Origin of the sequence: Desulfofundulus salinus (assembly GCF_003627965.1) — a bacterium.
Classification (GTDB): domain Bacteria; phylum Bacillota; class Desulfotomaculia; order Desulfotomaculales; family Desulfovirgulaceae; genus Desulfofundulus; species Desulfofundulus salinus.
Map to the genome: position 1 here is coordinate 1,356,769 of NZ_RBWE01000001.1, position 56,828 is coordinate 1,413,596.

Below are 56,828 nucleotides of genomic sequence, written 5' to 3' on the forward strand. Positions count from 1 at the left end.
GCTGGCGGTGGCCGTAGGCCGGATACGACAAAAACAAGGAATAAATTTGAGGAGCCTGGTAAAGGCGGCCTGACAAGAACCAATCGGAGAAACTACACTACCAAAAGGGCGCCCTAAGGGGGGTGTTAGGTTAAGTATGCCCTTTGACAGGGGTGGCAAAGGATAAATAAGCCACTTGTCCCAATATAAGGTTAATCTCCCTGTCCTATGCCTTGGAAAACGTCCCTGTCTGGTATGGGCTTTAGCCTCCCAGAGGGTAAAAATGTTGACAACGCAAATAGCTCTGTAACGGGAGAGCTTGACGACTTATTGGAGTAATGGTAAACTATGGTGAACATATCCAACCCCAAATAAATATATTGCAAGCGAAAATATTCTGTAGTATAATAGTAGAAAAACGGGAGGCAGACTTAACCATGCCTGCCTATGTAGTAAAGGATCTTTGTGCCGGCTGCGGAGCCTGTGCTCACGTTTGTCCCTATGAAGCTATAACCGTTGCCGCCAGGCTGGCAACGGTTGACCCTCAGTTATGCCGGGATTGTGAAGAATGCGTTTTTATCTGCCCCAACGGAGCCATCACGGCTGCCTGATGATGAAGTATAAACATATTTTGGGAGGTGTATATAGATGCCCATTTACGACTTCCAGTGCAACAGTTGCGGCCACAAATTTACCCTGCTGGTGGGGATTGATGACCGGGACAAGGTTACCTGTCCCCAGTGCCAGAGCCGGGATGTACGCCAGCTGATTACCGGCTGTGCCGTTCGCATAAAGGGCGGCAGTTGCGGTGGCGGGCAAAGCAGTTCTGGTTCTGCCGGCGGCTGAGGGATTTAATCTAAAGGGCTGGTAGCCCTTCTTAATCTATTAACCAAGGATAGGAGTGAAATTTTATGGCCCTGGAATTAAATGAAAGCAATTTTGACAGCGAAGTTTTACAATCCACCCAGCCGGTACTGGTGGATTTCTGGGCGCCCTGGTGCGGTCCCTGCCGCAGTATGGCTCCCATTATTGATGAACTGGCCACCGAATTTGCCGGCCGGGTAAAGGTGGCCAAGGTAAACGTGGATCAAAACCGGGCCCTGGCCGGCCGTTACGGTGTCATGAGCATTCCCACGTTAATTATGTTTAAGGCCGGACAGGTGGTGGGCCAGATGGTCGGCTATACTCCCAAGGGGGTCCTGGCTAAAAAGCTTGAAAGCCTGCTGTAGAACGGATTTTTAAACTCAAAGCCGGAATGGCGGTGGCCTGTCCCGCGGGATGCCTGCCGCAGGATGGATGGTCACCGCCATTTTTCACTGCATTTAATGTAACAATTTTTCCAGTTCCTCCCGGTTGAACCCCACCACCACCCGTTCTCCCACGGTAATGGTGGGCACGGCCAGGCGGCCGGTTTTGCGCACCATTTCACTGCGGGCTATTTCGTCCTCGGCCACGTTCTTTTCCGTGAATTTCACGCCCTTTTGGGAAAGAAACTCTTTCACCGTGCGGCAGTGGGGTCAGGTGGGGGTGGTATACACCGTTACGGGTTCCGTAGTCACTTTAAATACCTCCCGGTGGATAGATTTTTCCCCTGCGGGTAATTCTATTTTTTGATCCTGGGATAAATTATATACGCCGGTGAAGGAGGAATGGCCGTTGGAACTAATCAATGAGGACCGGCTGGGTGTGGCCAAAGGTACTGAAGTGGAAGAGGCAGTAGATAAGGAGTTTCGGGGTGAAACCTGGGAGGTGGGCATCTACCTGGCCATGGCCCGGCAGGCCCAGCGGGAGGGCTACCCCGAGGTGGCGGAAGCACTCAAGTCCATTGCCATGGATGAGGCCTGGCATGCCGCCCATTTTGCCGAGTTAAACGGGAAGATTTCCGAAAGCACCAGGGAAAATCTGCTCAAAATGCTTAAAGGTGAGCAGGAAGCCAACCGGGGCAAAAAGGAAGTGGCCAAACGGGCCAGGGAGTTAAACCTGGACCCGGTGCATGATATTATGGACGAATCGTCCCGGGATGAGGCCAGGCACGCCCGTACTCTGGCCGGCCTGATAGACCGGTATTTTGCTGGTAATAAGGAAGGCCTGGGGTGCTACTGCAGTTAAGTAAAGTCGAGATTTTCTTAAAAGAACCGGCCCCATGCAAAAGGCCGGTTCTTTTTTTCCATTCTGGCAGGAACCCTGTTCGAATATGGCGAACTTAATTGCCCGGAAAGGAGCTACAGTAGTTGGTTGGCACATTAATTAACGCAGCAGCTATTTGTGCAGGTGCGGTGCTCGGTGCCTTACTTAAAAAAGGCATACCGCAGAGAGTGGGTGATACGGTCATACAGGGGCTCGGCCTGGCCGTCATCCTGATTGGTGCCCAGATGGCCCTGCAAACCAAAAACCCGCTTATTGTCATTGGCAGCCTTGCGCTGGGCGGTGTGGTGGGATCAGGTTTGGACATTGAGGGCAGGCTGGAGTCCCTGGGGAAACGCATCGAGGCCAGATTTGGCCGCCCCGGGGAGAGCGGCATGGCTTATGCCTTTGTTACCGCCAGCCTGATTTTTTGCGTTGGTGCTATGGCCGTAATGGGTGCCATCGAGGACGGGCTCACCGGCAACCCCAAAACCCTGATCGCCAAGGCCATGCTGGATGGTATCGCCGCCACTATTTTTGCCTCCACTATGGGCATCGGGGTGCTTTTTTCGGCTGTTCCGGTGCTTATTTACCAGGGCAGCATTACCCTTGCCGCACGATTCGTAGGTGCAGGCTTAAGCCCCTGGGTGGTGGCGGAGCTTACCGCCACCGGTGGCCTACTCATTGTGGCCATTGGGTTGAATTTAATCAAGGCTGCCCGGATTAAAGTGGGAAACCTTTTACCCGCCATTTTTATTGCGGCCATTATCACAGCCGTTATTGAAATGACGAGGCAGTAGTAAGCTGGCATCAAATAGTACTACCGCCAGGTCGGGGATATCAGGGTGACGGTGGTACCGGCACCCACGGCAGTCACACAACCGCCGGAACACGGAATTCCGGCGGCAATACAGGTTGATTGCTGGCGCGCGGAACGCCGGCAAAATTTAGGATCGGGGTCGGTGGTTTTAACCAACCGGCCCCTTTAATTTCTTGGGTTATAGGATACTCCCGAAAAGGAATCAATTCGCTTGCCGTTTCGGCTTAATCTCCAGTTTGAGATCTAAGGCGTCGAGAGCTTTCGCGACAGTGGCAAAATTTCCAATACGGCCCCTTTCCAACCGGGACACTTGAGCCTGGGTTAAACGGGCTTTTCGGGCAAGTGTTCCCTGATTCCAGCCGCGCCGGATTCGCTCGGCGATGATTGCCCTGGCGATCTGGTAGCGCGGTTCGTATTCAAGCATCTCCTTTATGATTTGCGGCTTATTTTCAAGGCGTTTAGCAATTTCGTCAATGGTCACAAATTCAGCCATTCATTTTCCCTCCTGTCGTGTTTGTAGAAATTTGCGAAGAATATTTTCAGCTTTGCGGATTTCAGATTGCGGTACCTTGTTCGATGTTTTGCGGAAGCAATTTGTTAAGAGAAACTTATCACCCAGAACTGAAAAGAAGAGGGTTCTCTCATCGTACCGGGAAAATTTCGTCCGCAGTTCCCATAATTTTTCCGAGCTTTCCCAGATGCGGTGAATATATCTGTCCGGTAAACTAAATCCGAATTCGTTCAGCAGCATGATATCGTGGAGCATTTTTGCCGACACTTTTGGATGGGGGTGATTTAAGATGTAGTGCATGACTTCCTCGGTCATTTACGAGTGACAGGCTTCCGACTGGGCATTGCCGGGGGAGTGCTGGCCGCTACCCGGAACGTGGGAATGGTGCTGGGTATTGCCCTGGGCGGCGCGATACTGACGGCCCGGCAGGCCACCCATTTGGATCTGAGCCGGTCTGGTGCCTTTCTGGCCGGTCTACAGGAAGCTTACCTGACGGCTATGCTTCTTTGGCGCTCTTCATCACCTTCATGCCAGGCCTGCGCCCGGTGTGGGTTTTCCTTGTGGACGCTTGCTCAGTTGTCGCATTTTAACGACACTTCGATTTTCCCGCCCAGAGCTTTCGCGACTTTCTTTAAAAACCGAAGGGAAGGATTGTAGGTTCCGCTTTCTAGCCTGGCGATGGCCGACTGACGGGTGCCGACTCTACGGGCGAGTTCGGCCTGGGTCATTCCCTTTAATTTCCGCTGTTTAATGATGGCCCTGATAAGCTGGTATTCCGGTTCCAGCTCTTCGTAAGCTTGCCGGAAAGCCGGATCTTCCATCAGTTCATTTTTTAAATCGCTCCATTTCATTTGTTATCACCGATCCTTCTTTTGTAGTCTTTCATCCTTGCAATGGCGGTATTCAGCTCTTTAAGCGGCGTTTTCGGGGTCTTCTTGGAAAAGCCGTGCACCATAATCAGGGTGTTACCCTCGATGAAAAACAGCAGTCGGAACGTCTGCCCGCCGAATGGCACGCGCAATTCCCAAAGACCGCCGTCCAGGTGCCTAACATAAGGCATCCCGATCTGCGGGCCGAATTCTTCCAGGAGGTCGATGGCCCGGGCAATTTTCGCCTGTTCTTTCGGCTGCAGCGACACAATAAAATCGGCCGCCGGTTTCCTGCCCGCAGCGCTTTTGTAAAATTCAACTTCCCAGCGCATGGAGCAACCTTCTCTGGTATAACGTATATGTTATAATTGTAAACCGCAAAATCTGTCTTGTCAATGAAATTCGGGGAGGCCTGCCGGATAAGCCTAGCACTCAGGTAACTGAGTGCTGGGTAACCCGTGTCGAGAGGCACGGCTGAGCCTCCTGGTTGTCCATGGCTTCCACCTTTTTGTCTAAATTTGTCGGAATAATTTATAAATAGTGTTAACAGGAAATTCCCTGCCCTCTGAAGGAGGCGTGTCCCCAGGCCGCGGTTTTTGTGGTAGCAAAAGGGGTACATTTCGAGCCTGAAAGTCGTAATTTTGAGCCGAGTTTTTTTAAGAAAAAAATTGTCCCTTGGGGAAGGAAAATGAGCAAAAGTATCAAAATAGGGAAGTAAAGGTTGTTGTACCAAATTTTATCGACATTTTTCGTCATAGTTACTCCAACCGGTGCCTCCAACTTTGTTTAAGGGAGGGTGTAGTTGGTTGTTCATTGAAAAGCTGGTAGCCCAGGGTCGTCCCTTTCTGGCCTACGGCATGTCTCCCGCGGAGACCCTGCGGCAGATTTCGGATGTCAAAGAGCAAGGACGCTTTTTAGAAAATGTGATTGTGATTGAGGCGGAAGGGGAAGAGAAGTTTAAAACAGATGCTTTACCTTTACAGACCTGGGGCAGGTATGATGAGCAAGGGGGTACAAGGAGGAAAAAGAAAATAATTTTTCAAGCTGAAGTAGACCGGGGATTGGGCACGCCTTTTGTCATTGTCAGTGGCGGAAACAAAAGGGCCCCCCAGGGCAGGTATGGTGTGCCGGTTTATCCGGTTTTTCCCAGCCATATACCCCTGCTTGCTGCCAGTGAGAAGGAAGCCCTTAGCTTCTGGCAGGGCCGGCTTAAAAGGACTTTGAGCTTGCCGAGAGTGTTCTCCCAGGATGAGGAAATGCGTCTTGCCGGGTTGTTGAAAAGAGCCGCGGCAGATGTAGCAAAAAAGATGGAGGAAAGCCAAAGCCAGGGTCATGCTTTAGTGGTGTTGGTTTCGCCGCAACCGGAAGGCCCCTACCGTTACGCTGATAAAATGCCGGTAAAAGGCGACCGCGATTACACCCTGGTGGGGGAGAGCGTCCTTAATCCGGGAAAGTATATTGTGGCCCATTTGCCCACCGTGGCCAGGTATTTTTGGGCTTCCAAAATGGAAGAAGGAGCGGAGAAAGGGAAGAGGGAAAGGTGCTCTTTGTGCGGCCGGGAGGGGGAAGCGGTATCTGCATACAGTAAAGCCTGGCCGTTGCTGGCCCCCACGTGGCATCCTCCCATTTCCGAGGAATTAAAAAAAGGCAAAAACATAGACTTAGCTGCTGCCATCGGGGCATTGTGCCGGGAATGTTATTCTTCACTGATTGTCGGCGCCGGTGTTTTCGACGAGCTTTCCACCCGTTTACCCCTATCCTTGACCAGGGAACTTTTTGTACCCGTGGCTTCTGCCGGGGGAAGGGAGGTAGCCAGGAGGTCTAAAAGCCAGCCTCCGGGTATCTGGGGATGTGCTCTCGTTGTTTCCCTTTTTGCTGAACAAGGGGAGGAGCAGGGTGAATTTTTTACTGATGCCTTAAAAACTTTAAGGCTCAAACAGATTCGCCCGGACAGGCAGGATCGGCTTATAACGGCCATAACGGGTTTTGAAGCCGTGTTGCCCGATGAATTTAACTCCGACCAGTACCGTCTTACGCTAATTTACTATTCCGGCAACCCGGCCCAGGGAGATGTGCACCTGAGGGCGGTCATTGAAGATGTGCTCCCTTCAACAGTGAGCAGGCTTTTAGATTACATGCCCCAGGTGGCGGAAGAAGCGGTACATGTGCGACGCCGCCTGGTGGGTGAACGTAACGAGGAACAACGGGATGGACGCTACGACTCCCTGTTTTACCTGCTTACCAGGGCTTACGGGGGATGTTATTTATGGCATGCCCTGCGTTCTGTTCTGCACAGGAGACCCATTGCCTGGGATGCTTTTACTGCCGGGGCCGCCGCCCGGATGAACGGTTGGGCCCGCCTGGGCGATGAAAAGCTCAGTTACTGGAATTTGCGATATGAGGTTATCTTTTACCTGGCGTTCCGCCGTTTTTACAACTTGTACAACAGTTTGCTGCCGGGAGGGGGAAGAAAAGTGGGTGATTGGCGGGAGATGTTGAATAAGGTATCGAGTGTTTCGCCAGCAGAGCTTTCTTTTGATAATGTAGAGGAGCTCGGCTTTGCCGCGGGGTATCTTGTACGACTTTTTGACCGCTGGTACTGGACGAAAACAGGTGGAGACAGGGGTGGTAAGAATTTCGTAAAACACAGAATAATGGCTTTTGGTTCCAGCCTGACTCCGGAAATGATCTGGAAGAAAGGGTTGAGTCGTTTCCAGGAATATGCCCTGAAGCTGGACATGGGGTTACCGGATGATTTCCGCCGCCGGGCGGGTGTGGTGGAAAGCGAGTACCGGCGCTTAAAGGAACAGGTCATGGCCCATAAAGACGATTTCATAGGAGCCTTCTGGAGCGGCTATGCGCTGGCTTTTCCAGCAAAGCAATCCGATTAAAAATTACTGGGGAGTGAGAGAAAATGACGGTGGCCACCGGAGAAATTTTATTTGTTAAGTCCGTTAAAGACGGCATTCCAAACAGGGACCCGCTTAACGACAGCGATGCCCGGCGCATCTTTGGAGAGGAAGACGGGCGCATATCCCTTTCCGATGTGAGCATAAAAAGGGATGTGCGTGACTATGTCCTGGCCAAATATCCGGATGGCGGTCCCGATAAACGCTACTTCGTCTGGTGCAGGGGAGAGCGTACTCCCGAGGGGAAACTGTATGATAGGGATAAACTGGCAGAACTCATTTTAGAACGGGCGGTGCGTAAAAATGAAACGGACGAAGAACAAGCCTTGTTGAAATCATCTTTTGACATGCGGGTCTTCGGTGCTGTGTTCAGCGTGAAGAACAAAAGTTTCCACAAAACAGGACCGGTTCAATTCGGCTGGGCCCACTCCCTGCATCCCGTGGAGACGAAATATGTCCAGGGTACCGTGGTCATGCCCAGCGGCGAACAGGCCGGGCAGGGTACCATCTGGACCACTTATATTCTTCCCTTTGCCGTCTTTGCCATGCCGGGAGTAATCAATGCTACCATTGCTCAAGAGAACAAAATGAGTGAAGCCGACGTGGAGTTATTGCTGGAGGGATTGTGGAAAGGCACCCTTTACCGCCAGGCCCGGGGCAGGGGATTGCAGCAGCCCTTGCTTTTAGTTCATGTGGAATACAATGATCCCTTCTTCCGCATCGGTTACCTGGAAGATTACATAACCCTGGAGCCGGGTAGGGAAGCATGGCTGGGTGCTAGCCCCCCAACGCAGCTGCCCGATGTAACCCTGGACGTCAGGGAACTGGCAAAAATAACCGGTTCGGACGGCCCCTTTGCCTCCCAGATTAAGAGGGTTCGCTGGTGGAAAAACCCGGAGTTAAGATTACTAGGCGAGCTTTCCGGCAGCGAGGAAAAGATGTGGTAGGCGCGTCTTGGAAGGGGGTGCCGCAGCATTGACCGATTACCTGAAAGTATTGATCTTTTCCTTACGGGCTAAAATCGCACATTTCCGGCAACCCGATACCATCATCACCCAGGCGACCTATCCTTTTCCACCCCGGCCAACCATGCACGGGCTTTTAGCTTCGGTTTTGGGGATTGACTTTTCCACAAGGGAAGGAAAGGCCTTTCTCAATGACCCGCATTTTATAGGCCTGTCCCTCCTTTCACCTGTACGCACCGTATGTGTGCAGATGTCATTGCTGGGCAAAGGCTTTGTCAGCGGAGAGGGGGATTTTTTTAACCGCCCCACCGTGGTGGAGATGGTGGTTGAGCCCCGCTACCGCGTTTACTATGCCGGTAAATGGGTAGAAGAATTATCCGAAAAAATACGTGCCAACAAAAGCGTTTACCACACCTATTTGGGCAGCGCCTACTGCCTTACGTTTCCCGAATACGAGGATACAGTAGAAGCCAGGTTGTTGCAACCTGTGCCCGAAGATCCAATCCCTGTGCATACCGTGGTACCACGGGAGCTGGCGGCCCACATAGCTCTGGAGGCGGGAGCTGCCTATGCCGCGGCAAGGGCCATGCCCTATCAACATTGCGGCGGAAGAATCTTCGAGAGAACCGTTACGGTGCTTTACGAGGAAAAGGGTGAAACTTTAAAGGTTCGTTTCAAGGAGAAGCCGCCATTTCCCTACCTTGCCGTAGAACTGCCGGGGGGAGAAGTTGCGTGTCTGTGGTGAAGGCTTATCCCTTATCCGAGTGTATCGCCCGTCCTAAGGGACCTGGGGGAGAAGATTATCCGCTGGTCGATCACCTGCTGGCCGTAGCTAATGGTATGGGCAATCCTCAAGAAGACATTTATGACCGTTTACGTTTCCTGGCCGGGCTTTTACATGATGCGGGAAAAAGCCGTTACAACTGGCAGGAGTATATTCGCGGGCGCGGTAAAGGAGTTCCCCACGCCTTTGCCGGGGCCATGCTTTTCGCCGTGTGTTTGGACGAACTCATAAAGAAGTGGGACTTAAAGCTAAAGGAAAAACAGGCCCTCCTCCATCTGGGGTTGGGCCTCGTCCACTTCCTTTACGAGCACCACGGTGAGATACCCGATATCAATGATTGTTACCCACCCTGGACAGGAGGTTTTGTACCTTCTGATTTAAAAGAGTGTGATTTGGAAGGTATATTTACCCTGGTGAGAAAATATTTCCCGGAGCTGGATGAAAAAGGCATTTCATTTACCGCCCTTGACGAGAGATTGCAAGAAATTAATTTACGCTGGAAGAACTGGTTTCAGAATGCATGGCGCCATGTAGACAGATTGCTGGAAAGCGGCAACCGCTATGCCGTAGGTGCGCGGTTGTGCCTTCAGCGGGAAAATGCCCGTTTAATTGCCGCCGACCGCTTCCATGCCGCAGGCGTCCGGGTTGATGAACTGCCGGAAGAATATATCTCACCCGGCCTGGCCCGCCAGGTGCAAGCCAGGATAGAACAATTTTGCTCCGCCCGGAAGCAAGTTTTAACAGCGGCCGGGGCAGACCGGTTGTTGCTGGGTGCGAGGGAAAAATGGCGGAGAAAGGCGGTAGAGGCATTTGCCCGGGAATGGGGTAATGGTGTGTTTACCCTGGAACTGCCCACGGGATATGGGAAGACCCTCACCTCTTTGAGCATAGCCCTGAAGGCCATCGAATTGGGGTTGTGCAGGCGCATCGTTTATGTAGCGCCATATATCTCCATTCTCTCCCAGGCGGCAACGGAAATCCAGGGTTCCACGGGTTTAAATGTGATGACCCATCACCATATTTCTACACTGCAAAGGCTAATGGAAGAAGAGCGGGACGAAGATGTGCTTCTGGAATCGTGGCGGGCTCCTGTGGTGGCCACCACGTTCAACCAGCTGTTCCGCGCCCTTTTCCCCTCCCGGGCCCAGCATACCTTGAGGCTTCACGGTTTAAAAGACTCCTTTGTTATTGTGGATGAACCTCAAATTATCAGTGCCGGCGTCTGGAACCTCTTTTTAGCCCTGATGGAGGCAACTACCGCGGAACTGAACACCAAAGTTCTCCTCACTACTGCCACCCTCCCGGAGCTGGAAGGGGGTATTTTCAATTCGGCTGTATCCCTCGGAAAAGCCGAAGTTGTGATTGCCCGCTTCTCCGTAGAAGTCCGGGGTGAGGGGGATGAAGAGTACCTGGCCCGGGAGGCTGTAGAAGCCTACAAGGATTATGGGTCGGTAGCGGTAATCTGCAATACCGTTAAGGATGCGGCGGAGGTTTACCGGTGGTTAATAAAATTAGTCCCTGGCGAAACTGTTTATTTTCTTTCCGGCAGGCTTACCCCCCTGCATAAAAAGGCGCGCATCGAGGAGATCAGGCAGGCGTTGAAAAATGGTTCCAGGGCCCTGGTGGTTTGTACCCAGGTGCTAGAAGCGGGAGTGGATTTAAGCTTTCGCGTCGTGTTTCGAGCCCTGCCGGTTATACCCTCTGTAGTACAGGCGGCCGGGAGGTGCAACCGTCACGGGGAAGGGGAAACCGGGCGTTTATACGTGCTGAACTTATTGCGGGGAGGGGAAACTGACACACGTAATTATGTCTACCGGGACCCGGATCAAAGGGAAGTTACAGATAAGTGTTTGACAAACTATCCTGTTTTTTCGGAATATGAGGCATCGCAGGTGGTGCGGGAATTTTACCGTGAGTGTTTTCGCCGCAACACCCATCAGGCCGTCCTGGAGAAAATCCTGGAGGCTGCCTCGGGCTATTACTCTGCTCCCGCAAATGTGCATCCATTCGGTCCCGAGGTTCCCGGGTACGGCATCTTTGTACCCAGGTGGTGGGGTGAACCACCAGAGATAATTAAGACTGCTTTGCGGAAATTCCATATTTCCCGTCCTGATGAAATCTGGGAGTTGTATGCAGGCAAAGATTTTCTAAGGTCGTTAAGCTTTATGGAGAGAAAAGCTTTCATGGGGTTGATGAACCACTTTGTCGTCCAGGTCCCCGCAGAAGTGGCTCAAGAAATCGGTGAGCCTGCTTCCAACAGGTCATTGTTGCGTTTGAGATATGATTCCCGCTACCGGGATGACACGGGCCTTTCGGTGGTGGATATGAAAGATGAGCACGAAGCCTGGTTTATCTGAGCGGTCTGGAGAAATTGGCGTAAGCGGAACGCTGGTTTGGTACTACTACATCTGTCCCCGACAGGTGTGGTTGATTGCCCACCAGCTTACACCGGATGCGGAGGACGATAACCTGGCCATTGGGCGTTTTATCGGGGAAATGTCTTATGCCAGGGAAAAAAAAGAACTGGCCGTAGGATCCAGCAAAATGGATGTTTACCACATAGCCAACGGTGAACTGGTGGTGGGGGAAGTCAAGAAGAGTTCCAAATACCGCCACAGCGCCCGCATGCAGCTGGCCTTTTATTTGAAAGAATTACATAGCCGGGGCATACCGGCACGGGGAGAGTTGCGCTTTCCAAAAGAGAAAAAACGGGAGGATGTGGTTTTAGATGAAGAAACTTTAGAAGAACTGGAAAGGGTGGAGCGGGAGATCCTGCGCATTGTGTACCTTCCACAACCACCACCACCGTCAAAAAACCGTTACTGCAAAAAGTGTGCTTATGCCGAGTTTTGCTGGTCTTAGAGAGTACTATTGATTTTTCCGTCAGGGTGGATGGTGCATGAAGAAAACCTTTTACATTTTTTCCAGCGGGGATTTTCGCCGGAAAGATAATACCCTTTACTTTGAGACCGAGCAAGGGGAAAGACGATTTATTCCCGTTGAGGATACGGCCGAGATCATGGTCTTTGGTGAAGTAGCAATAAATAAAAGATTTTTGGAATTCCTATCTCAGAAAGAGATTGTGCTGCACTACTTCAACCATCATGGATACTACATGGGGAGTTTCTACCCGCGGGAACACCTGAACTCAGGTTATATGACTTTAAAGCAGGCCGAGCACTATCTGGACCAGGAAAAGCGCCTGACCATTGCCCGGTTGCTGGTAGAAGGTGCAGCCAAAAATATTCTGCGCGTGCTGAAATATTACAGCGCCCGGGGGAAGCAGGTTGAGGAGCAAATTGAGTCCATACAAAAACTGCTGCCGGCAGTTGGTGAGTGCCATGAGACCGCAGCTCTCATGGCCATAGAAGGGAATATGCGGGAGCACTACTACCGGGCCTTTGATGAAATCATTGGCCTTCCGGATTTCATTTTTGAAGCACGCAGCCGAAGACCGCCGAAAAATTATTTAAATACCCTGATTAGTTTTGGCAATTCACTTCTTTATACGATCTGTTTATCGGAAATTTACCGCACCCATCTAGATCCTCGTATTGGTTATTTACATACTACAAACTTCAGGCGTTTTACCCTGAACCTTGACCTGGCGGAAATTTTTAAGCCGGTAATTGTGGACCGGGTCATTTTCACCCTTTTAGGGCGGAAAATGATTACAGCAGACGACTTTGAGCGCGGCACCGAAGGTATTTTAATGAAGGACAAAGCGAAACGCTCCTTCGTGGAGCAACTGGAAGAAAAGCTAAAAACCACCATCAGCCACCGGGAAATAGGCAGGCCGGTTTCTTACCGCAGGTTGATTCGCCTGGAATTGTACAAGCTGGAAAAGCATCTCATGGGCGAGAAAAAGTATGAGCCTTTTGTAGCTACATGGTGATAAGCATTTAGCTTTTTCACCACTGGTATGGGGGCCACGTGACTTCAATAGCCATTTTTCGCCCCGAAATGTTTTGGGGCTGAATGGTGCATGGTGTTAGAATGGTGGTGTGCAACATTGTTCATCATTCTAGTCTATGATGTTAACGTGAAGAGAGTAAGCAAAGTCCTTAAAACATGCCGCAAATACTTGCATTGGGTGCAAAACTCTGTCCTGGAAGGAGAAATTTCCGAGGCAAACCTGAAAAAGCTGAGAATGGAATTAAACCGTCTTATCGACAAAGAGGAAGATTCGGTAATCATTTATAACCTGAGAACCACAAGATACTCTACCAGGGAAATTTTGGGACTAAAAAAGGGAGGGGAAGAACAAATAATTTAGGCATAGACGGCTCTTTTTTTTGTCGTCGACCTTCGATAGAGTAAAAAACCTGGGAGGTCGACGACAAATTTTTTCACGGAACGCCCGGAATACCCTTGATCTGGAGCATGAAAGTAGTAAAATAATAGCTAGCGAAGGGCAAATAAAAATTGCCCAACTTTTGCGGCATCCAAGTGGTTCGGAGCCTACCTATGAGGGATTGAAATATGCGCTCGATGAGCTTCTGCCAGCCCTCTTTGTTTGTTCGGAGCCTACCTATGAGGGATTGAAATAAGAAGGCTACGACCTGATTTATCGGCCTCCCCGTGGTTCGGAGCCTACCTATGAGGGATTGAAATTCAACTTGCGGCACTCCAGTCCCTCTTCCTCGGTTATGTTCGGAGCCTACCTATGAGGGATTGAAATACCCCTACTCTGCAGCGCACTTCCAGGGGGTATCTCCGTTCGGAGCCTACCTATGAGGGATTGAAATTCAAGTTCGATTCACCCGTACTGTGCTCCCCCGAAGGTTCGGAGCCTACCTATGAGGGATTGAAATTCAGGTACTTCGTCAGGAAACTGGAATTCGACCCGAGTTCGGAGCCTACCTATGAGGGATTGAAATAAGCCGCCCGGCAGGCGGCAAAGCGAAGGCCCCTTGCGTTCGGAGCCTACCTATGAGGGATTGAAATCCTTGCTACTCACTATCGCAGCGGCTGGGCTTTGTAGTTCGGAGCCTACCTATGAGGGATTGAAATTGTGTGTCCACACGCGCATACTGCGCGGCAAGTTTCGTTCGGAGCCTACCTATGAGGGATTGAAATCCAACACCAGTTTAGCACGTGGTGATTGAGTATGCAAGGTTCGGAGCCTACCTATGAGGGATTGAAATCGGGTAGAAATTGAGGAAGATACTTTGCTAAAGGAGTTCGGAGCCTACCTATGAGGGATTGAAATACTTCCAGCACTACCGTTGTTCTAGCCATCAACGAGTTCGGAGCCTACCTATGAGGGATTGAAATGTCTCAGTGTAAAAAGCCTGGCGTGCTTCCTTATAGGTTCGGAGCCTACCTATGAGGGATTGAAATCCGATCCAGTAGCTTTTTGCAGTTAGTCCGTTGCCGGTTCGGAGCCTACCTATGAGGGATTGAAATAGAGTTTAGCCGACATGAATGCGGTGGCTGCTTCGGTTCGGAGCCTACCTATGAGGGATTGAAATTAAGGATTAGAGAGTATAGACCGGGTTCGTTAATCAAGTTCGGAGCCTACCTATGAGGGATTGAAATCGGCCTACCTGCATTTTGTCGAATGTTACCACGTTTGCGTTCGGAGCCTACCTATGAGGGATTGAAATTCAAACTTGTTTAGAAACTCATTCTTGCCGCTATAAGTTCGGAGCCTACCTATGAGGGATTGAAATGTATTTTATCGCCTCCCGCTCGGCGTTCCAGGTGCGTTCGGAGCCTACCTATGAGGGATTGAAATACCCTCACCTGATACTCCCACCAGACTGCCTCCTTCCGTTCGGAGCCTACCTATGAGGGATTGAAATGTTGTATCAATCCATTCAACAAAACTGCTTTCAGTCGTTCGGAGCCTACCTATGAGGGATTGAAATTCGCCTCCCGCTCCAACAACCACAGCAAGGCTTTACGTTCGGAGCCTACCTATGAGGGATTGAAATATAGGTAAAAATCACAATCTGTACGCCTACTGCCGGGAGGTTCGGAGCCTACCTATGAGGGATTGAAATCTACAACGGCTGGGGCTTCGTGTTCGACATGGACTAGTTCGGAGCCTACCTATGAGGGATTGAAATATAACTGCCCGGGATTTAGCTGCCCCCGTCGTATCAGTTCGGAGCCTACCTATGAGGGATTGAAATTGCGGCATTACCTGACGGGTGACGTGGCCGCGCTGAGTTCGGAGCCTACCTATGAGGGATTGAAATAGCGCCCCCGCCTCCTGGCTGCGGGCCGGGGCGACCGTTCGGAGCCTACCTATGAGGGATTGAAATGCCGGTGACTCCCTTGATGATGCCGTGCGCCTTCTCAGTTCGGAGCCTACCTATGAGGGATTGAAATCTCCACCGGTAACGGGTTTTTTACAGAGGGCGATCCAGTTCGGAGCCTACCTATGAGGGATTGAAATCCGCTGCATCGGCAGGGAACACGGGTTCAACTGCAGGAAGTTCGGAGCCTACCTATGAGGGATTGAAATTTACGTAGGGATTGTCTTTGCTCTTCTGTATGCGGAGTTCGGAGCCTACCTATGAGGGATTGAAATTGATGCAAGGGATAGCAGGCATTGCGATGCTAGGTGCGTTCGGAGCCTACCTATGAGGGATTGAAATAAATTAACATGGCTAAGTTCGTGGTCAATTTGACCAGTTCGGAGCCTACCTATGAGGGATTGAAATGACAAATACCGCAAGACCCGGAAAATTCAGGCTTCGAGTTCGGAGCCTACCTATGAGGGATTGAAATTAGCTTTCTTTTCTTCCCTCTCCGCCCGCCGGATGAGTTCGGAGCCTACCTATGAGGGATTGAAATTGATTCCTGCCGATAAGACATTTGCAAACCGCATTCTTCGTTCGGAGCCTACCTATGAGGGATTGAAATCCTGAAGACGCAGGTAAACAAACTCCTGGTGCAGACGTTCGGAGCCTACCTATGAGGGATTGAAATTCGAATCAACTGTCCTGGAGTCATTTCCATCGCCTGTTCGGAGCCTACCTATGAGGGATTGAAATCAAGTTTTTGCGCCGCATTGAGTACCGCCGCGTACGTTCGGAGCCTACCTATGAGGGATTGAAATATCTGATACAGGCAGGCAGTGTGCGATTTGCCTTTTCGTTCGGAGCCTACCTATGAGGGATTGAAATCTGGAGGACAAGATTAACTCCCGCTTCAAACTAGCACGTTCGGAGCCTACCTATGAGGGATTGAAATTTGTTTGGCGGTAGGAGCTTTTCTTATCAGATATTCGTTCGGAGCCTACCTATGAGGGATTGAAATAACATACCAGCAATCACCTCTCTTGCGACATCTGCCGTTCGGAGCCTACCTATGAGGGATTGAAATTTGGAGGGGACAAACGGCACCTGTGGGAAGTCAAGAAGTTCGGAGCCTACCTATGAGGGATTGAAATCTGGGCTACGTCGCGGCTGAGGCCGCCGTTGACGCGTTCGGAGCCTACCTATGAGGGATTGAAATTCGGCGATTTCTCCGGCCTGTCTCAACTGTTCTTCTGTTCGGAGCCTACCTATGAGGGATTGAAATCTTTGAGAAAGAATATATGTTTCCCGAGCAGTGGAAGTTCGGAGCCTACCTATGAGGGATTGAAATTCAGATAACAGTACCGGCGGGCGACCAGGGCACAGACGTTCGGAGACTACCTATGAGGGATTGAAATCCTCAAGGACCTGGCCGGCCGGGAGGACTACAAGCCGTTTGGAGCCTACCTATGAGGGATTGAAATCTGATGACCTCGTCGTAGGCCTCGCCGTTCCGGTACCGTTCGGAGCCTACCTATGAGGGATTGAAATTCCTCACGCCCCTAATATCAACACTACCATCATTCCGTTCGGAGCCTACCTATGAGGGATTGAAATTCCGCTACTTCGTGGGCGTGGATTATGGTACCAATAAGTTCGGAGCCTACCTATGAGGGATTGAAATACGGCATTCTTGCCGCCGAGTGGATGCGGCGGCATTACGTTCGGAGCCTACCTATGAGGGATTGAAACAACCATGCGGAATATGCTTCAGCCTGAAGGGAGGTCAGTTCGGAGCCTACCTATGAGGGATTGAAACATGTTAACTTTGGAGTAAATGTAAGCGTAAAATAAACCCCACCTTGCAATCAGGTGGGGACATAATCTGGCTTATTTATTAACCCTGCACACAGGGGGCAGCGAATCGGACCAGGGGAGTAACTGATCCAGGGCGTTACTGTCTTTAGGGTCCAGGTTGGGAAGTTTTTCAAAACCACGTCAAAAAGCAAAAAGAACTCGACGATAACTCGCCCACCAAAAACGACCGGAAAGACGCCCTGATCATCGCCACTTTAACCTGGGAAGGACGCTTTTTCCACTGCTATCTACCCAAAGGGATCTGGGCGGAACTCCGGGGGTACACCCAAAACCGCCACCAGCAAAAGGCCAAACTAAACGCCGCCCAGAACAACCTGGTGGCGATCCTGGACGAGCGCTTTCCCGAATATCCGCAGGTTTTTAAGAACCTTCTAGGGAAAGCCTCCCTGTACATCCTGACCCACCGGCCCTTCCCGGCCGACCTAAAACAGCTCACGACAGAAGAGCTGACCGCTGAACTTAAGGCAGCCAGCGGCGGGAAAGTGGGTCAAAAACGGGCCGTTCTTTTACTGGCTGCCGCCAATGAATCCATCGGCGTGCCGGAAGGTTTAGATGCTGCCCGTCTGCGCCTGACCCAGTGCCTGGAAGAAATCTTCTTCTGGCAAAAGCAATTGCTCCAAACCGAAGCGGCCATGGAAAAGGCCCTGGCCAAAACCGGCTTAGCCGAGTACCTTTTAAGCATCCCCGGGATCGGAGTCGTCACTGCCGCCAGCTTCTTAGGGGAAGTGGGGGATTTCACCCGGTACGAAGACTGGCGCCAGATCCGCAAACTGGCCGGTTACAACCTGACCATCAACCAATCCGGGGATTCCAAAAAAGGGGTTACAAAGATCTCCAAGCGGGGCCGGGCGGGGTTGCGGAGCATCCTCTACCAGGCTGCCCTGGTCCTGGTGGCCAAAAACCCTCAGTTTAAAGCGCTCTACCGTTACCTGGTGACCCGGCCGCAAAACCCGCTGAAAAGCAAGCAGGCCCTGGTAGTGATCGCCTGCAAACTCCTCCGGGTAATGTTCACCTTAGCTAAAGAAAAACGCCTGTACGACCCGGAGAAGGTTTTGGGTAGCTACCGCCGGCAGCAACTGGCGGCCTAGAAGGCTTGTGGATATGCCGCTCGTGTGGACTTGCGGGAGGCCTCCTGCCACTTAAGAGGAGCCTGGAGGTTTAGGCATGGTTTATCTTCCGCCTGTCCACAGGGTCCACACTCGCTTGGACAAAGCTAAAGCGTTGCCCACATATCCACAAGCCCGACGGCGTAAAGGAATCATCATGAGGCAAAAATCTTGGGTGGGGGAAACCGAAAAAACTTCCATTAGGGCATGACCCTGCTTCTGAGTAACGGTGCCCCACCCGCCCCCATTATGCTGAACGAAGGAATGTAAGGGCTTTTGACCCCGGGAGACATGATAGGGTAAGCAGGGGGCGAGCAGGTGGGTTAGACCACCCAAGATAAATTTTTTAAAAATGGCAGATAGAGTGAGCTTTTTAGAGCATCAATGAAAAATATTGAGATAGGAAGATTATCCCTTAAACTTGGGTATTATGCCAAGGTGGGTTGTGTTTGACGCTTACGAGTAAATCCTAAAGCGGAGATGGAGTTCGGAGCCTACCTATGAGGGATTGAAACAACCATGCGGAATATGCTTCAGCCTGAAGGGAGGTCAGTTCGGAGCCTACCTATGAGGGATTGAAACCCGTTAACCAGGTAAATCTTCCCGCTGCCGTCCTCGTTCGGAGCCTACCTATGAGGGATTGAAACTCGTTTTACACCGCCGGTGTCCTCCCAGTAGACTGGTTCGGAGCCTACCTATGAGGGATTGAAACGGATATTCCTTCCAATCCTTTACCGCCTGTAAAATAATGTTCGGAGCCTACCTATGAGGGATTGAAACGCTTCACCTACTTGGAATACAGAACCAGCCATTTAGTTCGGAGCCTACTTATGAGGGATTGAAACGTACTCCAGTCAACTGCTGTATCCTCTCCCAAGACCGTTCGGAGCCTACCTATGAGGGATTGAAACCAGCACCACCTAACAGTAAGTTATGCTACTACCGCAGTTCGGAGCCTACCTATGAGGGATTGAAACTGCGTACTATTTAGCCCCCTAATCCGGTTGGAGAATCTGTGTTAAGGTTGTACAATCAGGTTAGGGGGGTTGAACACCCATGAAACGTTACAGCGACGAATTCAAAGAGCAAATCCTTGAGGAGTGCAGCCAAGTAGGGAATATCGCTCTGGTTGCTAGACGCCACAACATTTCTAAAAGCACCATCCACAGCTGGATAAAGGCGCATCGGAAGAACGGTTCCGTTAAGCCCCTCCCCAAGGTCCTGGACAAGCGGATCAACGAACTTGAGAAGAGGCTTGAAGAAGTCAGCACCGAGAACGAGCGACTCAAACGGCTGGTGGCAGAGAAAGAACTTGAGTTGGCCATTCTTAGGGACCTCAGGAACAGGGTAAACCCTCGGTAGCCGACAAAGTCGTCATAGCAAATAAGTGGATTAACAAGGGTTACAGCACAAGCCGGGTCCTCGGCTTTGTCGGCTTGGCTCCATCCACCTACTACGAGTTCATGTCCAGACAGACCCGGCGTCAGAACGATGCTAACAAAGAACAGCTGCCGCTTGCAGCAACTCCGAAGCGTTGCGGAAGGCCCATACCGGCATATTCCTTTACTCATGACGGCAGAAAGGTGTCCGACGAACAGATCAAGGAGTGGCTGTGCGAACTGGTCTGTGGCGATGGTTTTCCCTATGGGTATCGAAAGCTCACAGTTTCCCTGATAGAAGAATATGGTCTCGTTGTTGATTGTCAATAGAATTGACCCACTTTGTGCAAATAAAATTGACCCACTGGAGAACAAAAATAACCAGCATTGATCCCCCCTGATGAGACGAAAATTTTGCCTGGCTCGCTTCGCTCGGCCTTGACAGGAACCGGCAGCAGCCGGTGCAGGAATACACGGGCGAGGCGACGGCGATGGGGAGCATGATGGGGGTAAGGAACCGCCTCGCTCCAATCCATTGTACCGGTTGCTTCCACCTGTCAAGGCAGGCAAAATTTTCGCATTTCAAAGGGGAGCTCAGCTCAAGCTAAAAAGAGCATGAGGTTATGGGCTTACCATTTTAACGGTTGTTTGCTGTTTTTAGCTTGCCTTTAAGCCTGTAGCTTGTCCCGTTGATATAAAATATCCGGGCGTGATGGACAAGCCGGTCAATTATGGCCGCCGCCACCACCTGGTCGGAAAATATCTCCCCCCATTCGTTAAAGTTATAGTTGCTGGTTAAGATAATACTCCCTTTCTCATAGCGCATGGAGACCAGACGGAAGAGAAGGTTGGCCTGCTCTTTGCTCACGGGCATATAGCCAAGCTCATCTATGATCAAAAGGTTAAGCCGGGAATAGCCCAGCAGCTTGTCCGCCAGGCTACCGTCCCTGGCGCTGAGCATTAATTCTTCCAGCAGCTTCTGGGCAGTAATAAACACTACCCGATATTTGGCCATGCATGCCTTAATGCCTAGGGCTACTGACAGGTGGGTCTTACCGACTCCAGGATTGCCGATTATCACGATGTTTTCGCGACATTGTATAAATTCACCGGTGCTAACTGCCAGACCAGGGCCTCCTTAACGTGAGGTAGGGCGTCAAACTTGAACTCGTCCAGGGTTTTGATCAAGGGAAAGCGGGCATCCCGGATTCTTTTCTTCACCTGATTCTCCTTACGGACAGATACTTCCCGGGTCAACATCTCGTGCAAGAATTCTTCATAGCCGAGGCCTTTTTCGGCAGCCAGACGCAATACCTGCTGGTAATCAGCAAACGTGGAAAGTTTCAATTCCCTGGCTAACAGTGCTATGCTCTGGGGGGTACTCACCGGGCCGCACCTCCCAGGAGCTGGTCGTAGATGTGCAGGTCCACTGGTTTTACCTGGGGCAAGCCTGTTTCCAGTTCGAGCTGGCAGGTCACCGGTTTTTTCTTGCTGGTCAGATAGTAGTGTACAGCCTGGAAACTGTACTGGTTTGCTGCCAGGGCCTGAACAATGGCTTCTTCCACCGCTTCAATGCCGTATTCTATAACCAGGCCCAGCACCTGGGCCAGTTCGTAGCTTTGAGCCCGGGCCAGCAGGTGTTCTTTCAGCTGGTTTAAACCGGGTGGCAGGACTGCCTGACGTAAGGGCAGGGCATTTTGCAAAGAACGGGGCTTTTTCACCAGCAACGGCAGGTAATGCTCCCATTCCAGCCTGGTTTTGTTTTGCTGGTAACAGCGTGGGTGACAGGCTATTTCCCTGGAGCGGTAATAGATCTTCACTTGAAAGGGATAACCCTTCACCGTTACTGTTTTACCGGCCAGGGCCACCGGTACCGAATAACGGTTCCGGTCAAACTTAACCAGGCTCAGGCTATCCACCTCTGCCGTTCTGGTCCGGGCGTAGTCGAACTCCCTGGCCGGCAGGGGGGTCAGGTGCTGTTGTTCCAGGGTGAGCGCTTCTTTGATCGTAGTGGGGCGATATTGCAGGTGCTTGTCCTGGTATTTCAGGCATCTTTTGTCCAGTTCGGGCTGCAACTCTTCTATGGCGTTAACATTCGGCACGGGAACGAAGATGTTCCGGCGAATGTAGCCGACCAGCCCTTCGACCAGACCCTTTTCATGGGCTGCTCCGGGGTTGCAAAAGTCCGCTTGAAAGGCATAGTGGCTGCGCAGGGCCAGGAAGTCCTTCTGCAGGCTCTGTACATATTTCCCCCAGCCGTCTTTTACTGCCGTTTTAAGATTGTCGTATATCAGCCGCTTTGATATACCGCCGAAAAAGTTGAAGGCTAAAACATGGCCGGCCAGAAAATTGTCGCTGCTCTGGTTGGGAAAAACGGCCACATAGGGTGCACAGCTGTAACAGAGCCGGAAACAGAGGATGTTTACACGTATCCTCTCACCATTTACAATGACCACTGTCTGCCCCCAGTCCACCTGGGTCGCTTCGCCGGGGTCGAATTCTAAAGGTATATACGCCTGCAGATTTTTTGGTCGTAATTCCCGAACCAGTTTTCTAATTGTCGAGTAAGAGCCGGTAAAACCTTGTTCATTTACCAGGCGTTCGTAAATGCGCTGGGCAGTATGTTGTTGTTTGGCAGGTGCTTCCCTATCTGATTCCAGCCACTCTTTAACGGTCTCTCTAATGGGGTCGGTAACCGGGCATTTACCCTGCCGGGGTTTCCTTTCCCAGGGTACATTTTCACCGTCACAGTAACGCTTGACGGTATTGCGGGATACGCCCAATCTTCTTGCAATTTCTCTTTTAGAAAGTTTTTCCACGGCATAAAGGTACCTGATTTGTTCGTAAAGATTAATTTCAATCACTTCCCTTCTCCCCCCAAACCCGGATGAATGTACATCCAGTATAGGGGATTATTGAAGGAAGTGGATCAGTTTTATAGTAGCAAATACACCTGGGCAAAAGCCCTGCGCCAAAAAAGCCCGCAGTTTCGCCGTCGATCAAAGCGTATAGAATCGGTCGTGCCCGGCTGTTGCTGTTTACGGCAGCCGATAAGAGAGCAGGTAGCAATGTTTGTCGTTTCCCTGGTAAGTGAAAATGTTTTAGGGAAGGGTGGTGTTTTCATGCGCCTTATGGTAACTCTGGAGAGCCCGGGGGAAATTATACTTCCCGTCCATTACAACTACCTCTTACAGGCTGCCATTTACCGTCAGATTACACGGCCGGTCTTGCGGGAATTTTTGCATGAGAAGGGCTTTGCTCTGGGCCAGCGCCGTTTTAAGTTATTTACTTTTTCACGCCTGATGGGACGGTTGCGGCTTGACCGGGCGGCAGGTAAAATTATTTTCAAGCCTCCCTTTGATCTTGTTGTGTGTTCACCCATCCCCTTTGTTCTGGAGGAGATAGGAAATGGCCTTCTCCGGGAAGGGAACATGCGCCTTGGGGACAGTCTTTTAGAGGTACGTGCTGTTAAAGTGGAGGATGTGGTGGTGCGGTCAAGCCCCATTCTGGTGCGGATGCTTTCCCCGGTGGTGGTGTACAGCACCCTGGAGACTGGAGGAAAGCGCTACACTTACTACTATTCACCTTTTGAGCCGCGTTTTAAAGAGCTCATTTTGACCAACTTGTCCAAAAAGTACCTTTTGATCTTTGGGCGGCCCGGGGATGGGGAGGGTTTTGATATCTCGCCGGTCCGGGTAAGGCCTTCCGACCTGAAAATCATGGAATACAAGGGAACGGTTATTAAGGGGTGGATGGGTACATACAGGCTTGCTGGGGATCCGCAGCTTTTAGAGGTAGCCCTTGACGCCGGACTTGGAGGGAAAAATTCCCAGGGGTTTGGTTGTTGTACGGTGGAGGGGCGGTGCGGTGGGGAGACTCCTTCAGGGAACAGCCAGGGTTTCGGCATGTTCCGCGTCGTGTCCCGTTAAAGGTGATGGCGGCCGGTTATCGGGCGTAGGCGGCCGCTGTAGCAGGTTTTTCTAAAAAGCTTTGCACAGGTATCCTGCTGGCCTGGGCGGCCGAGGCGCATCAAAAAGGCCTGCTGCCGCGGGGAGAACCTGGTGTCGACCTTGCCTTCGGTAATACGGAAGCTTATCTGAAGGCGGTAAATAACCTCGGGGTCCAGCTCGACGATTTTTACAGGACGCTGGCCCGGGGGCTTGCCGCTGCGGTTTGCTGTTACGGGGGGAGGATTTTGCGCTGCTGCTGGGCGGGCACGAGATGGCAGGGTATCTTCGACCCCTACGGGAAATTTTCTATGGTGCAGGGGGGCTTTCTTTTTTCATCTCCCGGGTTAACTTGTAGAGGGCTTTCTTTTCAATACGGGACACATAGGACCTGGATATTCCCAGCTTCCGGGCGACTTCCCGTTGAGTTGCACGGATGCCACTGCTTAAACCAAACCGCAGGGTCAGAACCTTTTTTTCCTGGGGGCTTAGCTGGCCAATTCTTTCCAGCAGGTGTTTTAGTTCAAACTGGTTCTCAACTATTTCGGTTACTACTTCCGGGTGTGTACCCAGGATTTCGATCAGGGCGATTTCATTGCCTTCCTTATCCACGCCAACGGGATCGTATAAAGAGACCTCCTGGCGTATTTTTTTGATCAGTCTTAAATGCATGAGGATCTCATTTTCTATGCACCGGGCAGCATAGGTGGCCAGGCGGGTTCCTTTCTTGGGATCAAAGGAGTTGATGGCTTTAATAAGTCCGATAGTTCCTGTAGAAATCAAATCGTCTGTGTCCTCGCCCGTGCCCTCATACTTTTTCACTATATGGGCCACCAGGCGCAGGTTGTGTTCTACCAGAACAGCCCGGGCCTTTTCGTCTCCCCGGGCAGCCAGGTTTAAGTAGTGTGCTTCTTCTTCCTCGGACAACGGTTGCGGGAAAATGTTACTGGCTATATAGGAAACCAGGAGCAGTAAACCGTTGACCAGGGACAAACAGAGCAAAGCCCAGAGGCCGGAAAACACGCGCCTTCCCCCCAGAACCGGCTGCACCGGGTAATCAGTAGATAATATGGAACGGTTGAATTTGCTGTGCCTGTCCAGCAGATTGCGTGTTGGCTGTAGCAGGACTTGGTGGACCACAGGTCGAAGTATGTTTCCAGGTGAGTACAATGATTTTAGTTCTTTACGGAACTACGGAGGCTCGGGAACTAATATCTTTGCTTAGTGCCGGTGGTTATCCAGTATTGGCTACCGCCCTGACGGCTTATGGGGGTACCATGGCCGGCATGGGTGGGGTGGTGGAGGTGTTGCCGGCCCCGGAAAGTGTGGCTGATCTGGCCGGGCAGATGAAGCAGCGCGGTATTGCCATGGTGGTGGATGCCACCCACCCTTTCCCGGGTCCTTTGTCCGAAATGGCACGGAAGGCCTGCAATAATTTGCAGGTGCCATATGTCCGCTATCAGCGTGAGGAAACGACCCTGCCGGATGATCCGCTTATTCACCCCGTGGATTCCTGGAACGAAGCGGTGCATGCAGCTGCCCGGCTTGGGGATACTATTTTTCTCACCACGGGGAGCAATAATTTAGAACTTTTTGTGCGTTCTCCGGTCATGAAGGGAAAACGCCTGGTGGTCAGGGTACTGCCGGACCATCGCATAATTAAAAAATGCCAGGATTTAGGTTTTTTGCCCCGGGATATCGTGGCCCTGCAGGGACCTTTTTCTACCCGTTTTAACCGGGCCATCTTTCAGGCCTACAAGGCGGATGTCATTGTAACCAGGGATAGTGGCCGCACCACCGATACCAAGATCAAGGCCGCCCTGGCCTTAAAGCTGCCGGTGGTAATCATCAAGCGTACGCCACCGGCGGAAAATAACATGGTTTATACATACGAACAGGTACTCCGTCTGGTACAACGGTATCTGGGATAGCCTGACCGGGAAATGGGGATGAGAATGAAACATGGGGAAGGGGTGGGACCTGCCGGTCCCACGTCTGAATGCAACATACCGGCCGCGGGCGGTGATCGCTGTTTTGCCGGAACGGTTACGGGGGTAGTCCTGGTGGGTGGGGGCAGCAACCGCATGGGTGCCAACAAGGCGCTGCTTCACTTCGGCCGGGAAAGGTTATTGGACCGGGTCGTGGCCCGGGTGCAGGAAGCCTTTCCCCGGGTGATACTGGTCAGTAACGACCCCGCCAGCTATAATTATCTCGGCCTGCCGGTTATCAGGGACATTTACCCAGGGCGAGGGCCGCTGTCCGGCATTCATGCCGCTTTGTCAGCCGTCGCCACCCCTTACATATTTGTGGTGGCCTGTGATATGCCTTTTGTCGATCCCAAACTGGCCCTTTACCTGGCACGCCAGGCACCAGGGTATGATGTGGTGGTGGTGCGGGATGGCCCTTACCTGGAGCCCCTTTTTGCTGTTTACGGCAAGGGTTGCCATGAGCCTATCGATTCACTATTGCGTAAGGGTTTGCGGGCGAGGGTAGTGGACTTTTTTTCTACCGTACGGGTAAAATATATTGAACGCGGGGACTTGTCGGCTGTTGCCGATGTTGATAAAGTGTTTATGAATATTAATACACCCCGTGATCTGGAGAAAGCATTGCAACTGCTGGATTAGCCTTTATGTAGAGGAGAACAGAATGTTCAAGCTGCTTTACCCCAAACTGTATGTGGCTAAACTTTTTGATATCGACCTGGCTGAACTGCAAGAAAAGGGTATTTACGCCATTCTTCTGGATTTGGACAACACTATTGTTCCCAGAGATCAGGATTGTTGTCCCGATGAGATAAAGCAGTGGATAAAGAAGGCAAAAAAACACGGGTTCAAGCTTTGTATTGTGTCAAATAATTCTCCTGCGCGGGTTCAAGCGTTAGCTTCATCCCTGGACATACCGGCGGTTTACCGGGCGGTTAAGCCTGCCAGGCGTCCTTTCATTCAAGCCATGAAACTGCTCGGGGTGACCCCTGACCAGACTGCCGTCATTGGTGACCAGATTTTTACCGATGTGCTGGGTGGCAACCGTTTGGGCCTCTATACCATCCTGGTGGTTCCCCTTCCCGGTCGTGAATTCTGGGCCACACGGCTCTTCAGCCGCCGGCTGGAAAAAGTGGTTCTCTGGCATTTGGCCAGGAAAATGTCGGGTGGGTCGGTTGCCCGCTAACTATTCTGTAAATGGGGGATTCCATGAGCGAACTGATTAGCGGTCGCACCAGGGTTTGCGGCCTTTTCGGCTTTCCGGTGGAACATTCCTTTTCGCCGGTCATGCACAATGCGGCCTTCAGGCATCTGGGCCTGGATTTTGTCTACGTGGCCTTCGCCGTGCCTCCCCGGGAGCTGGAAAGGGCGGTGGCCGGGATCCGGGCGCTGAACCTGGCCGGGGTCAATGTGACCGTGCCCCACAAAGAAAAGGTTATACCTTATCTTGATGAGTTGACCGCCGGGGCCCGGCTGGCCGGGGCGGTGAACACCATCGTTCACCGGGACGGGCGCCTGGTGGGACACAATACCGACGGGGCCGGTTTTGTGCGCTTCCTGACTGATGACGCCGGGTTTAATCCTGCCGGCAAACGGATACTGCTCCTGGGAGCCGGGGGCGCGGCCAGGGCGGTGGCCGTCCACCTGGCCCTGGCCGGGGTTAAGCAGCTGCTGGTGGCCAACCGCACCCTTTCCCGGGCGGCAGAACTGGCCGCTCTGATTAACGAGGAGACACCCGCCCGGGCGTGGGCCGTGCCCTGGCCGGCGAAAGATGACCGGGTTTTGCCTGAACGACTCGAGAGGAAGCCGCCGGGCGGCCATGATCCTGAAGAGGGAAAGGGCACTTTCGTTCTGGATACAAATAACGGCAATATCAAAGAACTGGTTGCCCTGGTGGATCTGGTCGTTCAAACCACGCCGCTGGGCATGCACCCCCGGGAAGACACCTGCCCGGATTTCCCTTTTGACTGCCTGCGGCCGGGACAGGCGGTGGTGGATCTGGTTTACAACCCGCCGCGCACCCTCTTTATGGAACGGGCCGCCCGTTCCGGCGCCCGGGTATATAACGGCCTGGGCATGCTGCTGTACCAGGGGGTACTGGCCTTTGAACTGTGGACCGGGGAGGAGGCCCCGGTGGAAGTAATGCGCCGGGCTCTGCCTTTTTGATCCTGCTCGCGGTACGTAAGAGCGCCCACCACCCCGGGTGGATGACCTGCAGAAGAGCTTGTTGAAATAAGGGGGAACATTCCGCATGTTGCGTTATTTAACAGCCGGAGAATCACATGGTCCTGCTTTGACGGTCATCATTGAAGGGTTACCCGCCGGATTGGCCCTGCCGGAAGATTATGTAAACCGGCAACTGGCCCGGCGCCAGGGCGGCTACGGCCGGGGCGGCCGCATGCGGATCGAGCAGGACCGGGTGCGTTTTCTGGCCGGAGTCAGGGGTGGTTTTACGCTGGGCAGCCCCGTAGCCCTGTACATCGAAAACCGGGACTGGGCCAGCTGGCAGGAGATTATGGATCCCGGTGCTGCTGCCCGGCTGGACCAGCGGGTGGTCACCAGGCCCAGGCCGGGCCACGCCGACCTGGCCGGGGCTTTAAAATACGGTCACCGGGATATCCGCAACGTGCTGGAACGGGCCAGCGCCCGGGAGACGGCCGCCCGGGTGGCCGCCGGCAGTGTGGCCCGCCGTCTTCTGGAGGAACTGGGCATAGAGATCATCGGTCATGTGGTGCGTATCGGGCCGGTAGCGGCACCGGAACTGGACTTAATCCGGGAAATGCCGTCCACCCCTCCGGGCGGGGCCGGTAAAGGGCCGGATGAAGCGGAGGAAGATGGTGGGTGCGGGCCCGGCCGGCCGGGCGGGTCCCCGGGCGTGGATCTGCGCCGGCTGCGGGAGATTCTGGATGCTTCCCCCGTTTACTGCCTCCACCGGGAGACGGCAGAGGCGATGATGCGTGAAATCGACCGGGCCCGGGAAGCCGGGGACTCCCTGGGGGGTGTCTTTGAGATCCGGGTTTACGGCCTGCCGCCCGGCCTTGGCAGCTATGTCCACTGGGACCGCCGCCTGGACGGGCGCCTGGCCGGCGCGCTGATGAGCATTCAGGCCATCAAAGGGGTCGAGATCGGGCTGGGCTTTGCCGGTGCCGCCCTGCCCGGTTCGCAGGTGCACGATGAGATATTTTACAGCCGGGAGAGGGGTTTTCACCGCCGCACCAACCGGGCCGGCGGCCTGGAGGGGGGCGTGACCAACGGTGAGCCACTGATAGTGCGGGCGGCCATGAAACCCATCCCTACCTTATATAAACCTTTACGCAGTGTGGATCTGGCCTCTAAGGAACCCTTTACTGCCTCGGTGGAACGCTCCGATGTCTGTGCCGTACCGGCCGCCTGCGTGGTGGGCGAGGCGGTGGTGGCCTGGGAACTGGCGGCGGCCTGCGTGGAGAAATTTGGCGGCGACACCCTGCAGGAAATGAAAGCAAATTATCAGCAATACCTTGATTATCTCAAGACCAGGATATGATGATGATTGCCGGGTAGGACGGGAGTGTGGCGGAGGAGAGGAAATGAAAAATATTGTCCTGATCGGTTTTATGGGTACGGGGAAAAGTGCCGTCGGCCGGCGCCTGGCTGCCCGCCTGGGGCGGGAATTTGTGGATACCGACGAGGAGATAGAGCGGGTTACCGGCAAAACCATTCCCCAGATTTTTGCTCGGGACGGGGAGATCCGTTTCCGTTCGGAGGAGGCCCTGGTGGTGAAGAAGGTAGCCGCCAGGGACAACCTGGTGGTGGCCACCGGGGGCGGGGTGGTGCTGAACCCCGAAAATGTGCGGGCACTGCAGCAGAACGGCGTACTCATCGGGCTGGTGGCCGACCCCGGGGTAATTTACCAGCGGGTGAAGCGCAAGCGTAACCGGCCCCTGTTAAACGGCCCGGGGGACATCCTGGCCCGGATCAAAGAACTGCTGGCCGCCCGGGCAGGCGCCTACGCGGTGGCGGAATTCACCGTGGATACCGGCCGGCACACCATCGACGAGGTGGTGGAGATGATCATCGCCTACCTGAAGGAACGCGGAATTGTTTGAAACCGTACAAAACGTAGAAGAACATAAAGGGATACCGAAGAAAGGACATCATCAATGCAGGAAGTTTACATAAATCTTGGCGCCCGCAGTTACTCCATTTACGTTGACACCGGCCTGCTGCCCCGGCTGGGGGAGTACCTGAAAGTCCTCAAATTAACTCCCCGGGTGCTCCTCATTACCAACCCCGTGGTGGGCTCCCTTTACGGCGCGGTGGCCGAAACCGCCCTCAGGAATGCCGGTTTTGAGGTGATCCGGGCGGAGATACCCGACGGGGAGGAATATAAGAGCCTGGCCACGGCCGAAAAGCTCTACGACCTGGCCTACACCCGCGAACTGGACCGGCGGAGCCCCGTGGTGGCCCTGGGGGGCGGGGTGGTGGGGGACCTGGCCGGTTTTGTGGCCGCTACCTACCTAAGAGGCGTGCCCTTCATCCAGGTGCCCACCACGCTGCTTGCCCAGGTGGACTCCAGCGTGGGGGGCAAGGTGGCCGTCAACCACCCCCGGGGCAAGAACATCATCGGCGCCTTCTACCAGCCCCGGCTGGTCCTGGCCGACCTGGATGTGCTGAAGACCCTGGACCCGCGGGAGGTGCGGGCCGGCCTGGCCGAGGTGATCAAGTACGGCGTCATTGCCGATCAGGCCTTCTTTGCCTGGCTGGAGGAGAACCTGGAGCGTCTGCTGGCTCTGGAGGCCCGGGCCCTGGCCCATGCCGTGGCCGTCTCCTGCCGCATTAAAGCGCGGGTGGTGCAGGAGGACGAAACCGAACAGGGCCGCCGGGCCATCCTCAACTTCGGCCACACCCTGGGCCACGCCCTGGAGGCCCTCACCGGCTACACCACATACCGCCACGGGGAGGCGGTGGCCATCGGGATGGCGGCGGCGGTCCGGCTGGCGGTGGCCCTGGGGATGTTCCCGGAAGGAGACGCCGCGCGGGTAATCAACCTTATCCGCCGGGCCGGTCTGCCGGTAGAAGTGCCCGCCGGGATCTCTCCGGGCGAGTTGCTGGCCTCCATGCGCCGGGACAAGAAAGTGCTGGCCGGGCGGCTTACCTTCGTCCTGCCGGTGGAAATAGGCCGGGTGGAGATCGTCCGGGACGCGCCGGAAGAAGCGGTGGGGCGGGTTTTGCGTTTATGCTGTAATCAAAAGTTAAAATTTTAAGGAGAGATTGTCACTTGCCGCTGCCCTGGTTCTGGTTCTTTTCTTTCCTCCTCGGCCTTTGTATCGGCAGCTTTTTAAACGTATGCATCTACCGCCTGCCCCGGGGGATGTCCCTGCTGGCGCCCCCCTCCCACTGCCCGGCCTGCGGCGCACGCCTGGGCCCTCTGGATTTAATCCCCGTGGTGAGCTATCTTTTCCTGCGGGGCCGGTGCCGTCGTTGCAGCGGGGCGATCTCCCCCCGCTACCTCCTGGTGGAGCTTTTGACCGGGGCCGGCTTCCTGCTGATTGCCCGGGAACACGGCCTGCACGTTCATACTGCCGGCCTGCTGGTCCTGTTTTCCGTCCTCGTGGCGGCCAGCTTCATTGACCTGGACCACCGGATCATCCCCGACCGGCTCACCCTGTTTGCTCTGGCCACCGGCATACCCCTGGCCGCCCTCCAGGGTGCGGAGGCTCTCAAAGACGGCCTCATAGGCTCTGTGCTGGGGGGCGGAATATTGTTGATCGTGGCCCTGTTTTCGCGGGGCGGCATGGGCGGTGGGGACGTGAAGCTGGCCTTTGCCATCGGATGGTACCTGGGCTGGCAGGAGACCCTGGTGGCCCTGTTCCTGGCGTTTGTGCTGGGTGCGGTTGTGGGGGTTTTATGGGCGCTCAGGACGGGGAGGACCCTTAAAACGGCCATCCCCTTCGGCCCGTTTCTTTCATCGGGAGCCATGCTGGCCGTGTTGACAGGGGATAAGCTTATTTCCTGGTATCTGAACCTGTGGGGTGGTTGAAAATGGCCGTTTACACCAGAAAGCGCCTGGGGGACCTCCTTCTGCAAACCGGGTTGATTACCCGGGAGCAGTTGAACCAGGCGCTCGAGGTGCAGAAGCAGACCGAGGAGCGCCTGGGCCGGGTTCTCATCAACCTGGGCCTGGTCACGGAGCAGGACATCCTGAACACCCTGGAAATGCAGCTGGGCATTCCCCAGATTACCCTGATGGACAAAGTCGACCCCGTGCTGATCAAATCTCTCCCCGAGGCCGTCCTGCGCCGGCATAAGGTGGTGCCCGTGAAAAAAGAGGGACGGCGGCTGATCGTGGCCATGTCCGACCCCCTGAACCTGGTTGCCCTGGACGACATCCGCCTGGCCAGCGGGCTGGAAGTGGAGCCGGTGCTGGCCCGGGAAGAGGAAATCGACGCCGTCCTCCAGAAGGTATTCGGCCTTACCTTTGTGGAGCAGGCCTTCGGCCAGCCGGCCGCCCCGGAGGAGCGGGAAATCCAGACCCTCACCCTGGCGGCGGGGGATGAGGTGCCCCCGGAGGAAGCACCGGTGGTGCGCCTGGTCAATACCATCATTGCCCAGGCGGTGTCGGAAAAGGCCAGCGATATTCATATTGAACCACAGGAGGACCGGGTGCTGGTGCGTTACCGGGTGGATGGGTTGTTGAGGGAAGCCCTTACTCTGCCCCGGCATATCCGCTCCAACCTTACTACCAGGATCAAAATCCTGGCCGGCCTGGACATTGCCGAAAAGCGCCTCCCCCAGGACGGCCGGTTTCAGGTTAAGTACGGGGAACAGGAAATAGATGTGAGGGTATCCACCCTGCCTACGGTTCACGGGGAAAAGGTGGTCCTGCGTTTGCTGCTTAAGAGCGGGCGGATCCTGCCCGTTGACCGGCTGGGATTCCACCGCTACAACCTGGAGCGTTTTACAGAGGTAATCCATCGCACTTCCGGCATGATCCTGGTCACCGGGCCCACCGGCAGCGGCAAGACCACCACCCTGTACGCGGTACTGGCCCAGTTGAATTCCCCGGAGCGCAATATTGTGACCATAGAGGACCCGGTGGAGTACCTCCTGCGGGGGATCAACCAGACCCAGATCAACGTGAAAGCCGGGCTTACCTTTGCCGCCGGCCTGCGCTCCATCCTCCGCCAGGACCCGGACATCATCATGGTGGGGGAAATAAGGGACGGGGAGACGGCCCAGATCGCGGTGAGGGCGGCCACCACCGGCCACCTGGTGCTCAGCAGCCTGCACACCAACGACGCCGCGGGTGCCCTGACCCGCCTCATCGATATGGGGGTGGAGCCCTTCCTGGTGGCCTCCTCGGTGGTAGGCGTGGTTTCCCAGCGCCTGGTGCGCCTGCTCTGCCCCCGCTGCCGGGAGCCCTACCAGCTCCCGGAAGACGCGCCGGAGAGGATTTTCATGGGCCTGCCGCCCGGTGAGCCGGTGACCCTTTACCGGGCCGCCGGCTGCCACCACTGCAACCACACCGGTTACCGGGGGCGGACGAGCATCCAGGAGGTGCTGCCCGTGACCCGGGCCATAAGGGAGCTGGTAAATAAAAAAACTTCTGCCGATGTGATCAAAGAAAAGGCGGTGGCCGAGGGAATGGTCACCCTGAAGGAAGATGGAATAGACAAGGCCCGGCAGGGGATCACCTCCATAGCGGAAGTGATGCGCGTGGCCTATAACGAGTGGTGACGGAAAAGGAAGGTGTTGCGGCGGAATGCATGCCGATGAACTTTTAAAGCTGGCCTTCGAGCTGAAAGCTTCCGATATCCACCTTACTGCCGGCCGTCCGCCCGTCTTCCGGGTTCACGGGAAGCTTTTTGCGGCCGACGAGCTGGGCGCCCGGGCCGTGCCGGGGGTGGAGGATCTGCCCGTCCTCACCGCCGGGGATACCGAGGCCCTGGCCCGCCAGCTGATCCCCGGGGACCGGTTCCAGCAGTTCATGCAGGTGGGCGAGAGCGACCTGTCTTACGCCATCCCGGGAGTGGGCCGCTTCCGCGTGAACGCCTTCAAGCAGCGCGGTACGGTGGCCCTGGCCATCCGCCTCATCCCGGAGCGCATCCCCACCTTCGATGAACTGGGCCTGCCCGAGGTGGTGGCCCACCTGGCCAGGCGGCCCCGGGGCCTGGTGCTGGTTACCGGGCCCACGGGCAGCGGCAAGTCCACCACCCTGGCGGCCATGATCGACCTCATCAACAGCGAAAGCCGCCTGCACATCATCACCCTGGAAGACCCCATCGAGTACGTCCACCGGCACAAGAAGAGCCTGGTCAACCAGCGGGAAATCGGCCGGGACTCCCTTTCTTTTGCCGCCGCCCTGCGTGCGGCCCTGCGGGAGGACCCCGACGTCATCCTGGTGGGGGAGATGCGGGACCTGGAGACCATCGCTACGGCCATCACCGCCGCCGAAACCGGTCACCTGGTGCTGGCCACCCTGCACACCACCAGCGCAGCCCAGACCATCGACCGCATCATCGACGTTTTCCCGCCCCATCAGCAGCAGCAGGTCCGGCTGCAGCTGGCCGGCGCCCTGGAAGGAGTGATTGCCCAGCAGTTGCTGCCCCGCAGGGACCGTCCCGGCCGGGTGGCGGCGCTGGAAATCCTGGTGGCCACGCCGGCCATCCGCAACCTCATCCGGGAGGGGAAGACCCACCAGATTATCTCCCACCTGCAGACCGGGGCCAGGTACGGTATGCAGACGCTGGATATGGCTTTAAGAAACCTCGTCCGTACAGGGGTGATCGGCAGGGAGGAGGCCCTGGCCCGGGCGGCTGATGCCGAAAATTTGTTAAAAATGATTTAAAACAACCAGCTGGTTATTGACTGGCAGGGCAGCTGCCGTTAAGATAGTTTTCAGGAAGAGTGCGGCAAAGCGAAAAAAGGCAAACCTGCCGAAAGGCAGGGGCGCAAAGCCGCGGGCCTAAAGCGGCATGCAAGGCCGCCATGGCAGCCGGGCTGCCGAACTTTCCGGCACGTACTTCCAGGCGCGTCGCCTGGATTTTTATTTCCGGGAGGTGGTGAGGGGAGCTTTGCCCGTCTATGCCTATCGGGCCCGGGATTTAACCGGCAGGGTGGTTTCCGGCCGGCTGGAAGCCAGCGGACCAAGGGAGGCGGCCAGGATACTGCAGGGCCAGCGGCTCATCCCCGTGCAGATCCGGGCCGTGCGGGGGGGCGTCAGCCTGCCTATGCGGCTGCCTTCATTCCGGCGTGGAGTCAGGCTGAGGGAGCTGGCCCTCTTCTGCCGCCAGCTTTCCACCCTGGTCAGCGCCGGCGTGCCCCTGGTGGGGGCCATGCGCATCCTGGAGCTGCAGGTGGAGGGCCGGGTGCTCAAAGAGGTGGTGCGCGGGGTGACCGCCCGCCTGGAGCAGGGACACTCCCTGGCCGAATCCTTCGGCGCCTACACCTCGGTCTTCCCCGAGATCTTCATCAGCATGGTGGAGGCCGGGGAAGTGGGCGGCGTGCTGGACGAGGTGCTGGAGAGCCTGGCCGGACATTTTGAGAGGGAACACGAGGTGAGGGAAAAGGTGAAGTCGGCCCTCACCTACCCCACCATGGTCCTGGGCTTTGCCGTGGTCATCCTCACCTTCGTGCTCACCTTCGTCCTGCCCCCCATCATCAATACCATCCAGAACCTGGGTGTGTCCCTGCCCCTGCCCACCCGGGTGGTGATGGGAGCCAGCCGCCTGGTGGGGCGCTACTGGTACCTCCTCCCGCTGTTTCCGCTGGCGGCGGCTTTTGGCTTTCAGCGCCTGCGGGCCTCGCCCCGGGGCCGGGAGATCTGGGACCGCCTGGTCCTGAAAATGCCCGTATTCGGACCGGTGCTGAAAAAAATAATTATTGCCCGCTTCGCCCGCACCCTGGCCGCCATGCTCAAAGGCGGGGTGCCCATCATCCAGGCCCTGGAAGTGGTGAAGAAAACCGCCGGCAACCAGGTGGTGGCGGCCGGCGTGGCCAGGGCGCAGGAGAGCGTGCGGGAGGGGCAGGGCCTGGCCGGCCCCCTGGAAGAAAGCGGCATCTTCCCCCCGCTGGTCATCCGCATGATTGCCGTGGGGGAAGAAACCGGCAGCCTGGACGCGCTGCTGGTCCGCATCGGCGCCTTTTACGACCAGGAAGTGAACATCACCGTGGGCCGTCTCTCCAGCGTGCTGGAGCCGGTGCTGATTGTCTTCCTGGGCGGCATAGTGGGGTTCATCGTCCTTTCGGTGCTCCTGCCCATGTTCACCAGCATGATGCAGGGGCTGGGCAGGTAGGGCGGTGGTTTCAAAGGTGTTCTTACATACTCTAACCGGCCGTTTAGGCACCGTTTCCAGGTCAATTATTTAATTGACAACCCTTTTTATTAAGACACTACTTTTTGGGGAGGGAAAAACTATGCGCAAAAAACTCAAGGACAACCGCGGCTTCACCCTGGTGGAGCTGCTGGTGGTCATCGCCATCATTGGCATCCTGGCCGCCATCATCGCCCCCAACGCCTTCAAGGCCATTGAAAAGGGCAAGGTGGCGGCGGCGGAAGCGGATTACAAGGCCATCAAGGCGGCGGCGCTGAACTACTATACAGATACAGGTAAATGGCCTATGGCTACTGATAATTCTTGGTCCGACGAAACAGAGTGTTTTGTTACAGGAAAATCAGATTCTTCCCAGAACCCCGCTGGCTGGAACGGCCCCTACCTGGAGCGCTGGCCCAGCAAGAACCCGTGGGGCGGGACTTATACTTTTAAAAATGAAAGCTCAAAAAGAAGTCTTGAACTTAATTCTGTCCCCTCCAGCGCCGCAACTAAAATGAAAGCTGACCTTGGCAATGATGTAGTCGAGATAGACGGTTCGGGTGCTACTGTCACCGTCGACATTCTAATCTCGAAGGACTAAGAAGTTGTAATGTTATAAAAGTGATGTTGTGTCGTTTCTCTGAAGTAAGAGAGCGGCTAGAGCAAAGTACCGGTGAAATCTTTGAGTAAAAGCAGCGAGCATGCAACGGAGATATTGCGCGGTCGGAGTAGTCTGCCTGCGGCGTTCGGGTGCCGGGGCAGGCTACCCGGCCCCACCTTAATCTGCCCCGCCATTTTCCGGCAGGGGTGGGTGGTGAGTAGATGCGATTTCTTCCGGGGAAGGATGTGAGCCGGTGAGGTTTCGTCTATCAAACCTGCGCCGCGATCAGCGCGGCTTCACCCTGGTGGAGCTTCTGGTGGTCATCGAACCTTTAAGTACGCCTGCAATGCTTCATGTAGTAGACGAGGAATGGTTATGATTATGCGTACATTTTCCAGACATGACCGCGCCTTTACCCTGATCGAGGTCCTGGTGGCCGCCGCCATTCTGGTGCTGGTGGCGGCCACTGCCGTAAATCTGATGGTTTCGGGCAAAATGGCGGCTAAAGCAGCCTGGGAGGACACGGTGGCCGTTAACGCCGCCCAGGCCGTGATGGAGGAACTGCTGGCCGGCTCCCTTGCCGGCGGCGAAAGGCAGGATGAACCGCGGCCCTTTCCCGGCGCGTCCGGTTATACTTACACATATTCGGTAGAGACCTATCAGCCGGATGATCGGCTGGTCCAGGTGCGGGTCAACGTCCACTACCGGCACCAGGGGCGGGAGCGGCAGCTGGAACTGGTAACGCTGAAACGCAGGGGATGACGGCCGGCGCAAATTTGATGAGTTGGCGGGACGAGGCCTGATGGGACCGGTTAAAAAAGTTGCAGTGCGCAGAGCGGTTGGCGATAATAACGCGGCTATAACCGCTAAAGGAGCCGGGTACGTAAAATATGGCACGGCTGATACACCGGCCTCTGGTCGGCGGGCCGCCCTGCCGGGACTGGCGGTTGACCGCCGGGGCCTGACGCTGATCGAGGTTCTGGTGACGGCCGTCCTTCTTTCTTTAATCCTGGGGGCGGCCTATTTCGTCGTCGACAGCACCATGCTCAACTGGAAAAAAGGCGACGAGCAGGTTGACGTGCAGCAGAACCTGCGGCTGGCCATGGACCGGCTGACCCGGGAACTGAGGGTCAGTGCAGGGGTGGACGAAATAAATCCCCAATCATACATCATTTTTAAGAGCCCGGACAATACAAAATACATCAAGTATTATCTTTACGGCGGCGAGATCAAGCGGGCCACCAGCACTGATAAAGCCTCCTGGCAAGGGAATAATCCCGTGGCCGGGCGGGTTCAGGCGGTATCATTCCAGGGAGTTACCGGCTTGCCGGCTACGGTGGAGATAAAGCTCACCGGCACCAACGGTTTTGTCTTAACTTCCCGTGTGACCGTGCGGATGATGCGCGAACAAAATTGATTTTTCCGGGAATAGATGTTCTGTATGGAAGTGATTTGGGAGGGCGACCTGTATTGACCGGCGGGCAAAAGGGAAAATTCGAGAGCGGGCAGGTATGCCGGAGGCTCCCTGCTTTCTGGAAAAACATGCGTGCCGGAGCACAAAAAGGCGCGGCCCTGGTCACGGTGATCCTGCTCACCCTCCTGCTCCTGGTCTTTGCCGGCTCCCTGGTCCAGCTGACCACGGTGGACAAAAGAATGTCCGCCAGCCAGGTAGCCATGACCCAGGCCCTTTATTTGGCCGAGGCGGGAGTGGAAATGATGGTCGTCCGGCTGGCCGGGAATTTTGATGCCGGGCCGCCGTCCACGCCAATCGTGCTGGGGAACGGCCGGATTTCCAAAATTACCGTGAACCCGGTGGACGCCAGCACCAGAGAGATCCTGGCCGAGGGGCGGGCGGGCAACGCCCGCAAGGCACTCAAAGTGCGGGTGCAGCGCACGGCTACTCCCGTGCTGCAGAACGCCCTTTGTGCCGGAAATTCCCCTAACTTAAGCGGCAACGTATCTATTAGCGGTAACTTGTTGATTAACGGCAATTTGGAAACTGGCTCCAGTATAAGCCTTACCAATTCCAGGCTGGTGGTGGTGAAGGGCAATCTGGATAATAAAAATGGTAGCATCAACATTTTGTCCGGAGGCAGCCTTTTGGTGGGAGGCAACCTCTATAATAGACACGGCCGCATTGAAACACCGGGCTACCTCCAGGCAGACGGTGCCATCGATAATTCTTCAGGCACCGTGATTTTCTCCCCCGGCGGGACCTACTTCACCCCCGCCACGCAATATCCGGCGGGCACGTTTATCATTCAAAATGACGGCCAGGTACCCCGGCTGGACGGCCCGCGGGAAAATATTGCTGCCCTTGTAGAGCCGGCCGCCCTTCTGGATCCAGCGGGAAAAGTGGCTGCCTACCAGGGCTATCCCCGTTTGGGTGTAACCGAAACGGGAAACAGGTTCGAGAGCAATCTTACCGGCAGGTCTGCCGGGACCTATTACCTGGACACCGGTGGAAAGGAACTCTGGCTTGAGGGTACATACAGCGGGAAATGGGTTATTGCCGTTAAAGGGAACGTGGAGATCAGCGGCGATTTGCAGCCGGCAAATGCAGGCCGGGACGTCCTGGTTTTGCATGTAGACGGTACGGTTAGCGTACACGGGAATGAAAACGTCAGCGCCGTTATATATGCGTGCCGGTTCGAAGCCGGCGGGAGCAGTACCATCAGGGGGACGGTGGTTGCCCAATCTTTTGATGTCAGTGGTAACGTAAGCCTGATCCAGGATAATGACCTGATCCAGAACGCCGTTCCCGTCCTGCCGTCAGACCTGGTCACTGTGAAAATTATTTCCTGGCAGGAGGAATACCCCGTATTTTGATTTCCCGAGCCTGCCCGTACGTCCTGAAAATTTGGTAACATATCCATTTCAGGGTTTCCTTTAAGCAGGACTTTTTTACTTTCGCCACGAAAATATATGCATGTTTCGGCAGTGTTCGTTCCCAAAAGTTATATCCTCGCCCGGGGGCATTACTTTACTCGAGGTTCTTGTCTCCACGGCCATCAGTGCCACCCTGCTTTTAATTGCGGTGCCCGCCGTACTTAACGGTTTGAGCAAGTACGCCCTGTACACCAGCGCCCGCCAGATAGCTACAGATATTCGCGGCTGGCAGCAACAGGCCCTTTCCGCAGGGGATACCATGTCTACTTACAGCATACAGTTTGATCCTTTCAACGACGCCTATCATTTAATGATTAATAATGTATCCAGACAAAAGCAGTGTCTCCCTGTTTACCTGGACCTGGTCTCGACAAATTTTCCGTCCAATGAGCTTAAATTTAACCTGCGGGGGATCCCCATTTCCGGTGGCGGGACGGTTACCTTGAGTGAAAAATTGACCCGAAGACGGTATTACGTCATTGTCGCCCCTGTTACCGGAAGGGTGCGAGTTTCTCCTCTGCCTCCGGCAGGTTAATCCAGATTATTTAATAATGGAAGGTCACCAATGTTCAGAAGCAAAACTTTTACTGCTGTTGACATCGGAGCGGGCGAAATCAAAATTGCGGTTCTTTCCTGCTGCCGCCGGAGGGTGATCTGCAACCTGCTGCATCGTTACTTGAGCCCCGGCATGGAGCACCTGGAAGAGGACAGGACTGATGAACTGGCCGCAGCTCTCAAGGCGGCCTTTAAATCTGCACCCGGAGCAGGAAGAAAGGTAATTACCGCCATCGGGGGGCAAGGAGTGATTACCCGGCAGCTGCGCCTGCCGGCAATGCCAATGAAGGAACTGGAACAGGCGGTCGTGTGGGAGGCGGAGAAACTGGTGCCGCTGCCCGTCGATGAACTGGTAATCCGGCCCGTGGTGCTTGGGGAAAGCCAGAACGGAGAAAGCGGGCTGTTTCATGTCCTCCTGGTGGCCGTAAGAAAAGAACTTGTCTACCGTTATTACGAGGCCTTCGACCGGGCCGGCCTGCAGGTTACGGCCATCGACCTGCATCACCTGGCCCTGTGGCGGGTCTTTCACGGTTCTTTTGGATACCCGGTTCATGACGGTGGGGTACGGGCAGTGCTGGATCTGGGTTTTTCTTCCGGTCAGTTTATCGTTTTAAAAGGACAGGAACTGGTTTATGTGCGTTCTTTGCCGGTCGAATTGGGAAGGTTGCTGCCCGCGGGCGTTTTTGAACCGGCACCGGCAGAACCTGCACCACCCCCCGGGGGTGAGGAAATACCGGGCGGGGAAGCCGCTGCCGCTGCGGAAGAACTGTCCGGTGAATATGCCGGTTATGATGAAGCACAGTTCGAACTTTTGGGGGAGCTGGTACGGGAGATCCGCCGCTCCCTGGACTTTTACCAGCTGCAGGAGCGGGACAACCCGGTGGAAACCCTGGTGGTTACCGGCGGCTTCAGCAAAATCAAGGGGTTACCTGCTTATCTGGCTGACCAGCTGGGAATAAGAGTGGCGGCCGGTTTTCCCCGGCTGCCCTTCCGGGATGTTAAGAATACTCCCCAGGTGCTGGACCCGGGCTTTTCCGTGGCGGTGGGCCTGGCTTTGCGGGAGGTGCTAAAGTGAATTACCGGGTTAACCTCCTGCCTGCGGAACTGCAACCCGGGCCCGTCCTGGAACCGAAACGCCTGCTGTTGATTTCACTGGCTACCCTCACAGCAGGGGGGCTTGTTACTGCCTGTGTCTTTTGGGGCATAAATTTTCACCACATGCGTATTGAGCTGGCTGCCGTCAAGCGGCAGGTGCCCAAACTCCAGGAAACGGTTGCCCGGCTGGAGGAGCTCAAGAAACAGCGCCAGGAGCTGGAGGCGGCGTCCGGTGAACTGGAACGCCTGCTCCAGCAAAGGCACACCTGGTCCAGAATGTTGCTGGACCTCAATAAAGTGGTCCCCCGGGAAATCTGGCTGACTGCTCTGCGATTGCAGGCGGCTGGAAATGTTTCAGGAGCAGGCCAGAATGTGACCGGACCCGCCACCGCTCAAAAACCGGGTTCCGTTCCCTCCCTGCTGCAGAGCAGCCTGGAGCATGATGCACTCCAGCAGGTATCCGCTCAGCCCGGGGCACCGGCAGCCGTGCCGGCAAGCCAGGGCGGGGAAACCGGGCAGCCGGGGCAGGCAGGCAGCCAGGTCCGGCGCGAGGACGGGAATGCCATTCCCCAGCCGCCCGATACTTTAACCCTGGAAGGCAACACTACCTCCCTGGCCGCCGTGGGGGTATTCATTTATCACCTGGGAAAACTACCCTATTTCTCCCGGGTTGACCTGAACGAAATTAAATACGATGAGACAAAGGGCGTCGCCACTTTTAGTATTTCCGCCCGCCTAAAAGGGGGCGGTGGGGGTTGATGGCACGCGGCCTGGATAAGAAGACCAGAACCATACTCATTCTTTTACTGTTGCTGGCCTTTATTTATGCCGGTTACCGTTTCGTAATAATGACCCAAATCCAGGCTTACCAGAAGACAAAAACCGAGTTGAACGAAGCCAGGGCCCTCATTTCCCGGTTGTCCGCCAGGGCCGGTTCCCTGGAAGAGGAAAAAAAGGTCCTGGAAAAGGCCAGAAAGCGTTTTCTGGAGCTGAACAACAGATTCAACACCGATATGCAGGACGGCCAGTTTCTCGTTCAGTTCAGCCGTGTGACGGAAAAAAACCGGGTACTGGTGTTGAAATTTAAACCGCTGGCCATCGTGGACAGGGGATATGTGCTGGTTTTGCCTGTGGAAATAGAGCTGAGAGGTTTGTTTCCCCAGGTGACGCTGGTGATCGACTATCTGGAAAATCTCCCCAACCTGAGTGAGCTGCGCAATATTCAAATTACCCGTTACGAGCCTGAAAATGCGGGTGGACAGTCCCCGGCACTGCCCGATGGTACGGTGACGGCAAGTACGACGCTGCTGCTCTACTCCCGGCCGACTCCCGCCGGGCGCCTGCAGCTGGAGGAGGTCAGACGCTGGGCCCTGGGCCGTTCCAACCCCTTCTTTTCAGGCCGGCCGCCTGTTTCTCCTGCATTGCCGGAACAGGCGGCGGAGCCGGCTGGCCGGGAGCCTGTTCCGGCGTCTGCACCGGAGCGAGCGGGAGCCAAAACAGGGTAGTTGGAAAGTGGGGATAACTCAGGGTATAATCTTGTAAAAAGTCGGTTCAAAACCCCGGTTGCACCGCATCTGCCATTGCCTGTTTTAAAGAAATGGGCTTAATTTAGGTTATAGTAAAGAGGTATAAATGTTAAATTCTTACTAACAATATTACTTAATGTGCATTGATTAATCCCACCAGGAGGTGATTCTTTTTGGTCGACGAACAGTTGTTGAAAGAAGTTCTGGATCTCGCCCTGGCCAGCGGGGGAGATTTTGCCGATATTTTTGTCGAGCACAAACGGGCTACGGGTGTCGGCCTTGAAGGCGGCAAGATTGAGCGGGTCCATTCGGGCATAGACATGGGTGCCGGCATCCGCGTGATTAACGGTGATTCCACGGCCTATGCCTATACCAACGACCTGAGCAGGGAAGGCCTCCTCGAGGCCGCCCGCATTGTCAGTCATGCTTCCCGGGGGGAGAAAAAGGACTACCACCTGGACCTGCGCCGGGTGCGGCCACTGGTGGATTTTTCTATAGCAGAGCGTCCCGATGCGGTCAAGCCGGAACGCAAGGTGGAGGCGGTCCAGGCCGCCGACCGGGCCGCCCGGGCCGTGGATGTGGAGAAAATCAAGCAGGTAATGGTGGGCTACGGGGACGTGGTCCAGAAGGTGATCATTGCCAACAGCGCCGGTGAATATGTGGAAGACGAGCGCATCCGCACCCGCCTGATGGTGCAGGTGGTGGCCGCCGAGGGGCCGACCATTCAAACGGGTTACGAGGCCGTGGGCGGCCTGACCGGCTTTGAGCTGCTGGAGCGTTATCACCCCGAGTCGGTGGCGGAAATCGCGGCCCGGCGGGCCGTGGAGATGCTCAGGGCAAAGGAGGCCCCCAGCGGTAAAATGCCCGTGGTGATGGCCGGGGAGGCCGGGGGGACCATGGTTCACGAAGCCTGCGGCCACGGCCTGGAAGCGGATCTGGTACAGAAGAAGCTTTCGGTTTATGCCGGCAAAAAGGGTCAAAAGGTGGCTGCCGACATTGTTACCGTTATCGATGACGCCAGCATGGCCGGCCATTACGGTTCCTACCGCTTTGACGACGAGGGAGTGCCGGCCCGGAAAGTAACCCTGATTGAAAAAGGCGAGCTTACGGACTACATGTACGACCGGCTCACCGCTTCGCGGGAAGGGAAAGCATCCAACGGCCACGGCCGCCGGGAGTCCTACCAGCACAAACCCATCCCCCGCATGGGCAATACGTACATAGCCCCGGGCAGGATGGACCCGGAAAAGATCATCCGGGAGACAAAAAATGGTCTTCTGGTGAAGAAAATGGGCGGCGGCCAGGTGAATACCACCACCGGGGATTTTGTTTTTGACGTGGCCGAGGGGTACCTGATTCAGGACGGGGAAGTGGGCCCCATGGTGCGTGGTGCTACTTTAACGGGCAACGGCCCCGAAGTCCTGCGCATCGTGGAGATGATCGGCAAGGACCTGGGCTTCACCATCGGTACCTGCGGCAAGGACGGGCAGGGGGTACCGGTAAGCGACGCCCAGCCCACCATGGCCATCAAGGAGCTCATCGTGGGCGGCACAAGCCACAGCCGGCCCAGCGGCAGGATCCGGCGCCTGTAGGACCGTCGGTCACAGGCAAAAGCTAAGGGGGGGCAATAATGAGCCGGCTTAAGGAAACAGCACCGGTTTACGAAACCAGGCCGCTGCCGGAAGGCAAGATCACCTTTGAGGAGTTTTTGGCCTGGTGCGATGAAGATACCTGGGCGGAGTGGGTGGATGGGGAGGTCGTTATATTGACGCCGGCAGCCAGAAAGCATCAAAAAATAACTGCCTTATTATCAACCTTGCTAAGGGAATTTGTTCTAAAGCAGAGCTTGGGAGATGTTTTGACCGCTCCTTTTTTGGTGCGCCTGCCAGAAAGCCTGCGCCGGGGCCGGGAGCCGGATATTTTTTACGTAAGCAACGAAAAGCTACCTCTTTTAAAGGAAACCTATATGGACGGCCCCCCCGATCTGATTGTGGAAATAACCTCTCCGGAAAGCCTGGCCCGGGACCGGGGGGAGAAGTATGTGGAATATGAGGCTGCAGGCGTTAAAGAATACTGGCTTATCGACCCGGACCGGCGGCAGGCGGAATTTTACAGGCTGGCTGAAGAAGGGCGCTACCGCACAATTCATCCGGACGAAAAGGGGATCTATTGTTCGGAGGCCATCCCCGGCTTCTGGCTGCAGGTGAGCTGGCTGTGGCAGGAACCCCTTCCTTCAGCTATTGACTGTTTGAAAGAATTGGGTTTGATTTAACAAAAGGCAGGGTTCACTGCCGAACCCCGCCTTTTAATGTTTTATCTTTCTGCTTAAATTGTTCTTAAAACGCGGTGTAATTTCCCGGCCGCTCAGAAACCAGCCTGGTCATCAGGCTGGCGATGACCTGTTTTTCCTGCTGGTCGGCCACCTGCCATAACTCTTTTAGCACTTTTTGTTCCGGGTTGGCCGGGGGTACGTGATCGGCCAGCACCTGACCGGCCTGCTGAGCCAGATTTACAATGCGCTCCCGGGAAATGCCCAGCTCCTCCGCAAATTCCACCGCCTGGCCGAGAAAACGTTTCCAGTTATCCCAGTCCGTGCTAACCTGGCGAATATCCAATTTTAACACTCCTCTCCTGATTACTGGCAGGGCTTATTTCTATTTTGTTCCTCTTTTCACCGTCTTATTCAAGAAAAGGAATACACACCTCTTTAAACAGTGGCATATGGTAACAAAAGAATAGGGAGTATGCTTACTTTAGGCCTTATCCAGGGGGTAGGCTGCATGAAAATTGGTGATATTGTGACCCGTAAGGTATGTGGGGAAGATATGCAGTTTTGTATTCTGGGTTTTTACACCAAACAGAGCACCGGAGAACGGGTGGCCATTCTGGCCATGCTGGACCCCACCACCATAGTGGAAGCTTCAGTACAGGAACTTGCCCCGGTATCCCCAAGAGGTATATTTGCTCTCACCACCAATCTTTATGTACACTAGCTGCCGGCAGGCAGTTTTTTTGTTGGGCTCTAAAGGAATAGGCTGGCGGTTATTGAATAATACTTATGTTGACGTGGAAAGGAGTGGGATTTGCGTTGGCCGACTTTATGGAGATTGCCCGGTATGCTCTGCAGCGGGCTGCCAGCCTGGGGGCCGACCAGGTTGAAGCATTCCTGAATGCCGGCAAGGAACTGGTCATTGAAGTGCGGGACGGACAGGTGGAAACCATGAAGCTGGCCCGCGATCGGGGTCTGGGCTTGCGGGTGATGGTTAATAAGTGTGCCGGATTTGCCTTTACGACCGACCTTACCAAAACGGCTGTGGAGGATATTGTGCGCCAGGCCGTGAGCAATGCCGCCAGCGCAGCCCCTGATCCTTACCGGGTGCTGCCTGAACCCGCTTCCGCCTACCCGGAACTAAACCTTTATGACCCGGCCATCCGAAAGGCCACGGTGGAAGAAAAAATCGAGCTGGCCCGGGCCATGGAAAGGGCGGCCCGGGATTTTGATCCCCGGGTTAAAATTATTGAAAGCGCCGCCTACCATGACGCTGAAGTAGAGGTTACCCTGGTCAACAGCCGGGGTATTCAAGCCACTTACCAGAGCGCTTACTGCGGCCTTTATATGTCGCTGGTAGCTGAAGAAAACAACGACAGCCAGACGGGCTTTGCCATGGATTACCGCCTGCAGTATGATCAGTTGAATCCCGTCAAAGTAGGGCGGGAAGCCGCGGAGCGCGCCGTACGCATGCTCGGGGCCAAACCGGTGACCACCCGGCGGGCGGCGGTAATCCTGGAGCCCTACGTGGTCACGGGCTTTTTGGGTCTCCTGGGTCCCGGGCTTACTGCCGAAGCAGTGCAGAAGAACCGGTCGCCCTTTGCCGGTAAGGTGGGGCAGGAGGTGGCCTCCCCGCTGGTGAACATCATTGACGACGGCGCCCTGGCCGGGGGTATTGCTTCCGCTCCTTTTGACGGCGAAGGCGTGCCCACAGGCCGTACGGTCTTGATTGAAGGCGGAATTTTACGCGGCTTTCTACATAATACTTACACTGCCGCCAGAGACGGCGTCAAATCCACCGGCAACGGGGTGCGCGGCTCCTTTAAAAGCCCCCCGGAAGTGGGGACGACCAACTTTTTCATCCAGCCGGGAACCATTTCCCCAGAGGACCTCATCCGCGACACGCAACAGGGACTGTATGTAACCGAAGTATTGGGAATGCACACGGCCAACCCCATTTCCGGCGACTTTTCCGTAGGAGCGGCAGGGATTTTAATTGAAAACGGGCAGCTTACCCGTCCTGTACGGGGCGTAGCCATAGCCGGCAATCTTCTTGATTTACTCAAGCAGGTGGATGGCGTGGCCAGTAATCTGACCTTTTTTGGAGGGCGGGGGGCACCGGCCATCAGGGTGGCCGGAATGTCCATCAGCGGCCACTAACAACGGGCTTTGCAATTATTCTGGGTTATGGTAAAATTTTTTTTGCGATCCTCTTCTGGCAGGACGGTGCTTCGGGTGAAAATACTGGTTCTCAATGGTCCCAATCTAAATCTATTAGGGCGCCGGGAACCCCAGGTTTACGGCGCCCTTACCCTGGACGAGATCAATGCTTCCCTTGAACGGCTGGCCGGGGAACTGGGGGTGGAGGTAACCTTTTACCAGTCCAACCACGAAGGCGAACTGGTGGACAGGCTCCACCAGGCAGTGGGTAAAGAGGATGCGGTGGTTTTTAACCCCGGTGCCTATACCCATTACAGCATCGCCTTAAGGGATGCGGTGGCCGCCATTGGCTTGCCGGTAATCGAAGTGCATCTTTCCAATATCTATGCCCGGGAAGAATTCCGCCACCATTCAGTAATTGCCCCGGTAGCCGCCGGTCAAATCAGCGGCCTGGGTGTGCTCGGTTACCGGCTGGCCCTTCGGGCGGCGGTGGAACTGGCACGGAGCAGGGGGCATGGACGTGCAGGGTAGGATTGAACGCCTGCTGGCCAGACTTGCTCAAGAGAATGTGGACGCCTTTTTGGTGATGCGTCCGGAAAACCGGTTTTACTTAAGTGGCTTTACCGGTTCTGCCGGTGCCCTGGTGGTTACTGCCCGGCAGGTTTATTTTCTGGCTGATTTCCGTTATTTTGAGCAGGCGCGAGAACAATGCCCCCTTTGTCAGGTGGTAGGGTTCAAGGAATCCCTTTATGATGCACTGGCTGAAAAACTGCCCCAGTGGGGGGGTAGCCGGCTGGGTTGTGAAGGAGATTTCCTTACTTATAGGCAGGTAGTCACCCTCCAGGAGAAGCTGGAAAACATCCCGGTCACCCCCCTCTACGGTCTGGTCGAGGAATTAAGGCAGGTCAAGGACCAGGAGGAAATTGAACTTCTGTCCCGGGCGGTGGCTCTGGCCGACAGGGCTTTTGAGCATATCCTTGACTACCTGAAACCCGGGGTTACCGAATGGGATGTGGCCGTGGAACTGGAATGTTTTATGCGCCGCCTGGGTGCCAGTAAAAGTGCCTTTGATACTATTGTAGCTTCCGGCCCCCGGGGAGCTTTGCCCCATGGCGTAGCTTCCCACCGGGTCATTCGCGAGGGGGATCTGGTCACCATGGACTTCGGCTGCCTGTACCGGGGCTATAATTCCGATCTCACCCGCACGGTGGTGGTGGGTTCGCCCCATCCCCGCCAGAAGGAAATCTACGACCTGGTGCTGGCCGCCCAGCGGGCCGCTCTGGCAGCCGTGCGGGCCGGAGTGAAGGCCTGTGATGTGGACCGGGCGGCCCGGGAAGTGATTGCCTCCGCCGGTTACGGGGAAAACTTCGGGCACAGCACCGGCCACGGCGTGGGCCTGGCGGTACACGAAGATCCTTCCGTATCTAAAAAGAATGAAACTGTGCTGCAGCCGGGCATGGTCATCACCGTGGAACCGGGCATTTACCTTCCGGGATGGGGCGGCGTACGGATTGAGGATATGGTGGTGGTGGAGGAACAGGGGTGCCGTATTCTCACCCGCGCCCCAAAGGATCCTCTGCCCGTTGTTCCCGTGTAAATTATTCAGCAAAACCGTGTTTCCGTTTAATGAAATATTTTAAAGGAGGTTTAGCTAAAGGTGATTTCCACCAACGACTTCCGAACCGGATTAACCATTGATCTGGACGGCGAAGTGTACCAGGTGATTGACTTCCAGCACGTCAAACCGGGGAAAGGGGCGGCATTTGTCCGGTCAAAGCTCAAAAACCTGCGTACCGGGGCGGTAATTGAAAAGACCTTTAATGCCGGCGAAAAAATACCCCGGGCCCACGTGGAGCGGCGGGAAGTCCAGTACCTTTACAATGACGGGACCAGCTACAACTTTATGGATATGGAAACCTTTGACCAGTTTTCCCTGACCAGGGAACAGCTGGGCGATGCAATCAACTTCTTGAAGGAAAACATGACCATCAACCTCCTCATGTTCCAGGGTAAGTCAATTGGCGTGGATTTACCCAACTTTGTGGAGCTGAAAGTGGTGGACACGCCCCCGGGCATCAAGGGAGACACCGCCTCCGGAGGCTCCAAGCCGGCCACCCTGGAAACCGGATATGTCGTCCAGGTTCCCTTCTTTATCGAAGTAGGGGATGTTTTGCAAATCGACACCCGCACCGGTCAATATATCAAGCGGGCTTAACGCGAAAGGGACGGCATTGTCCCCAGGAAATATATGTTTAAAACCCCCGGAAAAGAGCAATACTATAACAGTCCAGTTGGGTACTCATCAAACCAAAGGGGGTTTTGTAATGGAGGACCTGAAATCCAGGGTGGCTTACCTGCAGGGCCTTTCCGCGGGTATGGACCTTGAAAAGGAAAGTAAGGAGGGCCGGTTGCTTTCAAGCATCATCGACGTTCTCGGTGACTTTGCTGATTCCTTTAACGAACTGCAGGAGGCCCAGGGACAGCTGGAGGACTACCTGGAAAGCATTGACGAGGACCTTTATTCCCTGGAAGACGAGATTTACGACGGACGCCCGGGTATGGAGGATGAAGATTACATGGAAGTGGAATGCCCGCGCTGCGGTGAAATCGTTTGCTTTGACCGGGACATTGTCGATGACGAAGATGTAATTGAAGTAACCTGTCCCAATTGCGATGAGGTAGTCTTCGTTAATGACGACACCTATGCCTCTGCCGATGAGCCCGAGCTGCTGGAAGGGCGCACGCAGGTAGAGCATGAGGATGACCTCTGAGGTTTCGGTGATGCCGAAACCTTTTTTTCATCTTTAGGAGCCGGGTGCGGCACGATAATACCCCTTGACTTCCGGCTAAAGGCGGGTTTACAATAGGCCAGAGATTTCAAGGGAGGCGGATAACACCATGAGCAAAATTGTCATTATCGGTGGTGTGGCGGCAGGCCCCAAGGTGGCGGCCCGGGCCCGGCGGCTCATGCCGGATGCCGAGATCACCATTATTGAACGGGGCCGCCTTATTTCCTATGCCGGATGCGGTATGCCCTTTTATGTCGGCGGTCAAATTAAGGACTTTGACCAGTTATTCAGTACATCTTATGGAGTAATCAGGGACGAGCACTATTTTATGAACGAAAAAGGGGTAAAAGTGCTCACCCGTACCGAGGCCAGGGCTATTGACCGGCAGAAGAAGGAAGTGACGGTGACCAACCTGGATACCGGGGAAACCAGCACCATCCCCTATGACAAGCTGGTGCTGGCCACGGGATCCAGCCCGGTGGTTCCCCCCATACCCGGCCTGGATTTAAAGGGCGTCCACCGGCTCAATCACCCCGATGACGCCCGGCAGATTGTGGAGCAGCTGGAAGGGGTCAGTGAGGCGGTAATTGTGGGGGCAGGCCTGATTGGTATGGAGGCAATGGAGGCCCTGCTCAAGCGGAAGATCTTTGTTTCGGTGGTGGAACTCAAGGAGCAGATTTTGCCCGGGGTGCTCGATCCCGACCTGGCGGCGGTGCTGGCCTTCCGCCTGGAAGAGGAAGGCGTGGAATTCCACCTGGGTAAAAAGGTCTTGCGCCTGGAGGGTGATGAAGAGGGCCATGTCACCGGAGTGGTGACCGACGGCGGTACCCTGGATGCCCAGATGGTTATTGTGGCTGTGGGAGTAAGGCCCAATGTGGAGCTGGCCCGGGCCGCCGGCCTCACCATTGGCGAGACGGGAGCCATTGCGGTAAACGAATACCTCCAGACCAGCGACCCGGACATCTACGCCGTGGGAGACTGCGTGGAAAACCTGCACCTGGTTTCCGGACGCAAGGTGTATATTCCCCTGGCTTCCACTGCCAACCGCCAGGGCCGGGTGGCGGGGGACAACGTGGCCGGCCGGAAGAGTAAATTCAAGGGGGTGCTGGGTACGGCAGTGCTGAAAGTTTTGGGCTGGAACGTAGGCCGTACCGGGCTGGGCGAGCAGCAGGCCCGGGATCTGGGTTACGATGTAATTACTGCCATCAACGCCACCCATGACCGCACCCATTACTACCCCGGTCACGACAACCTGCTCATTAAACTGGTGGTGGATAAAAAGAGCCGCAAACTATTGGGCGCCCAGGCCATTGGTGGTGGTGACGCGATTAAACGCATTGACGTGGTGGCTACGGCTTTGCACTTCGGGGCTACGGTGGACGACCTGTTTGATGTGGATCTGGGTTATGCCCCGCCCTTCAGCACCCCCATCGATGCCAGCCACCACACGGCCAACATTGTACGCAACAAGCTGGACGGCCTGGCCCGGACCATCACCGCCCGGGAGCTCAAGGAAAAGCTTGACCGGGGCGACGATTTTATCCTGCTGGATGTGCGTACCCCGGAACAGTTCAACTACCGGCACATTGAGGACGACCGGGTGATGCTGGTGACCCTGGGCGACCTGCGCCGTCGCATTGACGAAATTCCCCGGGACAAGGAAATCGTTACCCTTTGCGCCCTGGGCGTGCGGGCCTATGAAGCCATGCGCACTTTAAGCGGGGCCGGCTTCAAAGACGTAAAATTCCTGGAGGGCGGCCTTCAGGGCTGGCCCTACGAGCTGGAATAAAACCTGGATTTTTTGGACCCTTCACATAAAGTGGAGGGTTCTTTTTTTTGACAATTTTTTGGGGTATAAAAACTTGTCCTTTCAAATATCTATGGACTGAAGAAGGAGGGACAAACCATGGCCACTGCGCCTTTGCTTCGACCGGTCAAATCCAGCAAAAGCCATCCCGTGGAAGAAGTGTTGCCGGTGCTGCCGGTTCAGCTGCGCAACCTGATTGCCGGGCTGCCCCCGGAAGTCCTGGAACGGCTGGAGGAAATTCGCCTGCGCCAGGAGCGGCCCCTGGCCCTGGGACTGGTCCATAAGGATGCCTTCCTCAGCCCGGAGGGAAACCTGGTGAGCAGCCCGGAACAGGCCTACCGGGTCAGCGCCGGCGACCTGGAACGTACCCTCCAGCTCGTTACCGGTTCATCCCTTTATGCCCTGGAAGAGGAACTGCGCAACGGGTACATCACCCTTCCCGGCGGGCACCGGGTCGGCCTGGCCGGGCGGGCGGTTATGGAAGGGGGGCGGGTGAAAACCCTAAAGTACATAAGTTCCCTGAACATCCGTATTTCCCGGGAAGTGCCGGGGCTGGCCACCCCCCTCCTGCCGCACCTCATTGACCGCCGGCTAAAAAGCATTTATCACACGCTGATCTTTTCCCCACCCCGCTGCGGGAAGACCACCCTGCTGCGGGATATCATCCGCCAGCTCAGCAACGGTGCGCCGGAGCTGGACCTGCCCGGCCTGACCGTAGGGGTGGTTGACGAGCGTTCCGAGCTGGCCGGTTGCTACCGGGGGGTGCCGCAACGGGACGTGGGGGTGCGTACGGATGTTCTGGACGGTTGCCCCAAGGCCGAGGGTATGATCATGTTGCTGCGTTCCATGGCTCCCCAGGTGATTGCCACCGACGAGATCGGGAGAGACGAGGATATCGCCGCTCTGGAAGAGGTGTTCCATGCCGGAGTGCGCGTACTGGTTACCGTTCACGGTGCTTCCCTGGCCGAGCTGGCCAGCCGCCCGGCCCTGCAACATCTCTTCAAGCTTAAGGTAATCCAGCGCTTTGTCCTTTTGGGGCGTTCCCGCGGTGTGGGTACGGTGGAAGATATCCTGGATGGTCAGACCATGCGTTCCCTGGGGGTGAGGTGATGCTGAAGATCCTTGGATGTGCCCTGATCCTCCTGGCCGGTGGCGGGGCAGGGATGACCATGGCCGGGCATTATGCCCGGCGGCCGCGGGACCTGCGCAGTTTACAGGCAGCTTTAAAGATGCTGGAAACGGAGATCACCTATACCGCCACTCCCCTACCCGAGGCCCTGGGCCGGGTGGCGGAGCGGGCGGGCCCGCGGGTGGCTTTGCTGTTTAACCTTGCCAAAGAAGAGCTCCTATCCCCATCGGGCCGTACGGCGCGGGAGGCCTGGGAGAGTGCCCTGAAAGCCTTTTATCCCACCAGCGCCCTGGTGCCTTCAGATCTGGCCGTTCTCCGGCAGCTGGGTCCGGCCCTGGGTATTTCCAGCGTACAGGACCAGAGCAAACACCTGCACCTGGCCATGGAGCAACTGGGCGTGGAAATGGTGCGGGCTGAAGAGGAAGCCTCCCGCTATGTCAGGCTCTGGAACTACCTGGGCTTTCTCGGCAGTTTAGCCCTGGTTCTGATGTTGTATTAAAGAAGGGGGGAGCCATATGGGCTACGATATCAGTTTAATTTTTAAGATTATCGGCATTGGAATTCTCGTCGGGGTTGCCCATTACGTCCTGAAAAATTCCGGAAAGGAGGATTATGCCGTTATTGCTACCCTGGGCGGTCTTGGCATTGTGCTCATCTGGGTGGTACAGCTTTTGGGCGGTTTCTTTGACCAGGTAAGGTCGGTGTTCAAGTTGTTTTAGAGGGGTGGCACCAGTGGAGATCATGCAGATTGTCGGCCTGGGGATAGTGGCGGCGGTACTGGCAGTAACCATCCGGCACAATAAACCGGAAATGGCCATGCTTTTAAGCATTGCTGTAGGGATTATCCTCTTCATGATGGTCCTGGGCAAGATTGGTGCGGTAATTGACGTGCTCAAGGAGCTTTCCACCCGGGCCAATTTAAATATGGTTTACCTGGGGACAATCCTCAAAATTGTGGCCATAGCCTATATTGCCGATTTTGGCGCCCAGATCTGCCGGGATGCTGGTGAGGGGGCAGTAGCCTCCAAAATTGAATTTGCGGCCAAGGTTCTCATCCTTGTCCTGGCAGTGCCTATAATGATCGCCGTGCTCCAGTCCCTGTTAAAACTTGTACCCTGAGGTGATAGGGGATGCTCCGGCCTTTCTGGTTTTGCGTGTTCTGTGTGGTATTGTTATTCTTTCCCGCTGCCGCCCTGGCTTTACCGGGGGGGGTATCCGAATCTACTTCCTCCCTGGAGCCGGTGCAAAAGACACTGGATATCAGCGGGGTGGAGGATTACATAAACACCCTGGACGCGGAAATTAAAGAAGCCATTCCCGGGTTTAACTTTAAAGAAATGGTCATGAAGTTAATCCGTGGAGAAATTGACTTGAGCGCCGGGGAACTCTTTCGCAGTCTCCTTTCCTATTTGTTTCGCGAGGTGGTGGCCAATTCCGCCCTCCTGGGCAAACTGGTCGTCCTGGCCATAATATGCGTGGTACTGCAAAATTTTACCGCCGCCTTTGACCGGGGGACCACCGGCCAGCTTACCCATACCGTCACCTACCTGGTGCTGGTTACTATTGCCATTGGTTCCTTTGCCCTGGCGGTGCAAACCGGTAGGGAAGTGGTGGACAAGATGGTTACCTTTATGCAGGCCTTGATGCCCGTCTTGCTCACCCTGCTGGTGGCCCTGGGCGGGGTTGCTTCGGCGGCCATCTTTCACCCCGTGATTTTGGTCAGCATCACCTTTATTGGAACCATGATTAAAAACGTCGTGTTGCCTCTGGTTTTCTTTTCCGCCGTGCTGGGACTGGTCAGTCACCTTTCCCCCCGCTTTAAGGTTTCCGGCCTGGCCGGCCTGTTGCGGGGTGCAGCAGTGGGGCTTTTAGGGATAATGGGGACGGTTTTCCTGGGTCTGCTGGCCATTCAGGGGGTGGCCGGGGCTGTAGGGGATGGAGTGGTTTTGCGCACGGCTAAGTTTTCTCTGGATGCCTTTATACCGGTAGTGGGAGGAATGTTTTCCGATGCCCTGGAGGCAGTGATCAGTTCTTCCCTGCTGATTAAAAATGCCCTGGGTATTGCCGGTGTGGTGGCAGTGGTGATGATTATGACCCTGCCGCTGGTCAAGCTCATTTCCCTGGCTTTTATTTATAAACTGGCCGGGGCGTTGATTCAACCGGTAGGTGATTCCCAGGTGGTGGCCTGTCTTTCCGACCTGGGCAACAGTATAATCATCATCTTTGCCACAGTGGCCACAGTGGGTTTACTCTTTTTCTTCGCCATTGCCATCCTGGTAGGGGTGGGCAACCTTACCGTCATGCTGCGTTAGGGGGGGAGGGATGATGTGGAACTCGTCCGTAACCTGGTCCAGAACCTGATTATTATCGTAGTCCTGGCGGTTTTTCTGGAAATGTTGCTGCCGGCCAGCGACATGCGACGCTATGTGAAAATGGTTATGGGACTGTTAATTATCGTGGTGGTTTTGCAGGCTATAGGGGGGGTGGTGCGGGGGGAATGGCAGCACGACCTGCCGGAACCGGCTTTAACCGGTACTCCATCAGGAGTACCGGATTTGACGGATATTATGGCTGCCGGGCAGCGTTTAAAGGACGGGCACCAGCAAAAAGCCCTGGAGGAGTACCGGCAGGGCCTCTCCCGCCAGATCGCCGCCCTGGCAGGTTTAAACAAGGAGGTACAGGTAGTAAAAGCACAGGTGGAAGTTTATAGTGATCCCCAGGACAGGCGTTTTGGACAAATCCGGGAGGTTCTACTTTTACTGGCCGCGGCCTCCCCTGGTGCCCGGGAAAAGGGGGCCAGGCCGGATGACCCTTTAGTGGACCCGGTAACCATTGATGTGGGCGGCCGGGGCCTATCAGGGAATGAGGGCATGAGTTTGAAACCAGGGCCGGAAGCGGAAAGGGCAGCGGAACAGGTGGCCAAAACGGTAGCCAATTTCTATAACCTTTCGCCTGAACAGGTTAAGGTACACTGGGTGAGTTAGTTTGAGGAGTTACTCATAAGAACATTCGTTCTCTCCATTAATCATGAAAATCGATCAAGCAAGTTCAATTTGGAATTCGCTTTAGCGAATTCCGACTATCCCGATGACTGACTACTGACGACTGACGACTATTTTTGAGGAGGTCGGTGAAGGTGTCTATCTGGGATGCATGGAAGAAATTCCTTGGAAACCGGGAGGAAGGGGATCTCCCTCCGAAAATGACGCGGCGCCAGCTCGGGGTACTGGGCGGCCTGGTTGCCCTGGGGGTAGTCCTGCTCCTTTTGGGCAGTGTAAGCTTTCCGGCAAAAGGAAAACTGCCGGTGAATGAAGGGAACCATCCCCCCCAGGAGAGCCTGGCAAAACAACCGGGTGACTCGAATATGGCCCGCCAGGAGGCAGCCCTGGAGGAAAAGTTGCGGGAAATGCTTGGACAAGTAGAGGGGGCCGGTAAGGTGAAGGTTACGGTGCGCCTGGCCAGTTCCAGCCGGGAGGAATATGCCGTGAACACCACCACCGGGCGCAAAACCACCCAGGAAAAGGACCAGGCGGGTGGGACCAGGGTAACCAGTGAAGATACCGGTAGCGACCAGCTGGTTTTAATCCGTTCCGGCCAGGGGGAAATACCGGTGGTGGAACAGGAAATTGCCGCCCGGGTGGCGGGAGTGCTGGTGGTGGCCGATGGAGCCCGGGATCCCCTGGTGAAGGCCCGGCTTTTCCAGGCCGTGCAGGTGGCCCTTGGTATTGAACCGCAAAAAATCCTGGTATTACCGCGGGAAAGGGGAGAGATTTAAATGCATACCATCCTGATCCAAAAACGGATCCTTCTGGCCTTCTTGTTGGGTTTGCTGGGATTAACATTGCTTGTTCTGGGCTGGCAGGGTGTTCCCGGACAGATGAAACGGCAGGATGACGGTGCACCGGTGTCCGCAAATAATATGCCTGCCACCCAGGGGACAGTAGCGGGAACTGTGCCGGAGTCGCCCCGGCAGGTTCAGGATGTGTCCCGGGATGGAGCGGCCTTTTTTGTGGAGTATCGTCTGGACCGGGAGCGCACCAGGGGTCAGCAGCTGGAACTGCTCCGGGAAATTATCAACAACCCCCAGGCTGCGGCCGAAACCCGCAGGACCGCTCAGGAGCGGCTGCTGGCCATCAGCCAGAGCATGGCCCGGGAAGTTGAAGTGGAAAATCTGCTCCGGGCCAAGGGCTTCAAGGATGCCGCCGTATC

General features: G+C 55.2%; 59 protein-coding genes, 3 pseudogenes, 2 CRISPR repeat arrays and 1 riboswitch (1 of these 65 running past the window's edge). Of the genes and pseudogenes, 53 read left to right on the forward strand and 9 right to left on the reverse strand.

What is annotated here, in order from left to right; all coding sequences use genetic code 11:
- Positions 1-416 precede the first annotated feature (416 nt).
- From D7024_RS06925 to trxA, 3 genes are all read left to right on the forward strand, one after another.
- Positions 417-590: a ferredoxin family protein gene (locus tag D7024_RS06925; protein ID WP_121451128.1), complete on the forward strand. Its 174-nt coding sequence runs from the start codon at positions 417-419 to the stop codon at positions 588-590.
- Between the two features lie 37 nt (positions 591-627).
- Complete coding sequence (locus tag D7024_RS06930) at positions 628-825, forward strand: FmdB family zinc ribbon protein (protein ID WP_121451129.1); 198 nt, start codon at positions 628-630, stop codon at positions 823-825.
- Between the two features lie 65 nt (positions 826-890).
- Complete coding sequence (gene trxA / locus D7024_RS06935) at positions 891-1,208, forward strand: thioredoxin (RefSeq protein WP_121451130.1); 318 nt, start codon at positions 891-893, stop codon at positions 1,206-1,208.
- Positions 1,209-1,301: 93 nt separating this feature from the next.
- On the opposite strand, the gene D7024_RS06940 is transcribed toward trxA, so the two are convergent.
- Entirely contained in the window at positions 1,302-1,538 is a 237-nt protein-coding gene (locus D7024_RS06940; RefSeq protein WP_121452499.1) for a glutaredoxin family protein, read from the reverse strand.
- Positions 1,539-1,635: 97 nt separating this feature from the next.
- Here D7024_RS06940 and D7024_RS06945 point away from each other — a divergent pair, with 97 nt between their 5' ends.
- Both D7024_RS06945 and D7024_RS06950 read left to right on the forward strand, forming a co-directional pair.
- Positions 1,636-2,088, forward strand: a complete 453-nt coding sequence (locus D7024_RS06945; protein ID WP_121451131.1) for a ferritin-like domain-containing protein — start codon at positions 1,636-1,638, stop codon at positions 2,086-2,088.
- Between the two features lie 122 nt (positions 2,089-2,210).
- Complete coding sequence (locus D7024_RS06950; RefSeq protein ID WP_121451132.1) at positions 2,211-2,903, forward strand: DUF554 domain-containing protein; 693 nt, start codon at positions 2,211-2,213, stop codon at positions 2,901-2,903.
- A gap of 222 nt (positions 2,904-3,125) precedes the next feature.
- Here the strand turns inward: D7024_RS06950 and D7024_RS06955 are convergent, their stop codons facing one another.
- From D7024_RS06955 to D7024_RS06970, 4 genes are all read right to left on the reverse strand, one after another.
- Positions 3,126-3,416, reverse strand: a complete 291-nt coding sequence (locus D7024_RS06955; protein WP_121451133.1) for a helix-turn-helix domain-containing protein — start codon at positions 3,414-3,416, stop codon at positions 3,126-3,128.
- The gene (locus D7024_RS06960; protein ID WP_121451134.1) at positions 3,417-3,749 is read right to left on the reverse strand and encodes a type II toxin-antitoxin system RelE/ParE family toxin; all 333 of its coding nucleotides are present in this window, start codon (positions 3,747-3,749) and stop codon (positions 3,417-3,419) included.
- Between the two features lie 257 nt (positions 3,750-4,006).
- Positions 4,007-4,285 carry a helix-turn-helix domain-containing protein gene (locus D7024_RS06965; protein WP_013823069.1) on the reverse strand — a complete coding sequence of 93 codons (279 nt, stop codon included), beginning with the start codon at positions 4,283-4,285 and terminating at the stop codon, positions 4,007-4,009.
- Positions 4,282-4,635 carry a type II toxin-antitoxin system RelE/ParE family toxin gene (locus D7024_RS06970; protein ID WP_121451135.1) on the reverse strand — a complete coding sequence of 118 codons (354 nt, stop codon included), beginning with the start codon at positions 4,633-4,635 and terminating at the stop codon, positions 4,282-4,284. Before D7024_RS06970 ends, D7024_RS06965 begins: the two co-directional genes overlap by 4 nt.
- A 474-nt stretch (positions 4,636-5,109) precedes the next feature.
- Between D7024_RS06970 and D7024_RS06975 the strand changes: the two genes are divergently transcribed.
- The 9 genes and pseudogenes from D7024_RS06975 (at position 5,110) to D7024_RS15650 (ending at position 19,558) form a co-directional block, all read left to right on the forward strand.
- Positions 5,110-7,194 (forward strand): TM1802 family CRISPR-associated protein, encoded by a 2,085-nt coding sequence (locus D7024_RS06975; protein WP_121451136.1) that lies wholly within the window; start codon positions 5,110-5,112, stop codon positions 7,192-7,194.
- A gap of 23 nt (positions 7,195-7,217) precedes the next feature.
- Positions 7,218-8,159 (forward strand): CRISPR-associated protein, encoded by a 942-nt coding sequence (locus tag D7024_RS06980; protein ID WP_121451137.1) that lies wholly within the window; start codon positions 7,218-7,220, stop codon positions 8,157-8,159.
- Between the two features lie 28 nt (positions 8,160-8,187).
- Complete coding sequence (gene cas5, locus D7024_RS06985) at positions 8,188-8,922, forward strand: CRISPR-associated protein Cas5 (protein WP_165859302.1); 735 nt, start codon at positions 8,188-8,190, stop codon at positions 8,920-8,922.
- The gene (gene cas3, locus D7024_RS06990; protein WP_121451139.1) at positions 8,910-11,318 is read left to right on the forward strand and encodes a CRISPR-associated helicase Cas3'; all 2,409 of its coding nucleotides are present in this window, start codon (positions 8,910-8,912) and stop codon (positions 11,316-11,318) included. Before cas5 ends, cas3 begins: the two co-directional genes overlap by 13 nt.
- The gene (cas4, locus tag D7024_RS06995; protein ID WP_072871462.1) at positions 11,293-11,823 is read left to right on the forward strand and encodes a CRISPR-associated protein Cas4; all 531 of its coding nucleotides are present in this window, start codon (positions 11,293-11,295) and stop codon (positions 11,821-11,823) included. Before cas3 ends, cas4 begins: the two co-directional genes overlap by 26 nt.
- 37 nt (positions 11,824-11,860) lie before the next feature.
- Positions 11,861-12,856 (forward strand): type I-B CRISPR-associated endonuclease Cas1b, encoded by a 996-nt coding sequence (gene cas1b / locus D7024_RS07000; protein ID WP_072871464.1) that lies wholly within the window; start codon positions 11,861-11,863, stop codon positions 12,854-12,856.
- Between the two features lie 117 nt (positions 12,857-12,973).
- Entirely contained in the window at positions 12,974-13,237 is a 264-nt protein-coding gene (cas2, locus tag D7024_RS07005; protein ID WP_121451140.1) for a CRISPR-associated endonuclease Cas2, read from the forward strand.
- Between the two features lie 176 nt (positions 13,238-13,413).
- Positions 13,414-17,031: a CRISPR direct-repeat array (repeat unit 30 nt; unit sequence GTTCGGAGCCTACCTATGAGGGATTGAAAT).
- 187 nt (positions 17,032-17,218) lie between these two features.
- Positions 17,219-18,178, forward strand: a pseudogene (locus tag D7024_RS07010) (IS110 family RNA-guided transposase); the annotation flags it as partial.
- Positions 18,179-18,681: 503 nt separating this feature from the next.
- A CRISPR array of direct repeats spans positions 18,682-19,173; the repeat unit is 30 nt; unit sequence GTTCGGAGCCTACCTATGAGGGATTGAAAC.
- Positions 19,174-19,252: 79 nt separating this feature from the next.
- Entirely contained in the window at positions 19,253-19,558 is a 306-nt protein-coding gene (locus D7024_RS15650; protein ID WP_121451142.1) for a transposase, read from the forward strand.
- A 654-nt stretch (positions 19,559-20,212) separates the two neighbouring features.
- On the opposite strand, the pseudogene istB reads toward D7024_RS15650, so the two are convergent.
- A pseudogene (gene istB, locus D7024_RS15600) lies at positions 20,213-20,961 on the reverse strand (IS21-like element helper ATPase IstB).
- Complete coding sequence (gene istA / locus D7024_RS07025; RefSeq protein WP_243113724.1) at positions 20,958-22,439, reverse strand: IS21 family transposase; 1,482 nt, start codon at positions 22,437-22,439, stop codon at positions 20,958-20,960. The pseudogene istB and the gene istA overlap by 4 nt, the downstream one beginning before the upstream one ends.
- Before the next feature lie 258 nt (positions 22,440-22,697).
- Here istA and cas6 point away from each other — a divergent pair, with 258 nt between their 5' ends.
- Both cas6 and D7024_RS15605 read left to right on the forward strand, forming a co-directional pair.
- Positions 22,698-23,504: a CRISPR-associated endoribonuclease Cas6 gene (gene cas6 / locus D7024_RS07030; protein ID WP_121452501.1), complete on the forward strand. Its 807-nt coding sequence runs from the start codon at positions 22,698-22,700 to the stop codon at positions 23,502-23,504.
- 77 nt (positions 23,505-23,581) lie between these two features.
- Positions 23,582-23,749 (forward strand): annotated as a pseudogene (locus D7024_RS15605) (hypothetical protein); the annotation flags it as partial.
- 82 nt (positions 23,750-23,831) lie between these two features.
- Here the strand turns inward: D7024_RS15605 and sigK are convergent.
- A complete protein-coding gene (sigK, locus tag D7024_RS07040) occupies positions 23,832-24,545 on the reverse strand; it encodes an RNA polymerase sporulation sigma factor SigK (RefSeq protein WP_121451143.1) in 714 nt (237 codons plus the stop codon).
- 146 nt (positions 24,546-24,691) lie between these two features.
- Here sigK and cobK point away from each other — a divergent pair, with 146 nt between their 5' ends.
- From cobK to D7024_RS07150, 22 genes are all read left to right on the forward strand, one after another.
- A complete protein-coding gene (gene cobK / locus D7024_RS07045) occupies positions 24,692-25,453 on the forward strand; it encodes a precorrin-6A reductase (RefSeq protein ID WP_121451144.1) in 762 nt (253 codons plus the stop codon).
- 18 nt (positions 25,454-25,471) lie between these two features.
- Positions 25,472-26,149, forward strand: coding sequence for a molybdenum cofactor guanylyltransferase (mobA, locus tag D7024_RS07050; RefSeq protein WP_165859303.1), 678 nt, complete (start codon positions 25,472-25,474; stop codon positions 26,147-26,149).
- A 22-nt stretch (positions 26,150-26,171) separates the two neighbouring features.
- Positions 26,172-26,693 (forward strand): YqeG family HAD IIIA-type phosphatase, encoded by a 522-nt coding sequence (locus D7024_RS07055; RefSeq protein ID WP_121451146.1) that lies wholly within the window; start codon positions 26,172-26,174, stop codon positions 26,691-26,693.
- A gap of 23 nt (positions 26,694-26,716) precedes the next feature.
- A complete protein-coding gene (locus D7024_RS07060) occupies positions 26,717-27,673 on the forward strand; it encodes a shikimate dehydrogenase family protein (RefSeq protein ID WP_121451147.1) in 957 nt (318 codons plus the stop codon).
- Between the two features lie 85 nt (positions 27,674-27,758).
- A complete protein-coding gene (locus D7024_RS07065) occupies positions 27,759-29,030 on the forward strand; it encodes a chorismate synthase (RefSeq protein ID WP_121451148.1) in 1,272 nt (423 codons plus the stop codon).
- 43 nt (positions 29,031-29,073) lie between these two features.
- Positions 29,074-29,592, forward strand: coding sequence for a shikimate kinase (locus tag D7024_RS07070; RefSeq protein ID WP_121451149.1), 519 nt, complete (start codon positions 29,074-29,076; stop codon positions 29,590-29,592).
- Positions 29,593-29,646: 54 nt separating this feature from the next.
- A complete protein-coding gene (aroB, locus tag D7024_RS07075) occupies positions 29,647-30,750 on the forward strand; it encodes a 3-dehydroquinate synthase (protein WP_121451150.1) in 1,104 nt (367 codons plus the stop codon).
- A gap of 14 nt (positions 30,751-30,764) precedes the next feature.
- Positions 30,765-31,526, forward strand: a complete 762-nt coding sequence (locus tag D7024_RS07080; RefSeq protein WP_121451151.1) for a prepilin peptidase — start codon at positions 30,765-30,767, stop codon at positions 31,524-31,526.
- A gap of 2 nt (positions 31,527-31,528) precedes the next feature.
- The gene (locus D7024_RS07085) at positions 31,529-33,223 is read left to right on the forward strand and encodes a GspE/PulE family protein (protein WP_121451152.1); all 1,695 of its coding nucleotides are present in this window, start codon (positions 31,529-31,531) and stop codon (positions 33,221-33,223) included.
- Between the two features lie 25 nt (positions 33,224-33,248).
- On the forward strand, positions 33,249-34,334 hold the full coding sequence (locus D7024_RS07090; protein ID WP_121451153.1) for a type IV pilus twitching motility protein PilT: 1,086 nt from the start codon (positions 33,249-33,251) through the stop codon (positions 34,332-34,334).
- A gap of 68 nt (positions 34,335-34,402) precedes the next feature.
- Positions 34,403-34,494, forward strand: a riboswitch (cyclic di-GMP riboswitch).
- A complete protein-coding gene (locus tag D7024_RS07095) occupies positions 34,462-35,781 on the forward strand; it encodes a type II secretion system F family protein (RefSeq protein WP_243113725.1) in 1,320 nt (439 codons plus the stop codon). (Overlaps the previous riboswitch by 33 nt.)
- A 121-nt stretch (positions 35,782-35,902) precedes the next feature.
- On the forward strand, positions 35,903-36,400 hold the full coding sequence (locus tag D7024_RS07100; RefSeq protein ID WP_121451154.1) for a prepilin-type N-terminal cleavage/methylation domain-containing protein: 498 nt from the start codon (positions 35,903-35,905) through the stop codon (positions 36,398-36,400).
- A 253-nt stretch (positions 36,401-36,653) separates the two neighbouring features.
- The gene (locus D7024_RS07105) at positions 36,654-36,779 is read left to right on the forward strand and encodes a type II secretion system protein (protein ID WP_165859304.1); all 126 of its coding nucleotides are present in this window, start codon (positions 36,654-36,656) and stop codon (positions 36,777-36,779) included.
- Positions 36,776-37,162 (forward strand): prepilin-type N-terminal cleavage/methylation domain-containing protein, encoded by a 387-nt coding sequence (locus D7024_RS07110; protein ID WP_165859305.1) that lies wholly within the window; start codon positions 36,776-36,778, stop codon positions 37,160-37,162. Before D7024_RS07105 ends, D7024_RS07110 begins: the two co-directional genes overlap by 4 nt.
- A 40-nt stretch (positions 37,163-37,202) precedes the next feature.
- Positions 37,203-37,817 (forward strand): PilW family protein, encoded by a 615-nt coding sequence (locus D7024_RS07115; protein WP_121451157.1) that lies wholly within the window; start codon positions 37,203-37,205, stop codon positions 37,815-37,817.
- A 53-nt stretch (positions 37,818-37,870) separates the two neighbouring features.
- Positions 37,871-39,229 carry a PilX N-terminal domain-containing pilus assembly protein gene (locus D7024_RS07120; RefSeq protein ID WP_121451158.1) on the forward strand — a complete coding sequence of 453 codons (1,359 nt, stop codon included), beginning with the start codon at positions 37,871-37,873 and terminating at the stop codon, positions 39,227-39,229.
- A gap of 100 nt (positions 39,230-39,329) precedes the next feature.
- Positions 39,330-39,824, forward strand: coding sequence for a hypothetical protein (locus D7024_RS07125; RefSeq protein WP_121451159.1), 495 nt, complete (start codon positions 39,330-39,332; stop codon positions 39,822-39,824).
- A gap of 30 nt (positions 39,825-39,854) precedes the next feature.
- Entirely contained in the window at positions 39,855-40,919 is a 1,065-nt protein-coding gene (gene pilM / locus D7024_RS07130; RefSeq protein WP_121451160.1) for a type IV pilus biogenesis protein PilM, read from the forward strand.
- Complete coding sequence (locus D7024_RS07135; RefSeq protein ID WP_121451161.1) at positions 40,916-41,698, forward strand: PilN domain-containing protein; 783 nt, start codon at positions 40,916-40,918, stop codon at positions 41,696-41,698. Before pilM ends, D7024_RS07135 begins: the two co-directional genes overlap by 4 nt.
- The gene (locus D7024_RS07140; RefSeq protein WP_121451162.1) at positions 41,695-42,444 is read left to right on the forward strand and encodes a type IV pilus inner membrane component PilO; all 750 of its coding nucleotides are present in this window, start codon (positions 41,695-41,697) and stop codon (positions 42,442-42,444) included. The genes D7024_RS07135 and D7024_RS07140 overlap by 4 nt, the downstream gene beginning before the upstream one ends.
- A gap of 194 nt (positions 42,445-42,638) precedes the next feature.
- Positions 42,639-44,057 (forward strand): TldD/PmbA family protein, encoded by a 1,419-nt coding sequence (locus tag D7024_RS07145; RefSeq protein ID WP_121451163.1) that lies wholly within the window; start codon positions 42,639-42,641, stop codon positions 44,055-44,057.
- A 38-nt stretch (positions 44,058-44,095) separates the two neighbouring features.
- Positions 44,096-44,737 (forward strand): Uma2 family endonuclease, encoded by a 642-nt coding sequence (locus D7024_RS07150; RefSeq protein WP_121451164.1) that lies wholly within the window; start codon positions 44,096-44,098, stop codon positions 44,735-44,737.
- Positions 44,738-44,801: 64 nt separating this feature from the next.
- Here the strand turns inward: D7024_RS07150 and D7024_RS07155 are convergent, their stop codons facing one another.
- Positions 44,802-45,080 carry a DUF3243 domain-containing protein gene (locus D7024_RS07155; RefSeq protein WP_121451165.1) on the reverse strand — a complete coding sequence of 93 codons (279 nt, stop codon included), beginning with the start codon at positions 45,078-45,080 and terminating at the stop codon, positions 44,802-44,804.
- A 165-nt stretch (positions 45,081-45,245) separates the two neighbouring features.
- Between D7024_RS07155 and D7024_RS07160 the strand changes: the two genes are divergently transcribed.
- The 15 genes from D7024_RS07160 to D7024_RS07230 form a co-directional block, all read left to right on the forward strand.
- Positions 45,246-45,458: a hypothetical protein gene (locus D7024_RS07160; protein ID WP_013823041.1), complete on the forward strand. Its 213-nt coding sequence runs from the start codon at positions 45,246-45,248 to the stop codon at positions 45,456-45,458.
- Between the two features lie 65 nt (positions 45,459-45,523).
- Positions 45,524-46,894 (forward strand): TldD/PmbA family protein, encoded by a 1,371-nt coding sequence (locus D7024_RS07165; protein ID WP_121451166.1) that lies wholly within the window; start codon positions 45,524-45,526, stop codon positions 46,892-46,894.
- Positions 46,895-46,969: 75 nt separating this feature from the next.
- On the forward strand, positions 46,970-47,425 hold the full coding sequence (gene aroQ, locus D7024_RS07170) for a type II 3-dehydroquinate dehydratase (RefSeq protein ID WP_121451167.1): 456 nt from the start codon (positions 46,970-46,972) through the stop codon (positions 47,423-47,425).
- Positions 47,409-48,491, forward strand: coding sequence for a M24 family metallopeptidase (locus tag D7024_RS07175; RefSeq protein ID WP_121451168.1), 1,083 nt, complete (start codon positions 47,409-47,411; stop codon positions 48,489-48,491). Before aroQ ends, D7024_RS07175 begins: the two co-directional genes overlap by 17 nt.
- Before the next feature lie 60 nt (positions 48,492-48,551).
- Positions 48,552-49,109, forward strand: a complete 558-nt coding sequence (gene efp / locus D7024_RS07180) for an elongation factor P (protein ID WP_013823037.1) — start codon at positions 48,552-48,554, stop codon at positions 49,107-49,109.
- 109 nt (positions 49,110-49,218) lie between these two features.
- Positions 49,219-49,665: a CD1247 N-terminal domain-containing protein gene (locus tag D7024_RS07185; RefSeq protein ID WP_121451169.1), complete on the forward strand. Its 447-nt coding sequence runs from the start codon at positions 49,219-49,221 to the stop codon at positions 49,663-49,665.
- 127 nt (positions 49,666-49,792) lie between these two features.
- Positions 49,793-51,472 carry an FAD-dependent oxidoreductase gene (locus D7024_RS07190; protein WP_121451170.1) on the forward strand — a complete coding sequence of 560 codons (1,680 nt, stop codon included), beginning with the start codon at positions 49,793-49,795 and terminating at the stop codon, positions 51,470-51,472.
- A 117-nt stretch (positions 51,473-51,589) separates the two neighbouring features.
- Positions 51,590-52,600, forward strand: coding sequence for a stage III sporulation protein AA (gene spoIIIAA, locus D7024_RS07195; RefSeq protein WP_121451171.1), 1,011 nt, complete (start codon positions 51,590-51,592; stop codon positions 52,598-52,600).
- The gene (gene spoIIIAB, locus D7024_RS07200; RefSeq protein ID WP_121451172.1) at positions 52,600-53,118 is read left to right on the forward strand and encodes a stage III sporulation protein SpoIIIAB; all 519 of its coding nucleotides are present in this window, start codon (positions 52,600-52,602) and stop codon (positions 53,116-53,118) included. Before spoIIIAA ends, spoIIIAB begins: the two co-directional genes overlap by 1 nt.
- A gap of 16 nt (positions 53,119-53,134) precedes the next feature.
- Complete coding sequence (spoIIIAC, locus tag D7024_RS07205) at positions 53,135-53,338, forward strand: stage III sporulation protein AC (RefSeq protein ID WP_013823032.1); 204 nt, start codon at positions 53,135-53,137, stop codon at positions 53,336-53,338.
- A 13-nt stretch (positions 53,339-53,351) separates the two neighbouring features.
- The gene (gene spoIIIAD / locus D7024_RS07210) at positions 53,352-53,738 is read left to right on the forward strand and encodes a stage III sporulation protein AD (RefSeq protein ID WP_121451173.1); all 387 of its coding nucleotides are present in this window, start codon (positions 53,352-53,354) and stop codon (positions 53,736-53,738) included.
- 11 nt (positions 53,739-53,749) lie between these two features.
- A complete protein-coding gene (gene spoIIIAE, locus D7024_RS07215; protein WP_121451174.1) occupies positions 53,750-54,931 on the forward strand; it encodes a stage III sporulation protein AE in 1,182 nt (393 codons plus the stop codon).
- A gap of 15 nt (positions 54,932-54,946) precedes the next feature.
- A complete protein-coding gene (spoIIIAF, locus tag D7024_RS07220) occupies positions 54,947-55,603 on the forward strand; it encodes a stage III sporulation protein AF (RefSeq protein WP_121451175.1) in 657 nt (218 codons plus the stop codon).
- 152 nt (positions 55,604-55,755) lie between these two features.
- Positions 55,756-56,394, forward strand: coding sequence for a SpoIIIAG-related protein (locus D7024_RS07225; RefSeq protein WP_121451176.1), 639 nt, complete (start codon positions 55,756-55,758; stop codon positions 56,392-56,394).
- A protein-coding gene (locus tag D7024_RS07230) for a SpoIIIAH-like family protein (RefSeq protein ID WP_121451177.1) crosses the window boundary here: on the forward strand, positions 56,395-56,828 show its 5' portion. 136 nt of this gene lie beyond the right edge of the window; only the first 434 of its 570 coding nucleotides appear in the window; the start codon lies at positions 56,395-56,397; its stop codon lies off the right edge, out of view.

Bases quoted from the DNA above. Each gene is read 5' to 3' on its own strand.
- D7024_RS06970 (WP_121451135.1), bottom strand. From the start codon at position 4,635: ATGCGCTGGGAAGTTGAATTTTACAAAAGCGCTGCGGGCAGGAAACCG.
- D7024_RS07115 (WP_121451157.1), top strand. From the start codon at position 37,203: ATGGGACCGGTTAAAAAAGTTGCAGTGCGCAGAGCGGTTGGCGATAAT.
- D7024_RS07165 (WP_121451166.1), top strand. From the start codon at position 45,524: ATGTTGACGTGGAAAGGAGTGGGATTTGCGTTGGCCGACTTTATGGAG.
- mobA (WP_165859303.1), top strand. From the start codon at position 25,472: ATGAGAATGAAACATGGGGAAGGGGTGGGACCTGCCGGTCCCACGTCT.
- spoIIIAE (WP_121451174.1), top strand. From the start codon at position 53,750: ATGCTCCGGCCTTTCTGGTTTTGCGTGTTCTGTGTGGTATTGTTATTC.
- D7024_RS06955 (WP_121451133.1), bottom strand. From the start codon at position 3,416: ATGGCTGAATTTGTGACCATTGACGAAATTGCTAAACGCCTTGAAAAT.
- cas4 (WP_072871462.1), top strand. From the start codon at position 11,293: ATGAGCACGAAGCCTGGTTTATCTGAGCGGTCTGGAGAAATTGGCGTA.
- D7024_RS07100 (WP_121451154.1), top strand. From the start codon at position 35,903: ATGCGCAAAAAACTCAAGGACAACCGCGGCTTCACCCTGGTGGAGCTG.
- trxA (WP_121451130.1), top strand. From the start codon at position 891: ATGGCCCTGGAATTAAATGAAAGCAATTTTGACAGCGAAGTTTTACAA.
- cas6 (WP_121452501.1), top strand. From the start codon at position 22,698: ATGCGCCTTATGGTAACTCTGGAGAGCCCGGGGGAAATTATACTTCCC.
- D7024_RS06930 (WP_121451129.1), top strand. From the start codon at position 628: ATGCCCATTTACGACTTCCAGTGCAACAGTTGCGGCCACAAATTTACC.
- D7024_RS07060 (WP_121451147.1), top strand. From the start codon at position 26,717: ATGAGCGAACTGATTAGCGGTCGCACCAGGGTTTGCGGCCTTTTCGGC.
- aroB (WP_121451150.1), top strand. From the start codon at position 29,647: ATGCAGGAAGTTTACATAAATCTTGGCGCCCGCAGTTACTCCATTTAC.
- D7024_RS07110 (WP_165859305.1), top strand. From the start codon at position 36,776: ATGATTATGCGTACATTTTCCAGACATGACCGCGCCTTTACCCTGATC.
- pilM (WP_121451160.1), top strand. From the start codon at position 39,855: ATGTTCAGAAGCAAAACTTTTACTGCTGTTGACATCGGAGCGGGCGAA.
- D7024_RS15650 (WP_121451142.1), top strand. From the start codon at position 19,253: ATGAAACGTTACAGCGACGAATTCAAAGAGCAAATCCTTGAGGAGTGC.
- D7024_RS07150 (WP_121451164.1), top strand. From the start codon at position 44,096: ATGAGCCGGCTTAAGGAAACAGCACCGGTTTACGAAACCAGGCCGCTG.
- cas1b (WP_072871464.1), top strand. From the start codon at position 11,861: ATGAAGAAAACCTTTTACATTTTTTCCAGCGGGGATTTTCGCCGGAAA.
- spoIIIAC (WP_013823032.1), top strand. From the start codon at position 53,135: ATGGGCTACGATATCAGTTTAATTTTTAAGATTATCGGCATTGGAATT.
- D7024_RS07190 (WP_121451170.1), top strand. From the start codon at position 49,793: ATGAGCAAAATTGTCATTATCGGTGGTGTGGCGGCAGGCCCCAAGGTG.
- D7024_RS07185 (WP_121451169.1), top strand. From the start codon at position 49,219: ATGGAGGACCTGAAATCCAGGGTGGCTTACCTGCAGGGCCTTTCCGCG.
- D7024_RS06965 (WP_013823069.1), bottom strand. From the start codon at position 4,285: ATGAAATGGAGCGATTTAAAAAATGAACTGATGGAAGATCCGGCTTTC.
- D7024_RS06960 (WP_121451134.1), bottom strand. From the start codon at position 3,749: ATGACCGAGGAAGTCATGCACTACATCTTAAATCACCCCCATCCAAAA.
- D7024_RS07095 (WP_243113725.1), top strand. From the start codon at position 34,462: ATGCAAGGCCGCCATGGCAGCCGGGCTGCCGAACTTTCCGGCACGTAC.
- D7024_RS06925 (WP_121451128.1), top strand. From the start codon at position 417: ATGCCTGCCTATGTAGTAAAGGATCTTTGTGCCGGCTGCGGAGCCTGT.
- D7024_RS07090 (WP_121451153.1), top strand. From the start codon at position 33,249: ATGCATGCCGATGAACTTTTAAAGCTGGCCTTCGAGCTGAAAGCTTCC.
- D7024_RS07085 (WP_121451152.1), top strand. From the start codon at position 31,529: ATGGCCGTTTACACCAGAAAGCGCCTGGGGGACCTCCTTCTGCAAACC.
- D7024_RS07160 (WP_013823041.1), top strand. From the start codon at position 45,246: ATGAAAATTGGTGATATTGTGACCCGTAAGGTATGTGGGGAAGATATG.
- spoIIIAB (WP_121451172.1), top strand. From the start codon at position 52,600: ATGCTGAAGATCCTTGGATGTGCCCTGATCCTCCTGGCCGGTGGCGGG.
- D7024_RS07125 (WP_121451159.1), top strand. From the start codon at position 39,330: ATGTTTCGGCAGTGTTCGTTCCCAAAAGTTATATCCTCGCCCGGGGGC.
- D7024_RS07055 (WP_121451146.1), top strand. From the start codon at position 26,172: ATGTTCAAGCTGCTTTACCCCAAACTGTATGTGGCTAAACTTTTTGAT.
- spoIIIAA (WP_121451171.1), top strand. From the start codon at position 51,590: ATGGCCACTGCGCCTTTGCTTCGACCGGTCAAATCCAGCAAAAGCCAT.
- D7024_RS07070 (WP_121451149.1), top strand. From the start codon at position 29,074: ATGAAAAATATTGTCCTGATCGGTTTTATGGGTACGGGGAAAAGTGCC.
- D7024_RS07175 (WP_121451168.1), top strand. From the start codon at position 47,409: ATGGACGTGCAGGGTAGGATTGAACGCCTGCTGGCCAGACTTGCTCAA.
- D7024_RS06980 (WP_121451137.1), top strand. From the start codon at position 7,218: ATGACGGTGGCCACCGGAGAAATTTTATTTGTTAAGTCCGTTAAAGAC.
- D7024_RS07065 (WP_121451148.1), top strand. From the start codon at position 27,759: ATGTTGCGTTATTTAACAGCCGGAGAATCACATGGTCCTGCTTTGACG.
- cobK (WP_121451144.1), top strand. From the start codon at position 24,692: ATGATTTTAGTTCTTTACGGAACTACGGAGGCTCGGGAACTAATATCT.